Raw genomic sequence first — 57,671 nt, forward strand, 5'->3', positions numbered from 1 at the left:
TTTTAATTATATGATAAAATAATTAATATATTTTGCTTTGCTTGAATATAAATTTTAATAACAAACTTGTACATAATATAAATGTAATGACCTTTAAGTTTCAAGCATGACATCGTTATTATATCTAATATTAATTAAATTAGGAGGATTAATATGGGCTTAAAAGACAAATTCGCAGAATCATTTGCTAGATCAAAAACAATGACTGGCCCTGAAAAAAGAGCTAATGAAATAATGGGCAAACTACTTATGAAAAAAGCTATAATTCCTATTGTTTTAATGGTTATCATTATGATAGTTGGTATGGTTGCTAAGATAAATGGTTGGGCTATACTTGCAGTTAACTTATTAGTTGCTCTTGGGACTTACTTCTACATAAAAAAAGCTGGGGAAAAATATCAAAACTTCAAGCCTTATGTTGGTAACTTAATCAGTCTAGAGAAAAAAGGTAAAAATGAGTACGTAGCTATAATAAAACAAGGTAAAATGCCAGTAAAATTAGAAATAAACTATGGTGGAGAAGACCTTGCTGGACTTAAGAAAAATCAATTAGTTCAAGTTAGTTACAATCCTGATGCTAAAATAGCTATAGTTGTAACTAAGTAATAAAAAAGTCTTCGTTAGAAGACTTTTTTATTTATTATAAATATATTTCTTATATATTTTAAGTGCTTTAGCTAATTGATCAGGGCAAGATGTTCCTCTATTCTTACATGGTATATCTTCAAGATTTTTTATTATATCATCAATATCTTTACCTTCAACTAGATGCTTTATTCCTATAGTATTTCCACTACATCCACCCTCGAAAACTACGTCTTTTAATATATTCCCTTCAATATCCATTAATATAGACTTTGAACATACACCTTTAGTATAATATCTATACATACTTATCCCACCTTAATATATTTTATAAATTAATTTCTTAATTAATATATATACTAATTAAACAATAAATATTTCATATATTTTTTTTATATAGATATAATAATGGTAGTATTTGATTAATTTGTATGCTTTAATTTATTTATAGATTGAATTTGAAAGGATGTGTTTATTATTTCAAAAGAATTTCTTGATAAATATTTTAAATTTTTATTCTTATTTTTTTGGCCTATAGTTTGGTACGACTATGTTTCTATTGCTGCTATGAGGATTGAAATATTTATGTTTCTATTATTTTTAACAGCATCTATAGTTTATATAATAATGATTCTAAAATCTATTAATAAAATAGAAGATATAGATGTATTATATAGAATAACTACAATCTTAGCATTTATACTATTTTTATGTAGCTATTTATTATTCTCTAAAAACAGAATATTACTTATTTTTAAACTAATATTTTTATTTATATACTTTTATGTTTCTTGCATAAAAAATTTTAAATACAATGAAAATGAAGGTGTCGTTGGAATGCTATCATCACTTTTACTTATAACTATTACTTTTTCATATTAATACATATTTAGTATAAAATTTGGAAATGTTAGACATATAAGTTTTTTTCTGATATCATTTAAATTGAAAGTAATATTAATTATAAACTTACATAAAGGAGTAACAATTATGGAAAGAAAAGTTTTAGCAACAATTGGAGAAAAAGAAATCACTAACTACGATGTTGAGAGTGCTCTACAAAGCTTAGAACCATATCAAGCTATGCACTTTAATAGTGAGCAAGGTAAAAAGCAATTATTAGATGATTTAGTTAACCAAGAATTATTCTATATGGAAGCTAAAGAAAATGAATTACATAACGATGAAGAGTTTAAAAAAGAATTACAAAGAGTTCAAGAAAATATGTTAAAGCAATATGCTATAAACAAAGTATTAACTAGTATATCTTTAACTGAAGAAGAAAAGAAGGCTTTCTTTGATGCTAATAAAGATAAATTCCATAAGCCAGAAACAGCTACTGCTAAGCACATATTAGTTGAAACTGAAGAACAAGCTAATGATTTATTAAATAAAATAAAAGCTAATGAAGTATCTTTTGAAGATGCAGCATCAGAACATTCTACTTGCCCTTCTAAAGAAGCTGGTGGAAACTTAGGATCATTCCCTAGAGGACAAATGGTTCCAGAATTTGAAGAAGCAGTATTCAATATGGAAAAAGGTGAAGTAGCAGGACCTGTTAAAACTCAATTTGGATACCACTTAATAAAATTAGAAGATTTAAATAAAGGTGGAGAATCTGAATATGAAGAAGTTAAAAATGAAATAGAAAGAACTTTAATGTATCAAAAGCAAACAGAAGTTTATTCTAAAAAATTAAATGACCTTAGATCTAAATATGGAAATATGATCAAGTTAAATGACTAAAAATAAGACCTAGTGTATACTAGGTCTTATCTTATTCTTTTAATTTATTGTAACAATACTCTATAATATCTTTTCTTTTTATTATACCAATAAAAATTTCTTGATCGTCTATAACAGGAACAAAGTTCTGATTCATAGATTTTGAAATTAAATCTTCTATATTAGCGTTAACATCAACAGGAGAATTGTCTTTTCTTCTATTTACTTCTTTGATAGGAATATCCTCTACTCCCTTTAAATCTAGCGAAAATTTATTTTTTAATGTCCACAATAAATCTCCTTCTGTTATAGTCCCAACATACTTCCCCTCATCATTAATTATGGGAATAGATGAATATCTATGATATTCCATCTTCTCTAGAGTTTGCCTCATAGTGTAGTTTTCATATATATATGCAACTTCACTCTTAGGTGTTAGAAAAAATAATATATTCACTATACTGCACCTCCAATAAGTAAACATTAATTAATTTATATACAAAAGTATTATATTCTTCTTTCTCTCAACTATAATTTTAACATATTTTTATATATATTTTAATTTAAAATATGTTAAAATTATTTTTTTTATTTAAATTATCTTTTATGGGTATATATTAAATAAAAATTATTTATGTTTTAAATTTGGAGGTATAACAATGAAATTTGATTATAATATAGAAGTTAATAGTTTTTTAAATAAAATATATGAACACAAGGTATATGAAATAGCATATGAAAATAATTTATACAATATAGATGCTAAAGTTTTAAAAGATAGATTTGATTTATTAAAAAACACAAAAATATATTTAGGAAGCGATATGCATGAATTTATAGTAAATTTAATTCCTAAAGATAAAGATGGATACTACTTTAGATGTGAAATAGCTAACTATCACAACTACTCTGTTCCTAGAATTTATGACTATAAAGGAGAGCCTATAAAAAATACTAATTACAATAGATATGGTGTACAACTTTGGGAATCTCATATGAATGAATTACTTATAGAAGATATTGAAAGTAAATTTAATCAAGCTGATTTTATTTATTTTATAGATAATAATTTATTAAGCATTGTTGATAAAATAAATGACTATATTAAATCTCGTAGAGATAAAGAAAAGATAGTTATAAAATTTGAAGATAAGAATGAAATATTAGATATAGTGAAATCCCTAATATTAAATGGAAGTCTTGATTTATCTTATGCTGAATTTTTAATTGATATGGACAAATTAAGAGATGAAATGATTAAGTTTAGTACTCCTTTTCATATGTACAATGAATTTGATAAATTAGAAGATGATACTCTTTATTGTTTAGATAATTTCTGTAAATACAATTCTTTAGATTTATTTGATGCTTTGATTAATGAAAAAGGATTTAAATTTATAAATGGAGTTGGACTTGTAAAAGAATAAGTTAATAGTGAAATTAAAAACGCCGCTTAATTGCGGCGGGTGTTTCACATACTACTAGACTTACTAATATATATATGAAATTAATTATAATTTAACTACGTTAGCAGCTTGAGGACCTTTAGCACCTTCAACTATTTCGAATTGAACGTTTTGTCCTTCTTCTAAAGACTTGTATCCATCAGCAGCTATAGCTGAGAAATGTACGAAAACATCTCCTTCACCTTCTACAGATATGAATCCAAATCCTTTTTCATTATTAAACCATTTAACTACACCAGTTTTCATTTAATAGATCCTCCTAAAAACACACAAAAATTATTTAGCTACAAATGTTTGCAACTTTATTATTACTTTAACATATATACATATCATTGTCAAATGTTATTAAGTTTATACACATCAACTTATAGATTCTAGTTTCTAGTAATGTACCTTAATTAAATGAAATCTTATAGCCTTATCACTCCACCCTAAATCCCATGGTACTAGTAATCTATCTGTATTGTGACAAGTTACTAAAGGATATCCTTTTGAGTCAAGTCCTGTTACAGTTGATACGTGAGTTATTCTGCCTCCTTTTTCATATGCCACAAAATCCCCAGGTCTTAAATTATAGGCTTCTTTATAAATATCTTCATAACTTCCTTTTGCTATTAAACTTCCTCTACCACTATATACTATATAATTTTTAAAAGCTTGTGCATTTACCCATGCCTTAGTTCCTGCACCATCTGCGTAATTCCATGTATCATTTTTTTTGAATCTCCCACTTTCAAACATTATTTGAGATGCAAAGTTTGCGCAGTCTCCACCTTCTGGATTATAATCTCTGTAATTTGAGTTGAATTTTAAACCATTTTCTTCATCAGCAGCTGCTCCACAATATTTATGTGCATATTCTATGGCTTTTATTTGCTCTTGCTTTAAATCTAATATTGTAGGCTTTTGCATACTTATATAATTTTTTATGTCTTCAGATTTTATATTATCTAAGTTTAAAGAATCAGCAAATGGATCTGTATACCATTCTTTAGTTATTATATATTGATCATCTATTATTTTGACATTTATATAATGATAAGTTCCTATTCTACACATATTTATAATATCTGGTTCTTTATCATATGAATACTTATACTCTGTTGAAACTGTACATATAATGCCGTATAAACCTTCTTCCTTTTCTTTTACTTTTTTGATTTTCACTTTTGCTTTTATATCATTAAACTTAACTCCTTGTTTACTAGACCAATTTTCTAGATATTTCATCTTTTTTACTTCATGTTCCCATGCCCATAAACCAAACTTTTTATCTACCTCATATAATTCTTTTAGCCCTTCTTCATTTTTATCAAGTATTGCTTTATTTCTATGATCAAATAGTTCTTCAAGAAGAAGCTTGTATTTATTATTTTCGCCATCTTCTATTTTACTTACTTCGGTAGAGTTTGATTTTATTATTAATTCACCTTCTTTTATATATGAATATAATCCAATAGCTATCGTTAATGATAATGATATAATTATAATTTTAGCATACTTATTTTTAATATTAAGTTTTATCAATGTCAGACCTCCTAAAAGCAATTTATGTATTCTCTTGATTTATATTATTATATCCAAACATATTAAAAATAATTTTAATTTATTTAAAGCTTTTACTCTCCCAAATCTTTTTAATATATATTTATATAAATTGTAGCCATACATTTTATTTTTTGTAATTATATATTTGTTTTTGAATTTTTTAGTAGTAATATATTTATATAAATATTTTTATAGGGAGGTGCTATTTTGAAGAAAATAGCTGCTATTCATGATTTATCAGGTGTAGGTAGATGTTCTTTAACTGCTGCAATACCTATATTATCTGCATTAAAAACTCAATGTTGTCCTTTTCCTACAGCAATTTTATCTAGTCAAACAGGCTATCCTAAATATAGTTTTTTAGATTTTACTGATCACATGAGAGAATACTCTAATGTTTGGTCTGAGCTTAATATTAATTTTGATTATATCTATAGTGGTTTTTTAGGTTCTAAAGACCAAGTAGATATAGTGATTGACTTTATAAAGAAAAATAATAATTCTTTTGTAATAGTGGATCCTGTAATGGGAGACAATGGAAATATGTATTCTATATTTGATAACGATATGTGTAAAAAAATTAAAAATTTAGTAAAGATATCTAATCTTACGACTCCAAATATAACTGAAGCATGTCTATTAACCAATAGAAGTATTTCTGATATTGGTGATTTGACTAAAAAAGATATTATTAATATGGCCAAAGAAATTTCTGAATTAGGCCCTGAAAATGTAATTATAACTGGAGTAGTTCAGGATGGTTATATACTAAATATTGGATATGATAAAATCAGTGATAATTGTTTTATTACTTCATTTGAATATAATAATTTATCTTATAGTGGCACTGGTGATATATTCACATCTATTATATGTGGCTTAATAGCAAATGGTCATGATTTAGAATTTGCTATTAACAAATCTAGTTATTTTGTTCATAAAGTAGTAAACTATACATCCAAATTTGACACTGATAGAAATGATGGTATTATGTTTGAATACTTTTTAAATGAATTAACTCGCTTATAATGTAAATTATATTCCTTTTAAATATGTAGTATATATTACCTTCTTAAATTATAAAATGTAATATAGTATTTTTTATAAATGGAGGTATATATGGATATAAATAAAAAAGCACTTGAACTTGCTAATTCAATTAAATCTAGTGATGAATTTAAACTTATGAAGAAATCTAAATCCCAACTTGATAAAAATAAAAATTTAAAAAGACAACTTGATAATTATATAGATAAAAAAAATAAGCTTTACTCTAATAATAGAATAGAAGATGCATCAAGTAAATTAGTAGAACTTAACAAGGAATATCAAGAATTTTTTAATTTACCTCTAGTTTCTAGCTATATGAAATCTACTAGAGATTTTAATAATCTCATGGAAAAAGTATATAAGTCTATAGAAAAAGAATTATTAAAATAAGTATAATTTTCTTTAAGAATAAATAAAGAATGCCTGCAGGCATTCTTTATTTATTCTTAGTATTTTAATATCTTGGCCATCCCATATTTTTCATCATATTTTTCATATTCATATAATAGTGCATCCACATATCATTTGCGTCTTGACAATGATTAGAGCAAGCATTCATATAAGGCATTCCGACCATTGGATATTCATCTGCCATATCCCCTATATAGTGCATATTACACATATCATACATAGGGCTTACATAAGTTGCACAATCACAATCTATATACACATCTTCTTTGCAATGTGGCTTACAATATTCTGGCTTTAGACCTATATCACAATATTTCTCTTTATTTTTTTTGCAATATAATTTACTTTCTTTAGTATCGCATGTACAATATTTTTTGTGATCACAATCTATATATTTTTTCATATCCATTTCACACTTATCTAACTTGCTACTACATTTTTTTATCATTTCTTCACATTTTTTAGATTTATGTCCATATTCTTTTATTTTATCTTCTGCAGATTTATAACATTCTAATGCTTTTTCATCAAATTTTAAAGCTTTAGCATATAAACACTTAGCTTTTTCACTGAATTCTTGTGCTCTGTCTCTTAAATCATTTGCTTTTTCACACTTACATCTAGCTTCATTCTCTATTTCTTCAGCTTCTTTATGCAAGCATTTAGCCTTTTCACAAAGTTCTCTAGCTTTTTCCATTAATTCTTTGGCTTTACATTCTGCTGCTCTAGATTCATTCTCGTTGCATTGTGCTTTTTCTCTTAAATCATTAGCTTTTGCTGCTAATACATTTGATGATTTTTCACACTCTCTAGCTTTTTCCATTAACTCCTTAGCTTTACATTCACAGCGTGATGCTTCATCAAATAAATCTTCTGCTTTTTGTGCTAGTTCTAAGCACTTATCTACACATGTAATCTCAAAATGCTCATCACATTTGCAATCGTCCATAAAATCACATTTACTCTCATGATCACAATCTATATATTTTTTTGAAGGTTTTTTGCAACAAACATTTGATTTGTGTGAGTTACATGATTTACATGATTTTACTTTGTCATTGCATACATTGAAATTGTCACACTTAGGTTGACATCCACACCCTTGGCTTTTCTTTTTCTTCATAATACGTCAAAACCCCTTTTGCTGTAATATTCAACTCGCATAATAAACTTATGCTGTCTAATATAATTATATGAAAATCTTAAAATCTGGTTACTAGTTCTTTTAATAATATTATTAAAGTAAATAATCCTAAAATCATAAATATTTTTAAAATATTAGTTTTAGATTATATTTTTTTATCATTTACACATCATATTTATATATTAAAATTTAATTAAATTTTAATATTATAAATTATATCTTGATGGGAGTGACACCATGGATAAAGATAATCAATTATTAAAAGGTATTTTAATAGGTTCTGCTACATTAGCTGCTTTGAGTGTAATTAGTCCTTCAATTAGAAAAATAACAACTTCAACAGTTAAAGCAACTTGCAAGCAACAAATGAAGCTTCTCGCTGGTATAGGTGTATTATCTATAGCTAACTATATATCAAATCTTGATGATGATATATATACAATAGATGATATCTAATTTATATGATAATTGTTTTTACTTTATATTTCTTTGAAATACATATAAAAATATAAAGTAAATTAAAAACAAAATAATCATAAAAACATAAAAAAGTCAGTATTAGAAATACTTCTAATACTGACTTTTAATCTAATGATATTAACTTACCATCATAATATAATTGTACCTTTTTTATCCAATCGCCTTTATAATCTTCTTGAATTATATTTTTAACAATTGTATTTATTGTGTACTCTTTTGTTGTTTCATTTAGATAATCTTTCTTCCAAGATACTCTACTCTCTGAATCAGTCTTTGGTTCTATCAATTCAATCCTTGCAGTACTATTCTTAATAAAAACAGTAACTTTCATTGGTAAACTATTAAAGCACTCTTTAGATAATACATTTATAATACTTTCTATCTTTTCTTGAAGTGTACTATCTTTTTTAACTTCTATATACTTAACCTCTTTAGGATCATCTTTAAGTATATGTATAGGTATGTTAATGCTATCTGAATTTTGCTTAATTTTATCCGATTCCTTTAGTGTTGCTTCACTTTGAGATATTTCACTTTCTACTGCAGAAGATGGTTTAACTTCTACTTTATTATCATCATTTACGCTTTTATCACTACATCCTATAACTAAAAATGAAGTAAAAGCTGTTATAAAACTTAATGCTAATTTATTCATAAGTATACCTCTTCTTTTTATATTTATAAATATTATAACATAGTATACTTTATATTTTTAGCATTTTTTATTGGAGTTAATTGATTATTCTATATTTTTTGGCTATAATTTCATTTATTTAATGTAAATTTATATTATCCGCTTTTACATTTATAATATATTTCTCTTCATTATTTAAATTTTCTTTGTTTAAATTTCCCTTTAACTCTTTTAAGTTTTCATCATTTCTATAATGCTCATCAATAAGCATATTACTTGCATTTATACCTGATATAGACTTCATATCTACACTAAAATTATAATTTTTACTTGGTATGTTTATATAAACGCTTGAATTGTATGCATTTATATTTAATTCTTTAGCTATTGGGATATTTGTATCTATATTAATATTTGAACTACTATTACTATTTTGAGTTATATTTATAGTTTTTGGTATAAATTTTTCAATATCATCTACAAATATTTCATTTTGAGCTGAATATATTTCAATTCCACCACTTTCTATATTAACGTTATCTATTCCTATTAATTCCTCTGTAGATAAATATATATGTCCATTAGATTTTATATCTAGGTTTTTAAGTGTTTTCATCCCTTTAGGCAGTGATATATACCCATTTATAGTCTTATAATATACACTATCTAGTAATAGATTATTTTCTATACTTAATCTTGCATAATCAGTAGATGCATTTACATTTATATTATTTGGAACATATATAATTAAACTTTGACTATTATTATAGTAAAATGCATTAATCACATTTTCTATAAATTCTTCTAAATTGTTGCTTATTTTATAATTATATTCATTTTCATTTTCAACTATACTCAATTTATTGCCATCTTCTTTAATATTGTAGTTACTTGTACCTTTTTTTACTACTTTAACTTCATGTCCTTCATATTTTTCTATTATTATATTACTAACTTTAGTCTTTACATCTAAATTTTCTATACTTATATTTTTATTATAAATTACTTGCTCTTTATCTAAGCTTTTTTCTATATTAGATATAGTTTGAGTAAAATAAGGGACAGATGATATAGAAAAGTATATAGTGCCAACTATACCAATTACTATTAATATTATTGAAAATATGGTTACCTTTTTATTCATCATCTTTCTCTCCTTCCTTAAAACTATTCTCTTCTTTATTATTAGCTTCTTTTTTCTTACTAGCATTTATATATAGTTTTCTTGTTTTCATCCAACTTTTATATCTATTTACGCTTGTTTTATATATAGATATTATAAATATATATATTTGCCATGCTAGTATCTGACCACCTACAAATGCAATAGACATAAATACATAAAGTCCCATTACCTCATGTGTTTGAGATATAAAATTCATTATTATAGGCATTGTAGCTACATATAAACCAATTAATGAAACTAATATAATACCAACTACAGATAAAAATAATACTATTAAAAATCTTGGAATGAATACTATTAAAGATAGTATACTAAGACCTAATTGTATTATTTTTCTTTTATTTTGGTCATTATTTTCAATATCTAAAGTTAATTTTTCACTAACTCTATCTTTTAAGTTTATATATTGTCTTTTAAAATTTGACTTTATTATATTTATTTTTAGTCTTATACTATTATCTTCTTCTTTATTTTTAGTCTCTGCTATAAGTTCACTAGCTATAGTTTTAGGTGAACCTAGAGATTTTATTATTTCTATATCGCTTTTTCCCTCTATTGTTCCATCTAAAAAGTATTCTTCATAGTCTCTTAATATATCTCCTATTTCTTCTTCTGAAAAACTACCTTTAAGATAATCTCTTAATATATCTAAAAATTCAGCTCTATTCAATATTATCACTCCTTTTACTCTATTAAAATATTTACAGCCTTTACGAAATCTTTCCACTCTACAATTAACTTATTTAAGTTTTCTTTTCCCAAGTCTGTTAATTTATAATACTTCCTAGCAGGTCCCTCACTCGATTCTAATATATATGTGTCAAAATATCCCTCTTTTGTAAGTCTTCTAAGAATAGGGTATATAGTTCCTTCATTAACTTCTATAACTTTAGATATATTTTGCACTATCTCATATCCGTACATGTCCTTTTTAGAAATAAGAGCTAGTACACATATTTCAAGTACTCCTTTTCTAAACTGAGTATTCACAAAACTCCTCCTCTCATTAAGCAGTCTACTGTGTATAACACACTACATTGTTTTATTATAGTAGTGATTATATAATAGCACAGTACTTTGTTTTGCACAATAGTAATTTATAATAAGTTAATATTAAAATTATCCTTTAAGTTGATAATTTTGAAAAAGGAGCTATTTTAAGCTTAAATAGCTCCCTATCTTATATTAAATATCCACTATACAAGTAAGCTATAAATATGTATATTATTATAATTAAATTTATTCTAAGTAAATAAGATATTATAAACTCTTTTATATTTATTTTTAATGCCATTTTATTATTAGCTATATATATAATATTTGTGCTAATAGATGTACAACTTAAAATTCCTATTATACAAATTAAAATTTTGGTTTGTATACTTATACTTTTATCTACATTATTTATTCCTATTATAGTGTTATAAAATACATCTATTATAAATCCTACTAACTCATTTATATTTTTAACTTGCAAAACATCTAATACTGGATTAATCAAAATCTTTATTATTTCTATTATTATCTCACTATTTAATATTATCTGCCCTATATATAGAAATATAACTATATTTGGTATAAGATTTATAGATATACTTATGCTTTCTTCTAAATTATCTATAATTGCTTTAAATAGACCTTTACTATCACTATTAGATAAATAATATTTTATTATTTTTTTTAATTTATCCTTTTTAGGGTAACTATTTTTTTTATTACTTTTTAAATAATATGATTTTTTCTTCTTAGATATTGGATATATTCTACTTAATACCATATTTATTAATATTAATACAGTAGTTGACACCGTAATGGCATAAGCTAGATTTATATTTAGATATCCACATATATAAATAACTATTGGGTATGAAAGTATTGAAAAATTTAATATTATATTACAAGCTTCATATTCCTTTAATTTACCTTCTCTATATAATTTATTAGTCATAAACATTCCACAAAATGGATTTGTAAAAATATATACCAATATATTTAAAAAGCTTATACCATCTATTCTAAATAACAATTTTGTATATTTATTTAGATAAACACTTGTTAATTCTAACAATCCATATTCTAAAAATGGCATAAATAAAACACCTATAGTAAATACAATTATTGTATTTAATACTACTTCTTCTATAAGAAGATATACATTATCATTTCCTAAAAGTCCGTTTTTACTTCCAAAAAATATATTTACTAAGAAAATTAATGCTACAATTCTACTAATAATAAGAATATTTTTATTTTTCAAGTTACATTTTAATATTTCTTTAAACATTCCTATAATTAAATAAAATACAATACACACTTCTATGAAATGTTTCATATTACTTTGAAGCTTATATGATATATGATATATTAAATTCAATACTTGTCCATTTAATTTAATAGGTATAAAAAATATAATTATTCCAATTGCTGTGTATACTATAGATTTTGATAATTTTATAAAATATTCTCTATTATAATCATCTTTTACATTAATTTTATTAATATTTTCCATATCACCACCTCATTTATTATTTTCAATTCTTATTTGATATTTCCTCTATAAAATTTTAAATTACAAATTATTTATATACATTTAGAAGCTAACATCAACTTCTATTATTGCTTATTTTTCCTTATATGGTTATAATAAATTATACTTATTAAGGTAATTTTTTAGAGGTGAATATTTAATGGATATAGATAATAAAAAGACTGTACTAATTCTTACTGCTCAATTTGGTGCAGGACATATAAGTGCAGCAAATGCCATAAAAGACTATATTTTAGAAAAGGATTCTTCTGTTAATGTAATAATAGAAAATTTTATAACAGCTAGTATACCTAGGATGAATAAACCAATGGTAAAACTTTATGAAAACAATACTAAATATGTTCCTGGACTATATAACTACTATTATTATTTAAAAAAGTCCTTTGATTCAAAACATGATATAGCTCATAAATTATATACTCCTAAGCTTATCGAATTTATATTAGATGTAAATCCTGATGTTATTATATCAACGTTTCCTCTTGCTGCTGCTTGTGTGTATAATTTTAAAATTAAATACCCTAGTATTAATATTCCCACACTAACAGTTGTCACAGATGTAGTTGATAGCCTCGAATGGATATATCCAGATACAAGCATGTATTTTGTACCATCATTAGAAATAAAAAATAGATATGTTCAAAAAGGTATTAATCCAGAATCTATAAAAGTAACTGGTGTACCTATAAACAAAAAATTTTGTATTGAGAATAAGACAAAAGAATCTAATAAGTATAAAATTTTATTACTTGGTGGTGGTAGAGGTTTATTTGATATAGATGAAGATTTCATGTATTGGATTGATGAATTTATAGAAAATAGCTGTAATAACATAGAAATAGCTATTGTTACTGGTAAAAATAAGAAGCTTTATGATATATTAAAAGAAAAAAAACCTTTAAACAATATTAAAGTTTTAGGATTTGTTACTGATATGCACAATCTGCTAAGAGAGTATGATTTAATGATAACTAAACCTGGAGGGGCAACACTTTTTGAGGGAATTCTTTCTCAAACACCAGTTGTCGTTAAGCTTCCTAAGGTAGGACAAGAAATAGAAAATGCCCGATTCATAATAGATAAAGGAATTGGATTAGTATATACAAATGATGAAGATTTAAAAGATATTTTTAATAGTATAGCTTCAAATAAATTTGATTCTATATTTAATTTTATGAAGTGCAATATGAAATCTTTTAAAAACACTATAGAAAATGAAAGTATTGGAGACAGTATTTTAAAGCTAATAAATAACAAGTAATACACTTGTTATTTATTAGCTTTTTTACATTTATCTAAATATATTATATTGTCTTTTTTGCTTTCTAATACCTTTGTATTTTTATTTCTTAACTTTTTACTAGCATGATTAAATATATTATATGTTATATATATTTCTCCTATAAGAAATAATATATTTACTAACATCTCTAATGTTAATGTTATTTTGTAACTTTCGTTGCTATAATTTATTATAGTGTAATACTTAATAAATATTATAGCTAAAATATGAATATTTATTATATTTGAAATTCTATTAAATTCATTACAAAGATTATACTTTCTTATATTATTTTTTATAATATACTTACTATGCCCATTAGCTCTTAGTATATCTGTGTATAAAGCACTTGCTATATCTTTTTTTAATAAATTACTAATAATTATAGCTACTAATATTCCTATTAGGATATATATATCATATGCATATTTTTCAAAGCTTGAATCCATATCTTTTTTTACTAAATGTATTATTATATATATGCAAGAAAATATTATTGCTGTAATGTTTAATCTATGTTGGCTTTTAAATGTATAAAGTGAATAAAGTATTCCTGGCACTATTAATAATATAGCTATATACTCTAGACTTTTCCATTCACTTATATAGCAAACCCCCAAAGGTAAAAGTATATAACAAAGCATATCTAATAGAAAATCTTTTTTCATGGCATCATCCCTTTTTAAATTTTCTAAATTTTCTAAATTTTTAACTTATAGATTAGGCTTATGTTTTTTGATTACTTTATTATAATTTATTTTATGCTAAAAAGAAGGGTATATTACCCTCCTTTTTAATATATTTAAATTATTTTATTACTCCATCAATAGGATTTGTAGTTTCTCCATTTAATAAAATCTCAAAGTGGACATGATTACCAGTTGAATTTCCTGTACTTCCAACTTCCGCTATAGCTTGTCCTTTTTTTACTATATCACCTTTATTAACTCTATTATATGAGTTATGTGCATATACTGTTGTCTTTCCATCAAAATGTTTTACCTTCACAACATTACCATACCCATTTTGACTACCAGAAAACTCTACTATTCCATCATCACTAGCTAATATTTCAGTAGACTTAGGAGCAGGTATATCTATCCCTCTATGAAAATTTGCTTTTTTAGTTATTGGATGTATTCTTTGTCCATATGCAGAGCTTATTTCATAATATGATTTTAAAGGCCATATGCCAGGTATAAAACTTAAATTATTTTTATCTAAATACTCTTTCTTCTCTTTCTCTATGCTCTTTTGGATTTGTATACTATCTATCATTATATTTTCTAATTCTTTTTCTAATGCTTTTTTGTTTTCTTGTAATGAATATTCTTTTTCTTCTACTAGATCCATATCTTCTTCTAAAAAGCTTATACTTATAACTTCTATAGATTCACTTTCTTCTTTTTTTAATTCTAAGTCTAGTTCATTTATTTTTTTAGATATTTCCTTTTGCTTTTGCTCATTTTCTATTAGTCTATCAATTTGTAATTCTGTTGATGCATGTACATTATTGTATGGCAAAATACATACTAATAAAATCAACATATAAGTAAATATATTTTTTCTCATTTTTTCACTCCTTTTAAAACTATTTATCAGTATTAACTATTTTTTACATTTTTATTACATTTTTTATTCAATTTAAGAATTATTGTTAAGTAATAAAGTAAACTTTCCTAATTTTTTATTATAAAAATTCGCTTCACCTAAGCGACATGTAGATAAAATACTTTATACCGTCAACGACTTTGTCAGTTGCTTAAAATATAATTTTTTGTATATAAAAAAGAGCTATTCTCTATTTGAGATAGCTCCTTTACTTTAGTAAATATTTTTTTTGTAATCTGCATATAGTGCTTGAATATCTTCTATATATCCATTTAATTCTAATTGTAACTTTGATACTTTTTCAAAATCATTAAATTCTATAGCTTCTTTTATTTCTGTAAATAGTGATTTTTTAGTTAATGTATCTTTCATAACTTTAAACTTTATATCACATATTTTATTCCATGTAACTTCATCTAAAGCGTCCATATTTTCATTATCATGTAATTTTACACAATTTCTTATTATTTCTCTATCATTTTGTATTATTCTATTATTTAATTCCTTTGTCCACTTGTCTATAGCGCCTGTCTTAAATGAATCTATTATAGCTTCTGTGAATACATCTCCCATTTTTAACACTTCTACCTTAGATTTATTTATTTCTAGATTTCTCATATTTTCATAAACAGTTGCTGGTGGTGCTGAGAATCTTTCATTTCTCTCTTCAATTGTATAATACTCAAATACATCATTTTCATCTCTGTATGATCTATTTTTTTCTAAATAAAAACTTTCTTCTCCTATATCTTTAGATATTTCTTTTTCAAGTTCCTTAGTTGTTAATTTACTTTTAGCTACTGCTTTTATTCCATCTAACATAGTTTGGTAACATCCAGCTATAACTAAGTATGTATTTGAAAGTGGATTTGGAGATCTTAGTTCAAATCTTACTGTTTTAGGATTTTTAATATCTCTTACTAACCCTACTAATACAGATCTATTTCTTGATGGTAGTTTATAGCTATGCCCTAGAGATGTAACTATACAAACAGGTGCTTCAAACCCTGGAACCAGTCTATTAAATCCATCATTAGTTGCCGTTACTATAGGATTTAATACTTCATAGTTTTTAAGGATACCCATAAGTGCTCCATAACCAATTTCACTTACATAATCTTTATTCATATCTCTTGGCGCAAATAAATTTTTTATACTTCCATCCTTTAATTTTGCACTAACTCCTACGTGAGTGTGTCCTCCACTACCTGCAACTCCATGTATAGGTTTTGCTTTAAATGTTACTTCAAGTCCATGAGACGTAAATACGTCTTCTATTATCTCCCTTACTAATAACTCATTGTCCGCTGTTTGTATAGGGCTAGAAAATTTCCATGATATTTCTAATTGCTCCATCGCGTGGTTAGTTTTACCATCTATACTTATAGAACTATTTATTCCCCCTACTTCTTTATGTGCCATTTCTGGATTTATTCCCATTTTTTGAAGTACTATTATTGACTTTTCTAGGCACGTTCTTATTATCCCATGTGTTCTTTTCCAGTACTGTTCTTTTAAGCTTTGAGATACCGATAATTTCTCTAAGTCAGCCTTATCTTCTGGAGTATTTACCCAAAACTCTAATTCAGTTGCAGCTGTTAGTATTATATCTTCTATATCATCTGCTTTTTCTATTCCTATATTATTTATAAGATGTGGATATTCCCTAAATAACTCTATTATAGAGTTTTTAAAATATTTTTCTGATTTTTTAAGTATTCCCCTTGAACAAACTTTTTTATTTTCATGTATTAAAAATGCAGGTATTCTAAGGGTACCTACAGGCAAATTAGTTTCTTCATCTATATGCTCAAAATTATAATCTATAAACCATGTACACTCTGTATCTGGCATTAAATCTACCTTAGCATTGTTTAATGTAGCAATATTATAAAGCTCAACACTTGAACCATCAGTTTGAACTGCTGATTCTAAGAAATTGTCTATATCATCTAAAAACAATTCCATAGGTATTTTTTCATCAGTTGCATTTCCACCTAAGTCAACACCCATTAATGATACAAACTTTATATGCTTATTTTTACTTAATATATCTCTAAGATTTTTTTCATTATGATTATCTCTTTCTATTGTATATAATAGTTTTTGCATTTAAGCACACTCCCCTATAAGATATGTATTTTGTACTGAAAAATATACACGACACCTAAAACTTTTATATTTAAATTTTTATAAATCGTTTTGTTCGTATTTTAATTTATACTTATTATATATTAAGCTTTTAAAGTTCGCAATATTTTTATTAATTTATTATTTCAGACATATTCACGATATTACTTATTACTGTTTTTTATACATTTATTTAACATTTTTATCAATATAGGGTATACTAAAGTAAGATGTATTTTATATATTAATACAAGTAATTTTATAATTTAATTATACATTTTATCACAAGATAAGATTATTAGGAGAGAAGTATTATGGAATATATAGTTTTTGACTTAGAATTTAATCAAGGCTTTGACAAAAAAATTAATAAGACAGTATCTAATGAAAAATGTCCTTTTGAGATAATTCAAATAGGTGCAATTAAATTAGATAGCAATTTTAATCTAATAGATACCTTTAATAGCTATGTAAAACCTCAACTATACAAAAAAATTCATCCTTTTGTTGGTAAAATGACTAATATCACTATAGATGATGTTTTAGATGCACCTACCTTTCCACAAGTTTATAAGGATTTTAAAAAATTTATTTCTACTAAAAATCCTGTGCTTTGTGTATGGGGAACTGGTGATTTAAAAGAGCTATATAGAAATATAAATTACTATAGTCTACCTTCTAAAACTTTGCCTAAATCATATATAAATATACAACATCACGCTTCAAATTACTTTAATAATCCCGCTGGAAAAAGTATTGGTCTTCAAAATGCTATTAATATATTAGGATTAAATCAAGACAAATCATATCATAATGCTTTAAATGATGCATATTATACTTCTCAAGTGTTTATTAAAATATATAATCCAAGTATAGTTCCTGATGTATATATGTATACTACAGTTAAAGCACCTTGTTCTTCTAAAAGAAGTCAAAAAAAGCAATTAGATTATGATAAACTATTCAAAGAATTTGAAAAACTTCTTGAAAGACCATTAACTCGTGAAGATAAAAAAATTATTGATTTAGCATATAAGATGGGGAAAACTGGCCAATTTTTAAGTGGTGAACCTAAATATAAAAAAAGATAGAGTATATACTCTATCTTTTTTTATTTAAATATTTATAAATAGCATCTTCATAAGCTCATACTGAGCAAATTCTACACTTTTTATTTCTTTACTTTCACTTCTATTTAGCTCTTTTTCTCCTATAAATACATCTTTATCACCTATATTGGCATATAGTTCATTTAATATATTTAAAAAGTCACATACCTTAACAGATTCTTCTTTTGACTTTAGCAAGGTTATATATTCATTCTCTCTATCTTCATATAAACACTCTATTCCATATAGTATATTATCTTCTTTTATATAAATAACCTCTCCGCCTAAAGATTCTCCTTTTTCTAATTTATGCTTAAGCTCTAATAATTTCATTTTGTCCCCCTTAATATAAATTTTTCTTATGATTTAATATAATCATGCTACTATACATTATATTAAGGTGATATAAAATTTATTAATAATTATTTTATGACTAATTCTATAGGACAATGATCAGATCCTAATATTTGTGTATGTATATCAGCACTAACTAATCTATCTTTCATATCATCACTTACTACAAAGTAATCAATTCTCCATCCAGAATTATTTTTTCTTGCATTAAATCTATAAGACCACCAAGAATATACGCCTTCTTTATCTACATTAAAATATCTATATGTATCTATAAATCCAGAATCTAAAAGTTCTGTAAATTTATTTCTTTCTTCATCTGTAAATCCTGCATTTTTTCTATTAGTTTTAGGATTTTTTAAATCAATCTCTTTATGAGCAACATTTAAATCTCCACATACTACAACAGGCTTTTTAGTATTTAATTCTAATAAATAATTTCTAAAATCATCTTCCCATTTCATTCTGTATTCTAGTCTTTTTAATTCACTTTGAGAGTTTGGTGTATATACTGTTATAAAGTAAAAGTCCTCAAATTCTAAAGTTATTACTCTTCCCTCTTTATCATGTTCTTCTATATTTAACCCATAAGATACACTTAAAGGTTCTATTTTAGAAAATATAGCAGTTCCTGAATATCCCTTTTTTTCTGCATAATTCCAATATTGGTGATATCCTTTTAAATCAAGGTCTATTTGACCTTCTTGAAGCTTTGTTTCTTGTAAACAAAATATATCTGCATCTACTTCATTAAAGTAGTCTAAAAATCCTTTTGTTACACACGCCCTTATTCCATTTACATTCCAAGATATTAATTTCATTTATTCCTCCTAAGTTTATTATTGTATTTTTATATTACCCAGTTTTAATTATTATCAATCTATATTATTAAACCTTAATTTATTTGCAAATTCTGAAGGATTAATTGATGATACATATAGCCCTGTACTTAATTCAAATCCTCCAAAACTATATTTCCTAGGTATTATATGCATATGAAAATTATAATACTCATCACATTTTATTTTATTTGGATGTGTATGTATATATAGATTAAAAGGACTATATCCTCTTACCTTATATAGTTTTTTAAATAATTTTTCAAATATTTTAGATAATTCATCTATATGTTTGTCTTCCATGTTTTCAAATCTAATTTTGTCTTTTGATATAATTCTTATCTCACCGCTATATCTAGTGGCATAAGGAACTAAAGCTAAAAAGTATTTACCATTGTATATAGTTCTTTTAAATTCTTTAATTTCTTTATCTATTGTATATTCATATAAAGATGATTTATTTTGATTATAATAATCCTTTGCTATATTTATTTCATTGTATATTTCTGGTGGTACAATTGATAGAGATATGATTTGAGTATGAGGATGATCTAATGATGCACCTGATTTTCTTAAAAAGTTTTTAAAAATACTAACATACTCTATCCCTTTATCATTTATTAAATTTTTATATCTATTTTTATACATCTCAAACATATGAATAAACTCTTCTTTAGTCATGTTATAAAAATTACCATTGTGCCTATAGGTATCTATCATTACTTCGTGAATGCCATATATGTCTTCTTTTTCATCATTTATTATAGGAAATTTATTATTTACAGATTTTACAAGCCATCCATTTTTATCACATACCTTATATTTTTCATCCTCTATAAATTCTTCATTTCCTCTACAAAAAGGACATTTTACTTCATACTCATTGTATATTTCCACTTCTTCATAATTTTTAGCTTTATCCATAGGCCTTTTTGACCTATCCTTTGCTACTATTATTTTATCATTATTCATGTTATCTATTATTAAGTTACTCATTTATAACACCTCTTAGAAATACATTCTTTATTATAAAAGCCTTATACTATTGATTTTACATTATATATCCATTTTTTTGCTACTTTTTTAATATCTTTAACTATTTGTGTATATTCTTATATTTATGTATACAAGATTTTTCACGCCATATATGCTACTATAATCTTGAAATTATAAATTGACTTTTTAAAGCTATCTATGGAAAATCTACTATAAAGCTTTATCGTCATAATATTATTTCCTATGGGCTATAAAATTGTCTGGTTATTTTAATTATATAGGAGGTAGTTTAAATGAAATATTCACAGAGAGTATCTGCTATGCAGTCTTCTCCAATAAGAAAGTTAGTTCCTTATGCACTTGATGCAAAATCTAGAGGAATTAAAGTTTATCATTTAAATATAGGCCAACCAGATATAAAGACTCCAAAAGGATTTTTTGAAGCAGTAAAAAACTTTGATAGTAATGTATTAGAATATGCTGTATCTAATGGTATTCCAGAATTAATAAAATCACTTCAAGATTATTATACTACATATGATATGCATTTTGATAAAGATGAAATACTAATTACTAATGGAGGTAGTGAAGCAATACTTTTCACTCTTATGGCAATATGTGATCCAGGAGATAATATAATAGTACCAGAACCTTTTTATACTAACTACAATGGCTTTAGTCAGTGTATAAATATAGAAGTAAATCCTATAACAACTAAAGCTGAAAGAGGATTCCACTTACCATCTAAAGAAGAAATCACATCAAGAATCAATTCGAAAACTAAGGGTATATTACTTTCCAACCCAGGTAATCCAACAGGAACAGTTTATACGAAAGAAGAAATAGATATGATAGGTAAAATAGCTATAGAAAACAACTTATGGATAATAGCAGATGAAGTTTATAGAGAATTTGTATACGATGGTCTTTCATATACAAGTTTCGGTAATGTAAAAGAAATAGAAGATAGAGTTGTTATAATAGACAGTGTATCTAAAAGATACAGTGCTTGTGGAGCAAGAATTGGTTCTATAGCATCTAAAAATAAAGGGCTTATAGCACAAATATTAAAACTTTGCCAAGGAAGACTTTGTGTACCTACATTAGAACAAATAGGCTCAGTTGAGCTATATAAGACTCCAACTTCATACTTTAAAGAAGTTAATGAGGAATATAGAAGAAGAAGAGATGTTTTATATAATGAATTAATGAAGGTTGATGGTGTAGTTTGTAAAAAGCCTACTGGTGCATTTTATATAGTTGCTAAGCTTCCTGTTGAAAATGCTGAAGATTTCGTTATATGGATGCTAAAAGATTTTAATAAAGATAATGAAACAGTTATGGTTTGTCCTGCTGAAGGATTCTACTCAACAGAAGGCTTAGGTCGTGATGAGATTAGGCTTGCATATATATTAAATGAAGATGACTTATTAAAAGCTGCTTCTATATTAAAAGAAGGACTTGAAAAATACGTAGAACTAAAAAAATCTCAATTATCATCTGCTGATGCTTAATATAATTTCCTTGTATGTAAAAAAAGAGGTATAATTTTTACCTCTTTTTTATTTATTTTCATAATATAAAATTTTTCTTATATATTTATCTGAAGTTTTCTTGATTTAGTATATCTTCTAAAGTATTTATAGCGTCCCTATATCTTTTTATATCTTCATCATTTAATTTACTTAATTTATCTTCTAGTTTTTGGCTTAACTTTTCCATAAAATCTGATGCAAGATTCATTCCCTTGTCTGTTATACTTATTAAATACTTTCTTCTGTCTGATAAATCTCTAGTTCTTATTACATATCCTTTTTCTGTTAAATCATCAACCATGCTAGTTAAACTCCCCTTTTCTATGTTTAACTTTGAACATAGATCGGTCATACTTATATCCCCATAGTTTTTGATAAACATCAAAGCTCTTAATTGCGTTTTATTAACATTTTTTATAGAAGAATATTCTTTTAAATATTCTAAATATAAACTTGAATATATTTTTGGAAATGTTCTTGATAAAAACGCGATTGTATCTGATACTACGTGGTTCATTTTGCCTCCTTAGATGTTTATATATATTTCTTTTTCTAACTATTAGTTTACATTATAAATCTAATTAAGACAATACTTTTTATTTTATTTTAAAATAATTTTATTATATATTTTTATTTTGTATTATTTTGTATTAAAAAAGTACCATATAATATGGTACTTTTAAAAATTTATACGTGTAAGTCTATTGTCATTCCTATTTGCTCTTTAAACTCTTCTATTGCAGGATCTAAATACTCTTTTACAAATTCTACAACTTGTTCTGGAGCTCTACCTATGAAGTTTTTAGGATCCATTACAGATAGTATTTCGTCTCTAGACATTTTGAAAGAATCATCATTTATTATAAGCTCTATTAAGTTGTTATCTTTACCTTCTTGCTTTACTCTATAAGCTGCTTGCATAGAGTACTCTCTTATTATTTCGTGAAGTTCTTGTCTATCTCCACCTCTTTTTACAGCTTCCATAAGTATATTTTCTGTAGCCATAAATGGAAGTTCTTCATTTATATGTTTATTTATCATATTTTCGTAAACTACTAATCCATTAGTTACATTTATACCTATTTCTATTATAGCATCTGCTGCCATAAATGCTTGTGGTATAGATAATCTCTTGTTTGCTGAATCATCTAAGCTTCTTTCTAACCATTGAGTAGCTTGTACTAATGCAGGACTTAATGATTCTGCTATTATATATTTAGAAAGTGATGCTATTCTTTCACTTCTCATTGGGTTTCTCTTATATGCCATAGCAGATGATCCTATTTGATTCTTTTCAAATGGTTCTTCTATTTCTTTTAAACTTTGTAGTAATCTTATATCATTAGTCATTTTATGCATACTTTGTGCTATACCAGATAATACACTTAACACTTGATAATCTAATTTTCTAGTATATGTTTGTCCACTTACTGCATAAGAAGATTTATATCCCATCTTTTCACAAACTAACTTATTAAGTTCTTTTACTTTTTCATGATCGCCTTCAAATAGACTTAAGAAACTTGCTTGAGTTCCAGTTGTACCTTTAACTCCTCTTAGCTTCATATTATCTATTCTGTAGTTTATATCTTCTAAATCTAGTATTAAATCTTGAGCCCATAATGTAGCTCTTTTACCTACTGTTGTAAGCTGTGCTGCTTGGAAATGTGTAAATCCAAGTGTTGGAACGTCTTTATACTTTAATGCAAACTCTCTTAAGTTGTTTATTAAGTTTACAAGCTTTATTCTTATAAGTTTTAAAGCCTCATCCATTTGTATAACATCTGTATTATCTCCAACATAAGCTGAAGTAGCACCTAAATGTATTATACCTTTAGCGCTATCACATTGAAGTCCATATGCCTTTACATGACTCATTACATCATGTCTTACTTCTTTTTCTATCTTTCTAGCTTCATCAAAATTTATATTATATATGTTAGCTTTTAATTCTTCTATTTGTTCATCAGTTATATTTATTCCTAATTCCTTTTCACCTTCTGCAAGTGCCACCCATAACTTTCTCCAAGTTGAGAATTTAAATTGTGGAGAGAATATATAGCTCATATCCTTGCTACAATATCTATCTATTAAAGGGTTTTGGTATGTACTATATTTTTTATCTATCATAATTTTTCGCACCTTCCTTAAGTTGTTATATAATAATTATATAAAATATTACGAACCATAACAAGTTTTTTTTTATTTATGTTCATTTTATTTGTTATTTAACGTAAGATTTTCTTTTTGCATCATATAATCTATACTTTCACTATCAACAAAATTTAATACATATTTATACCTTATAGCATAGTATTTATCACTCCAACCTAACTGCTTCTTTATATCAGATTCATTAGCACCTAGTCTTAGTGCTATAGCAGCATAAGAGTGTCTAAAATCTTTTGCAGAATATTGGCAAAGCCCAGCATTATCTAACGCTTTTCTAACTATTAATCTAACATTTCTATCGGTTATAGAATTACTTTTTTGAGTTGTAAATACAAAATCTTCTGTAGGCATTATAACCTCTGATAATCCAGAATAATTTCTGTAATCCTCTAATAGCTTAAAACAATATGGATGTAATTTTACTATCCTTTCTTTTCTTTTTTTGCCAAGTCTTACATAGTGGTTATCTTTTTCATCTACCATAAGATCTTTCCATTTTAAACTAACTACTTCATTTAATAAACATCCTGTTGTTACTAAAAATACTATTATAGCTCTATCTCTTATAGTTAACTTATATATGGAATCTACTAGTTGATTTATTTCTTGAATACTTAACACATCATCTTTAGTTTTTATTCTAGTTACTTCAGGCTTTTCTACATATCTAAATGGGTTTACTTCTATATATTCTTCTTTCATTAAAAAATTATAGAAACTATGTAAATAACTATATATCTTTTCTGATGTTGACTTTGCATAGTTTTCTTTTACATTATCGATAAATTTTTGACAATCTTCTTTATCTACATATAAGAGTTCTTTATCATCTATAAACTCTTTAAATGCTATTATTTTTGATAAGTAATCATGCCTAGTTGCTGGGTTAAGTTTTTTCGAAAAGTTTTTAAAAATCTCATATTCATAATCATCTAATTCTATAATTTTATTCATATATTTATCCTTTCATTTCATATATTATATTTAGTTGACACCTTATAATTTTTATTGGTATACTCTAAGTTGACGTTAATTTAGTATATTAAAATTTTATGTTGGAGGAACTTTTTAATGGCAAATTTAATAGAAATTTTCAAAGCCGTAATACTTGGTATTGTCGAAGGTATAACTGAATGGTTACCTGTAAGTAGTACTGGCCATATGATACTAGTAGATGAATTTATGCACCTTAATTTTTCGGATACTTTTGTAAATACATTTTTAGTTGTAATACAACTTGGTGCAATACTAGCAGTCATTATCATATTCTTTAAAAAACTAAATCCTTTTGATAGTTCAAAAACTTCTATTCAAAAGAATGAAACAATAAGCTTATGGCTTAAAGTTATAGTAGCTGTTTTTCCATCTGCAATATTAGGATTTTTGTATGATGATAAAATAGAAGCAGCTTTCTTTAATGCTACAACAGTTGCTATTGCACTTATAGTATACGGTATAATCATGATACTACTTGAGAATAGAAATAAAAAACCTAAGTATAATGATTTCTCTCAAGTAACTTATAAGTTAGCTATCGGTATAGGTTTATTCCAGTGTTTAGCTTTAATACCTGGAACATCTAGATCTGGATCTACTATAATAGGTGCAATACTTCTTGGTACATCTAGATATGTAGCTGCAGAATTTTCATTTTTCTTAGCTATACCTACTATGCTTGGGGCTAGTGCACTAAAACTTGCTAAAGCTGGTTTAGCATTTAGTGGACTTGAGTGGGTTGTACTTCTAACTGGTTCTATAGTGGCTTTTGTAGTTTCAGTATTTGTTATAAAGTTTTTAATGGATTATATCAAAAAGCACGACTTTAAAGTATTTGGATACTATAGAATAGTCCTAGGTATAATAGTTTTAGCTTATTTTTACCTTATAAAATAGTATCTTTATAAATTTTATATAAATATAAAAGTCTTCATTTGATTATCTAAATGAAGACTTTTATAATGCATATTAAACCTGATAATACTCTTATAATGTTTATAATGTTTTATTTACTATAAGAAAATACTTATGTTTTTCTTATAGTTTCAAACTTATATATTTGATTCTATAAGAAGTTTTATTATATCACTAGATTCTTCATTAAATGCAGTTATTATAGTCAAATCATCACAAGCTCTATTTATAGCCGAATATACTTTATTTAAATCTCCTACAAAATCGTTTATTTGATAATCCTGACTTCTATCTATTATTTTATGATTGTATAACATTTCTAACTCACATAATATTAAAGCTTTGTATTCTAAATTACTCATATTATAAATATTAGAAATGGTTATTCCAAACTTTTCACTCATATTAGTTAAGTCTTCATCTGCACATATATAAGGTATTTCTGCTTCATCTAATGCCTTTCTTAGCATATATTGGAAGTATATCATTTTTCCACTTTTTAATTTCTTTTTATTGTATGGATATACTATTCCTATATCACTATAATTTAATCCTTTATCTTCTACTAAATGCTCTATCTCCCATATTACAGAGCTTATTTGTTCATCTAAATCACTAACTTTTATTATATCTACAGATTTACCTTCTTCTCTTTTAGATATACTTTTATAAAATTCATTATAAGTTTTATTTTCTCTTAAAGAATGTATATAATTATTTGCATTTTCAGAGAAATTATTTACAAATTCCACTAATCTTTTAGTTTGTTTATAATTATCTTTTAATTCTATTATTTCATCAAACGCTAGATTGTTTACATTGGGTTTGAATATGTTTAAATCATTACTTATATTTGAACTCTCACATGAATACACATTGAATATGTGTTTAGTTTTATATAAGAATTCTTTTAAGAAATATATTTCCTCACTTGAATACTGTTCGCCTTTATCTACAAATATTCCTTTAAACATCTTCTTATTTTTTATTATATTTTTAGCTTGCTTTATAAGGTTTTCAAAAGCTTTTTCATAGTCCTTTTTTAATAAACTATAGTTTATTACTAAATTGTATTTTTTAGCTAGCTTAAATATAAAAGAGCTATATGTATGTATTTCTAAATTGTTATTATTTTTATATAATAATTTAACCTTTTCTCTAAGCTCATTACATCCTTGTTTTGATGGTGTTATTATTAAAAATTTATGATGTGGATATATTCTAGCTAATTTTATAGCTCTAGATAACATTATTGCTGTTTTACCAGTACCTGGTGCTCCTTTTAAGAGTATATCACCATATTTTATAGATATACTTTTAATAAGCTGACTTTGATTTAGCATAGTCGCACTATACTCATAGTCATCACTATAAAAAGATATCTTTTTAAAATTTTTATTTAAGTGATATTTACTATTAAGTAAATAATACTCAGGGCATACGTCCATCATAAATAAATTTAATGTTACTTCATTATTTGATTCTTCTAGGTAATTATCTAGTAATTTTTTATCATTCATTATTTCTTCAAGTTTACTTTTGTCTATTATATGTTTATATATAAATTCGCTAAATCCATAATCTTCTTCTATATCTACATATGGCATAACAAAAACATAATTATATTTTATATCACTATGAGACTGCTTCATTTTTAAACTTAACAGGTCATTTTCTTCACTCATAACCTCTAATAGGTCTTCTTCTAGGATATAGAATATATCTTCTGTTGTATCCATAAATTTTATAAATAGCGCTTTATTGTCTTTTATATATAACATATCTGTATTGATCCCTTTAAATGGTGTTACTTTAGGTATTATTTTTACATCTCTTTCTATATTTTCATAGAATACTTTTTCTACTTCTTTTATTTTTAAAGCATCTAGTTCAGAGTCAATATTTATGTAATTTTTCACCTGATATTCCCCCTCGCTTACTAATAATTATAGCATTTAAACTTATAATTTACTATATTTACTATGTATTCTATAAACTTCTTAATTTATATTAATTTAATTATATAAATTGTATCATTATATTATAGTTTTTACAAAAATAGGGAAGTTTATAACTCCCCTTAAAATTTTTAATGTCTATAATGTTCTTCCATCCAAATATTCATTTTTCTTCTTACTTCATTTTCTTTTACTTCATCAAAATAAGCATCATCTATATTATAAGTATCTACTAGATTGTATGATTCTATAGGGTATTCTAAAAAGTTGCCATTTTTATTTATAAATCCTATTGTCATTATTTCATAATTATCTTCATTTTTATTAAGAACTACTCCATATTCAACTTCTTTTTCTTTATCATTAACTTTAGTCATTTTTACATACTGATTTTTTGATAATTGTTTTAGCATACTAGCACTCCTTTTATTTATAATAAACTTACACATATTTAGTATTTCCAATTTTCTTGCTTATATTTAATCTTTATATACATAAGTATTGTACTATATTGTATTTTTGTTTCTTTATATAAAAAAATGCATACTTATAAAATTTTAAGTATGCACTCTTTTTAAAGCTATATTATTTTTTTAAGTTTATGACTTCATCAAGTACTACATCACTACCTATTTCTTCGTATGTTCCTGGTTGTGATTTTAACTCTTTATATTTAGGTTTTTCTATCACTACTCTAATGTTTTTGCTATCTTTTGGTGATTGTAAATAAGTTTTATCACCTTTATTATCATTATCTGCTGTAGACTCTGATTGTTCTAGTTTTTTTCCTTTGTCATCAAATACTGTCATTCTATATTCATCCCACGTACCTTTTTTGTAAGAATTTTTGATTATCATATCAAAAGGTGTTATAGAAATTGAATTAACTTTTACAAAATCATTTTCAACATTTTCTAAATTTATAATATTTCTTAATTCTTTATTTACTTTTACTGGAATGTTAAAAGCCCAAGTTCCCCAAGTTACATCATCTTTATCACCTTCATTTATAGCATAGTTATCTATAACTTTTAATTTAGTCTTAAATGTAAATTCATTTGGTACTTCTTCTTTTATTTCATTTATTTTATATTTTTGTACTCCAACAAATGTATACTCATCAATAAATTTTCCTTCTAACCCTGCAAATCCAGTTGAATCTAGTTCTTTATCACTAAAGCTAACTTTATTATAAGCTTCTTCTATTATTAATTGATTCATATCTAGTTTTTTCCCATTTCCCCAAGAAGTATATTTAAATGGTTTTTCATTTTCAACTACATAAGTTATATATAATGATTGCCCATCGCATACAACTTCTGAAAGTGTAACCCCTATCCCATTTGAATATGCTGTTTCATTAATAGCTGTAGAATATTGAGAATAATTTCCTGGGAAGTAAATATTTTTTTCTATTGCTTCAAAAACATTACCTACAAAAGGTATTTTAGATGCTAACGCTGGGTTTAAAGCTCCTAGTGTAAGTATTCCAACTAAGCTTGCAGCAGCTATTTTAGGCAAATTATTTCTTTTATGATTTTTATTTTTCTCTTTTAATGCCTTTGATACTCCCTTTTCTATAGCTTCATCTATATCTAAAGGTATATTTATATTATCATATTTCTTATTGCTCATTTATCTCGCCCTCCATTAATATTTCCTTTAATTGCTTCTTTGCTCTTCTCATATGGCTTTTAACTGTATTTATTGGTATATCCATATTTTGAGAAATCTCTTCAATAGTCATGTCATTAAAGTACTTTAAAATAATAACCATTTTGTATTGCTCTCTTAAACTATCTATCGCATCATATAAATCTAATTTTTCTTCTATTGAAATTTCCTTTGCTTTTTCAACTATATTTGCTTCTTCTTCTATGTAAACTATCTTGTCTTCCTTCTTTGAATAATCTATAGCTACATTTATTAGCACTTTTGTTATCCAAGTTTTAAAAAATTTTGGTTCACTCAATTTATTTATATTTAATAATCCCTTGTAAGTAGTCTCTTGTAATATATCTAAAGCTTTTTGCTCATCTTTTACGTAACTATATGCAATTTTGTAAAGAGATGCTTTATGAACTTTCATCAATTCTGTAAATGCTTTTGAGTCCCCTTTTATAGCTTTTTTAGCTAGCTTTATATTAGACTCTCCTTTTTTTCTTCCTTGCCAAGGTAATGTTAATACATTTCCCATATGTTCCTCCTTTTTTTCAATGTGCCATGACACAAAATGTATACAACAATTAGACTGACATAAATACTAAAAAGTTGCAAATTTTTATATTTTTTATAAATTTATATATGATTAGAAAATTTAAATATTAATAAAGGGCTCTAATACTAATTTTTAAGCAATAAAAAAGAGAGGGGAAATTCCTCTCTCTTTTATTTAGCATATTCAATTGCTCTTGTTTCTCTTATTATACTAACTTTTATTTGACCTGGATATTCTAATTCATCTTCGATTTTCTTAGTCATATCACGAGCTAATAAATGTATATCTTCATCGCTTACATTTTCAGGTTTAACCATTATTCTAACTTCTCTACCTGCTTGTATAGCAAACGATTTTTCTACACCATCATAAGAGTTTGCGATCTCTTCTAGCTTTTCAAGTCTCTTTATATACGCCTCTAATGTTTCTCTTCTAGCACCTGGTCTTGCTGCTGATATAGCATCTGCCGCAGTTACTAAAACAGCTTCTATTGTTTGAGGTTCATAGTCTCCATGGTGAGTACTCATAGCATGTATAACTTCTTTAGATTCTTTATATCTTCTTAATAAGTCCATACCTATTTCTACATGTGTACCTTCCATTTCATGGTCAACAGATTTACCTATATCATGAAGTAAACCAGCTCTTTTAGCTAATTTTATATCAGCTCCTATTTCAGCTGCCATTATACCTGCTATATGTGCAACTTCAATAGAATGTTTAAGTACATTTTGTCCATAACTAGTTCTGTAGTTAAGTCTACCTAATAGTCTAATTAACTCTGGATGAAGTCCGTGCACTCCTGTTTCAAATGCTGCTTGTTCCCCATATTCCTTAATTATATTATCTACTTCTTTTCTAGCTTTTTCTACCATTTCTTCTATTCTAGCTGGATGTATTCTTCCATCTGCTATTAGCTTTTCTAAAGCTATTCTTGCAACTTCTCTTCTTATAGGATCAAATCCTGATAAAATTACAGCTTCTGGAGTATCGTCTATTATTAAATCAATTCCTGTTAAAGTTTCTAGAGTTCTTATATTTCTTCCTTCTCTACCTATTATTCTACCCTTCATTTCATCATTTGGTAAATTAACTACTGTAACAGTTGTTTCTGCAACATGGTCTGCTGCACATTTTTGTATAGCATAACCTATTATTTCTCTTGATTTTTTTTCAGCTTCTTCCTTAGCTTGAGATTCTATCTCTTTTATCATTATAGACATTTCACGTCTTACTTCTCTCTCAGCATTAGTTAATATTATCTCTTTTGCCTTATCAGAAGTTATACCTGATATGTTTTCTAATTTTTCAAGTTGCTTTACTTTTATTTCTTCTACTTCTTCTTCTTTTTTTGCTACATTTTTAAGCTTATCACTTAAACTATTTTCTTTTGATTCTAGGTTATATAATTTCTTATCTAGAACTTCTTCTTTTTGTATTATTCTTCTTTCGTATTTTTGTAAGTCATTTCTTCTTTCTTTGTTTTCTCTTTCAGCTTCAGTTCTCCACTTGTGGATTTCTTCCTTAGCTTCTAGTTGCTTTTCTTTTTTAATAGTTTCTGAGTCTCTATTTGCTTTATCTATAATTTCTTTGGCTAAGCTTTCTGCTTGTCCAATTTTAGTCTCAGATATATTTTTTCTTACAAAATATCCAGCTATAATACCTATTGCTGCCCCTATCAAAAGCATTACTACAGTCTCTATGACATCCACCTCCTTTAGTTAATATCCCAAAATGTCACTTCTAAGATTTTAATCGTTAAAGTACAATCATAACTATGATATACGTTTATAAACTATAAGTATTTTCATAATCTATGTTGTAATAACAACAAAATACCTTTATTTATATTTATCTAAGAATATTTATATATAGAACTAAATTTAGATATTTTATTTCTCTTTAATTTTATAATTTTTTCTAACTCATGTCAAGTTAATAGGAGGTGTATGTTTAAGTTATTATTGCTTATCTATTTCATCTTCTAATGGTGCATTTTCTTTATTTTCATCTAATTTGTAGTGTGCTCTTACCTTCTCATCTATTTCTGCTATTAAATCAGGATTATCTGATAAGAATTTCTTAACATTTTCTCTACCTTGTCCTAATTTTATATCATTATAGCTATACCAAGCTCCTGACTTTTTAACTACATCTATATCTGCTGCTATATCTAATAAATCTCCAACCTTAGATATACCTTCACCATACATTATGTCAAACTCTGTTTGCTTAAATGGTGGTGCAACTTTATTTTTAACTACTTTTACTCTTGTTCTACTTCCGATTACTTTATCGCCTTGTTTTATACTATCTACTCTTCTAACATCAAGTCTTACAGATGAGTAGAATTTAAGCGCACGCCCACCTGTTGTTGTTTCTGGATTTCCAAACATTATACCAACTTTTTCTCTTAATTGGTTTATAAATATTGCAACACAATTAGATTTTTTTATTGAACCTGTTAATTTTCTAAGCGCTTGAGACATAAGTCTAGCTTGAAGACCAACGTGAGAGTCTCCCATGTCCCCTTCTATTTCAGCTCTTGGAACAAGTGCTGCAACTGAATCGACTACTATTATATCTATAGCTCCACTTCTTATAAGTGCTTCTGCTATTTCTAGTGCTTGTTCCCCTGTATCTGGTTGAGATATTATTAAGTTATCTATGTCAACTCCTAATGCTTTTGCATATACTGGGTCAAGTGCATGTTCTGCATCTATAAATGCTGCTATTCCACCTTGTTTTTGAGCTTCTGCTACTGTGTGAAGTGCAACTGTTGTCTTACCTGAAGATTCCGGTCCATATACTTCTATTATTCTTCCCTTTGGTAATCCACCTATACCAACTGCAATATCTAGCCCTATTGAACCTGTTGGTATAACATCTATATTCATAGATGTAGCTTCTCCTAATTTCATTACTGACCCTTTCCCAAAGTCTTTTTCTATTTGACCTAACGCTTGGTTAAGTGCTTTTAATTTATCTTGTTCTATACTCATTTATATCCATCCCTTTCTTTCGCTTTTTACAAACATTTGTTCTGTAATATAGATTATATACTAATTTTTAATTACAGTCAATTAATAAAAATTTGTTTTTACATTTATATTATTTTCCTATATTAAAATTTTACCATACTAATTTTATTTATAAACCTTTATTTACATTTTTATACATTTTATATAAAACTTATGTTTTAGTATAACTTGTATCTGTGTAAATTAATATTTACACTTTAGCTTATATTTAAAACTGTATTTTGTATAAAGTAAAAAGCGGGCAGTTTATGCCCACTTTTTATTATTTACTATTCATGAATAATTCTTTATTTTTATATAAGTATTCCCATCCTGAGTAAAGTGTTAGAAGTGTTGCTATTAATATAGATATATCTCCTATCATAATTAATAGTGAATTGTTAAAGTTTGCTCCTAATAATAATACTATTATAGCTACCATTTGGCTTATAGTCTTTAACTTTCCTCCTCCACTAGCTGCTATTACTTTTCCATCAGCTGCTGCTATTGCTCTTAGTATACTTACTGTTAGCTCTCTCGCTACTATTATTATTACCATCCAACTTGCTACTAAGCCACTTTCTATCATACATATTAATGCTGATAAAACTAATAACTTATCTGCAAGTGGATCCATAAATTTCCCAAAGTCTGTAACTAGATTATGCTTTCTTGCTATGTGTCCATCCATAGCATCTGTTATTGATGCTACTACAAATATTATACAAGCTATTAAATATTTGTTAGGTATGTTAAGTAACATTACTATTATAAATACTGGTATTAAGAATATCCTAAATAAAGTTAATTTATTTGGTAAATTCATTTATAATACATCTCCCATTAAATCATATTCTAAAGCTTTATCTATTCTTACTTTTACAAAATCCCCTACATTAAGTTGATCTTCAGATTTTACGTAAACTATACTATCTATTTCTTCTGCATCGCCTTGAGTTCTACCTATATATACTTTATCTTCTATTTGTTCTTCTATTAAAACTTCGTAAGTGTTTCCTACTTTAGCTTCATTTAATTCTTGAGATATTTTTTGTTGTTCTAGCATTAATTTATCTCTTCTTTGTTCTTTTATTTCTTGTTCTATGTGATTAGGTAATTTATCTGCTGGCGTATCTTCTTCTCTTGAATATGCAAATGCACCTAATCTATCAAATTTAACTTCTTTTGCAAATTCTACAACTTCATTAAAATCTTCTTCAGTTTCACCTGGGAATCCTACTATTATAGTTGTTCTTATTGTAGCATCTGGTATATGCTTTCTTATCATTTCTATTTTAGATAATATATCTTCTTTAGTTGTTTTTCTATTCATTAGCTTTAGTATTCTGTTACTTGCATGTTGTATAGGCATATCAAAGTAGTTACATATATTATCATATTTTTTCATTACCATAACTAATTCTTCGCTTATTGATTCTGGGTAAGAATACATTACTCTTATCCACTTTATGCCTTCTACTTTAGCTAATTCTTCTAGTAAAGTTGGTAACATTTCTTTGTTGTATAAATCAAATCCATACTTAGTTGTATCTTGTGCTATAACTACTAATTCTTTAACACCTCTAGCTGCTAAATCTTTAGCCTCTTTAACTATATCTTCCATTTTTCTACTTCTATATTTACCTCTTAATTTTGGTATTATACAGTAAGTACAATGGTTGTCACAACCTTCACCTATTTTTAGGTATGCCATATGATTTGGAGTTGTAACATATCTTGGTAATTCTTCGTTGAAAGCAAATTCTATATCATTTAAGCTAACAACTTGCTTTTCTTTTTCTAAGTCTTTTATTATTTCGTCTATTTGTTGATAACTTCCTGTACCTACTATTGCATCTATTTCAGGTATTTCTGCTTTTAATTCTTCTGAATATCTTTGTGCTAAACATCCTGTTACTATAAGTATCTTTAGATTTCCATCTACTTTGTATTGTGCTAAGTCAAGAATAGTATCTATTGATTCTTGCTTTGCTGATTCTATAAATCCACATGTATTTACAAGTATTATATCAGCCTCAGAAAAATCACCTACTAACTTATAACCTTTTCTATTTAGTATTCCCATCATTATTTCTGCATCTACTAAGTTTTTCGAACATCCTAGTGATTCTAGTGCTATCTTTAACATCTTTATTGCTCCTTTTTGGCCTTCTCGTGATATTTTATGCTTTCATTTAGTCCTTTAGTCATATCATCAAAGTTTATAACTTGATTATATTTATACTTATCAACCGAATGCATATATAAAGGGTCATAATACTCTACTAAATATCTTTCTACTAATTCCTCGTATTTTCCTTCATCTAATAGATTAATATATTCATCTACTCTCTTATGACCTAATCTTTTTCTAAATTTATTTATACAATCTTTTAAAGTTTGTATGTTTTCTTCTTTATTTTTTTGATTATGTATATAATCTCTACATAATCTTTTAACTCTATTTTCAGTACTACATTCTAATAATATATGATGACCATCTCTTATAATAGCATCATATATTTCATTAGGTACACAAACATGACCTACTCTTTTACTTTCACTTTCTATAAATATATAATCTGAGTTTGAGTAAAATAATTCTTCAAATATTTTAGTTTCGAATTTCTTTTGACTTGGTGGTTTTTGGTCAAATGTTATAAATCCAAATGTAGAACCACTATTTTTAGCTATTCCTTCTAGATCTATATTGTCTATGTTATTTTCTTCTAACATTTTAAGTAAGTCGGTTTTTCCGACTCCCGTAAGTCCATGAACTACTATAAATTCTTTTGTATTCATTATATTTCTTAGATAATCTAATACATAATTTCTATAAGATTTATATCCACCTTCTAATTGGTATACATTTATGCCTAGAGAAGAAACTAAGTTAACTACCGATCCACTTCTCATTCCTCCTCTAGCACAATAAACTACTACATTGTCATGATTTTTTGCAGCTTCTAATACATTAAGATATATATCTTTTAATTTATATCCAACATAATCAAATCCTATTTTTATAGCTTCATGTTTTCCTTGCATTTTATATATAGTACCTACTTCATTATGTTCATTGTCTTTAAATAATGGCATGCTAAATGCATCTAATATATTATCTTCTTCATGCTCTGATTCAGTTCTTACATCTATAAAAACTACATTTTCCAACTTAAGTGCGTCTTCTATTTTTATTGTCTTCAATTTTACTCACCTTCTAAATTTTGTAAGTCTTGTTTGCTTATTAATACTTTTCTTGGTTTGCTTCCTTCACTTGGTCCAACTATACCTCTTTCTTCCATAGAATCTATAAGTCTTGCTGCTCTATTAAATCCTATTTTAAACTTTCTTTGTAACATAGATGATGACCCTTGGCCACTTTCAACTATAAATTCTATAGCTTCACTTAATAGCTCATCTTCATCACTTGATTTTGCTATATTAGCTTTTAATATAGTCTCCATTATATCTTCTTCATACTTTATTTCATTGCCACTAACTTGTGATTTTACAAAGTCTATAACTCTTTCAGATTCACCTTCTGATATAAATGCTCCTTGAAGTCTAACAGGTTTTGCTGCTCCTAATGGATAGAATAGCATATCACCTTTACCTAATAGTTTTTCGGCTCCACCCATATCAAGTATAGTTCTTGAATCTGTTTGTGATGAAACAGCAAATGCTATTCTAGATGGTATGTTAGCTTTTATAACTCCTGTTATAACGTCAACAGATGGTCTTTGTGTTGCTACTATTAAATGCATTCCAGCTGCTCTTGCCATCTGTGCTAATCTACATATATAATCTTCCACATCATTTGAACTTACCATCATTAAATCTGCAAGTTCGTCTATTATTATTACTATCTTAGGAAGTTTTTCTTCTGCCTTTTGATTGTAACTTGTTATATCTTTTACTTGTGCTCCTGCAAATAACTTGTATCTTCTATTCATTTCTGTAACTGCCCAGTTAAGTGCATTAGCAGCTTTTTTAGGATCTGTAACTACTGGTATAAGTAGATGTGGTATTCCATTATAATTTGCAAGCTCAACGACTTTAGGGTCTATAAGTAATAACTTTACTTCATCTGGCTTTGCTTTGTAAAGTATGCTACTTATTAGTGTATTTACACATACACTTTTTCCTGAACCTGTTGACCCTGCTATTAACATATGAGGCATTTTTCCTATATCTGCTATTACAGTTTTTCCTGCTATATCTTTACCTAGTGCCATAGCAAGTGGAGATTCAAAGTTTCTAAACTCTTCACTTTCTAATACTTCACGAATTCCTACCATTTGTGCATTTTCATTTGGCACTTCTATACCTATTGCACTTTTACCTGGTATTGGAGCTTCCATTCTTATACTTTTAGCAGCTAAGCTTAGTGCTATATCATCTGTTAGATTTACTATTTTACTAACCTTAACTCCTGGGCTTGGCTGTATTTCATATCTAGTTATAGTAGGTCCTACTGTAACTTGATTAACCTTTGCTTCAACTCCAAAATCAGATAAAGTCTTTTCTAAAAGAGATGCATTTTTAAGTACTTTTTTTCTTCCTCCGTCATCACTTTTTTTATCTATTTTGTTTAAAAGGTTAAAGCTTGGCATTTTATAGTTTTCATAACTCATATTTGAAGCTACATTTATATCTTGAGTTTTCTCCATATCGGAATTGAATGTTTTAGATGTTTTTATAGGTTGTTCCTTTACATCTTCTACAACTCCTGTTTTAAAGCTTTGTAATTCCTTTATTGTATCTAATTCTGGCATATTTTGAGTACCTTCTAATATTTCTAGGTATTCATCTTCTGCCTTATTAAACCCAACTATTTTTATAGTTTTATCTCCTATATCATCTTCGTCTTGGTCTATTACATATTCTTCCTCTTCTTTAGAGTTTTTAGACATAAAGCCTTTAAATAGACCTTTTTTATCAACCATAGTTTCTTCATCTACTTCTTCTGTCATCATATCTATTGCTGATTTTTTCATATTAGATACTTTTTCTTTTAAGTTTAGGTTTCCATTTTTAGCACTTGATGATTTTGCTTTTATGTTTAATATTAAATCTTTAACTGATATGTTAAAGATAAATAATATAGTCATTACAAGTGCAAATATACTTATCATCCATCCACCAGTTAATCCAAACATTTTAACGATATAGTAAGTTATAGTGGTAGATACAAGTCCACTTCCTTCTCCACTTACCCCCATATCCATAACACCTTTAATCATGTCTGAGCTTAAAGGAGAATCTACAGGTAAACTTTTTGCATTTAATAATCCATAGAATATAAACATAAATAATATTACTACATAGTATGTTTTAGTATTTTTTAATCTATATATATATTCGTTGCCTTCAAAGAATCCAAGTGTCCCTATAATAATTACTATAAATGGTATTATTACAGAAAGAGAACCAAATAATCCTTTAAATAAAGATTGCATCATAGATCCTATAAATCCCATTGAACTTGAATTTAAACTATATAATAAAAATATACCTATAAATATAGTTACCAAATTATGATATTCCTGATTAAAGCTTAATTTCTTTTCTTTTTTCTTGCTTTTTTTCTTTTTAGCCACTCATCTCACCTCTTATCTTACTTTAAGTATATCATAGCAAAAAGTGTTAATGCCTTAACACTAACACTTTTATTTTATCATTTAATTATATCATACAACATATATTTATAACAATTTTTATTTATCTTGATTCTTTTCATCTTCTTTTATAAGTTCTTTTAACTTACTTAATGCTTCTTTTAATCCTCCAACTTCATTTATAAGCCCAACATCTACAGCTTCTTTTCCTATTAATACACTTCCAACGTCATTTACAAGTTCGTCTTTTGAGTGCATTATCCTGTCTAATTCATCTCTATCTATATTAGAAGTTCTAGTTATGAAATTACTTATTCTTTCTTGCATTTTTTTAAAGTATTCAAAAGTTTCATTTACTCCTATTACAAGTCCGTTAGTTCTTATAGGATGAACTATCATGGTAGCAGTTGGTGCTATAAATGAATAGTCTCCTGCAGTTGCAAGAGGAACTCCTATACTATGACTTCCTCCAAGTACTAATGTTACTACTTTTTTAGAAATGCTATTTAAAAGTTCTGCTATAGCAAGACCTGCTTCTACATCTCCTCCTACTGTATTTAATATGACAAGTATGCCTTTAGTATCTGCATTTTCTTCTACTGAATAAAGCATTGGTATTATATGTTCATATTTAGTTGATTTTTTTTGAGGATTTCCTACGTAGTGACCTTCTATCTCTCCTATTATAGTTATACATTGTATATCTTTTTTAGGCTGTGGTGGCATATCAGGCACACCCATTTGTTTTATATTTTGTATATCTTTAGTTTCATTTACTGGATTTTCTTCATTTTCATTTTTTATTTGTAATGTACTTTTTTCTCTACCTCTATCACGGCTAAATTCTATATGATTATTGTAGTTAATGTTATCTTCATAATATCTCATGTATGTAATACTCCTCTCAAACTCTGCTTTCATGTTATTTTGTCCAAATATATGCAAAAAATTCTTTAAGCATTTAGTTTTAAAGTATTACATTTATTAATTTTAATATAATTTTTGTATTTAGTCATTTTTTATTGTATATTAGGTATTTTTACTTGATTAGTTTAAGTGAAATTCATTATGAATTGCATGCACTGACTTTGATATATCATTACTATCTACTAAACAAGATATTGTCATACTAGAATCAGATGTTTGAAGTAATGGTATATTTTCTTTTGATAAAGCTTTTACTAATCTTGACATAACTCCTGGTATGCCATTTATCTTAGCACCTATTAAAGTTACTTTTGCGCAATTTTTTCTTATGGAATATTCTATGTTTGATTTTTTAAGTATATTTTCAAGTTGCTCTATATACTCTTCTTCTACTACAAATGCTTTTTCTTCTATAAAAAAGTTTATCATATCTATACTTATGTTTTCTTTTTCTATATCATTTAATATATTTGTAAAGTCATCTTCACTTGCTTTTATTTTAACTTGTGCTACTTTATCCTTGTGAGCTACAGCTGTCATTAGGCTATTTTTTACTTCATACTCCATATATTCCCTTTGGCACTCTGTACATATTCTAGTTCCTGCAAACTCTGGATTTAATGTATTTTTTATTGAAAGTGTTATATTTGCACTCCTTGCAAGAGATACTGCTCTTGGGTGTATAACTTTAGCTCCTTTTTCTGCCATTTGAAATACTTCTTCATAATCTATACAATCTAATACCTTAGCATCAGGTTCTATTCTTGGGTCTGCTGTCATTATTCCATCTACATCTGTATATATCTCAACCCTAGAACAGTTTAATGCTTTTCCTATTGCAACAGCTGATGTATCACTACCCCCTCTTCCTAGTGTTGTTATTTCTCCATCTTCTGTTTTACCTTGGAATCCAGCTATTACTACTACATTGTTATCATTTAACTCTTTTAATATTCTTTCTGTATTTATATCTAATATTTTTGCATCTGAAAAATTATTAGTTGTTATTATTCCAGCTTGATATCCTGTCAAGAAAGTAGACTTTATATTTCTAACCTGTAACATATTTGTAAGTACAGTTCCTGATATTATTTCGCCACAGCTCATTATCATATCTAGTTCTCTTTTGTTTGGTTGATCGTTTATTTCACTTAATAAAGAAATTAATGTATCTGTTGCATATGGTGAACCCTTTCTTCCCATAGCTGATACTACTATAACTAGCTTTAAATCCTTATAAGTTTCTTTATATGCTTTTATTATTTTGCATACCTCATTCATTTTTTCGTAAGATCCAACTGATGTACCACCAAATTTTTGAACTAAGATTTCCATAATGCCCCCCTAGTATATTCCGTCATATTCAATTATTATCATATCATTTCCTATTTTTCTAACATTTCTCCAAGGTACTTCAAGTACTGATTTATCCTTTCTAATACCAAAGAATCCTTTTTCCCTTGGTATTAATAATGCTAGTATCTCTCCTGTAGTTTCATCTATTATCATGTCACACTCTCCAATTACACCTAATCTTTCTCCTGTAACTAGATTTACTATTTCTTTACCTGCTATTTCAGATAAATTCATGTTTATCCCCCCATTTTTTCTTTTATAGTAAAATATCTCAAAGCATTTTGTAATATAAAAGTAAGTTAAATATTAGTTCACTTTTATATGATTATATTTACCTTAATTTTTATATTAATTTTAATCAACTTTGAGATATTCTTCATTCGTTTATTTTATTGTTTAAAGTATTATAGCTTTATGTTTTCTACATCTCTACCAACTATACATACTCCTATTTTATCTAAATTAAATACTTTATCTATTACCTTTTTTATAGTTTCTCTATCTATATTATCTATAGATTTTAATATTTCATCACTATTTCTTACCTTTTTATTTAGTAGCATTGCCTTACCTATTGCCATCATTCTGCTACTTGTACTTTCTAGACCTAGCATATAACTTCCCTTTAATTGTTCTTTAGTTAATCTTATCTCTTCATCACTTAGGTAATTGTTTTTAAGATCTTTTATTTCCTCTATAACTAAATTATATACTTCTTCTAGATTTTCGTTACTCATACTAGCAAATATTCCCAACTCTCCACATTGTCTATATAAACTTTGAGATGAATATATTGAATAAACTAATCCCTCTTCTTCTCTTATCTTTTGGAATAGCCTAGAACTAATACTTCCTCCAAATATAGTGTTTATTATAGCTAATGCATAGGCTTCTTCTGTTTCTTCAGATGCTATAGCTTCTAAACCAATTGCTAGATTAACTTGTTCAGTATCTTTATTTTTTGTTATATAAGTATTTTTAAAGTCTGCCTTAGTAAAGTTTATATCTACTTCTTTTTTATTCCATGATTTAAACTTATCTTCTATTTCTTTTACTATTTCTTCAAAATTAAAGTTTCCACATATAGATATTACTGAATTATTAGGTACATAATAACTATTAAAATACTCTTCTATTTCTTTTTTATTTATATCAAAAAGAGATTTTTCTGTTCCTATTATGTTATATCCTAAAGAATCTCCTTTATATATTCCTTCACTTAATAAGTCATAAGCTAAATCTTCTGGAGAATCTTCATACATCTTTAATTCTTCAAGTATTACTAATCTTTCTTTATCTATATCAGTTTGATTAAATAGAGGATTTAACATCATATCACTTAATATGTCTATTCCTTTATTTATATGAGAATCTAATAATTTAACGTAATAACATGTACATTCTTTGCTTGTAAAAGCATTTATTTGTCCACCTAAATTATCTATCTCATTTGCAATATCTTTTGAAGTTCTATTTTTAGTGCCTTTAAATAGCATATGTTCTATAAAGTGAGATATACCACTTATTTTCTCATCCTCTATTCTTGAACCTGCGTTTATCCATACCCCTAGTGCAATAGACTTTAAATAAGGTATCTCTTCACCTATTATTGTTAGTCCATTATCTAATACGTGTGTTTTATACATACTTCCCTCCATTTATAATGTCATTTTATAATTTAATATATTTATAAAGTTTTTTATTTTTACTTAGTGCTTTACATGAGATATGTAGTAAATATCTATACCCTAATATAAAAAATCTAAATATTAGTAGCTTTTATTAAACTACATGTATTAAATTATAAGTTACTATTTTTATTTATTCAACTATTACTATCCTAAAATATATCACTTAACTTCCCTGGTTTTAACCCTTTGTCCCTAATTATATTTATAATATCATCTATACATTGGACTGTTGCATTTGTTGGATGCATTAAAACTATACTATTATCTACTATGTCTTTTTTCTTAATTCTTTCAATTATAACATCTGGCTCTTCTCTATTTTTCCAGTCTATTGTGTCTATGTCCCATTTTATAGATGTATATCCCATTTCTTTTGCTGCTTTTACAGTGTTGTCCCCAAATGAACCTGATGGGGCTTGAAAAAATTTAGTTTCCTCCTGTATTATATCTTCTATTATTTTCTTAGATGTTTTTATTTGCTCTAAATTTTCTTCATAAGATAAATTTGCATAGTCTAAATGTTTATGTCCATGGTTTCCTATTTCATGTCCTTCTTCCTTAATTTTTAGAAGTAATTCTTCATTGTTTTCTGCCCATCTACCAGTTACATTAAAGGTTATTTTTACATCTTCTTTTTTTAGTGCCTCTAGTATTCCCTCTACATATTCACTTTCCCATCCTAGGTCTACGTTGCAAGTTAATGCAACGTATCCACTTTTAACTTTTGTTCCTTGGTAGTATGGCTGATTTGCTACATCTAAGTTTAAGGTTGGTTTTGTCTCTCTTTTCATAAAGTATAACCCAGAAATTACAATTAATATAACTGCTATTAATCCTATAATGACTTTTTTTAATTTTTTCTTATTGATTACTATCATCATAATAGTTTTCCCCCTAATCAAGCCTTAATTATGTACAACTTCTTATATATTTTATTAGGTTGTATTAATATTTATGACTCTATTTCTTTGAGATTATTTTTGTATTGTATATTACTTTTAATCAAACTAAAAGACTGTAGAAAATTAGTTCTACAGTCTTTTTGTATTAATATATTATTTTTCTTCTTTTTTCTCAGGCTTTGGTAAAAGTACTTTTCTAGATAAGTTTACTCTTCCTTTTTCATCTATTTCAGTTACTTTAACTTCTACTTCATCTCCTATGTTTAGTACATCTTCAACTTTAGCTACTCTTTCGTGTGCTATATGAGATATATGAAGTAATCCTTCTTTTCCTGGAAGTATTTCAACAAATGCTCCGAAGTTCATTATTCTAGTTACTTTACCAGTATAAGTTTTTCCAACTTCAGCTTCAGCAACTATATCATTTATAAGCTTTTGAGCAAGTTTTATCATATCAGCATCTATTCCTGCTATGAATACTTCTCCTGTTTGTTCTATATCTATTTTAACTCCAGTTTCATCTATTATCTTAGTTATAACCTTTCCACCAGGTCCTATAACGTCTCTTATCTTATCTGGGTTTATATTCATTGTTACTATCTTAGGTGCATACTTAGATAATTCAGGTTTTGGCTCACTTATTGTCTTTCTCATTTCATTAAGTATGTGTATTCTACCAGCTTTAGCTTGAGTTAATGCATCTCTTAGTACTTGCTCATCTATACCAGCTATTTTTATATCCATTTGTATAGCTGTTATACCTTTTTCAGTACCTGCAACTTTAAAGTCCATATCTCCTAAGTGGTCTTCCATACCTTGTATATCTGAAAGTACTGCTACTTTATTGTCATGCTTTATAAGACCCATTGCAATTCCTGCTACCATATCTTTTATAGGAACACCAGCGTCAAGTAGTGATAATGTTGAACCACAAACACTACCTTGAGAAGTTGAACCATTTGAGCTAAGTACCTCAGATACAACTCTTATTGCATATGGGAATTCTTCTTTAGATGGTAATACTGGAAGTAAAGCTCTTTCAGCTAAAGCTCCGTGACCTATTTCTCTTCTCCCTGGACCTCTTGATGGTCTAGCTTCACCAACACTGTATGCTGGGAAGTTGTAGTGATGCATATATCTTTTACTTTCTTCTTCATCAAGTCCGTCAAGTATTTGAACATCTCCTAAAGCTCCAAGTGTAGCTATAGACATTACTTGAGTTTGACCTCTTGTAAATAATCCAGAACCATGAGTTCTTGGTATAAATCCATTATCACACCATATAGGTCTTATTTCATCTAGCTTTCTGTTATCTGGTCTTACATTTTCATGTACTATTAATTTTCTAACTTCTTCTTTTATTATAGCATGAAGAGTTTCTTCTATGTCTTGTTCAAATTCTTCAGCTATTTCTGCAAAATGTTCAAAAGTTTCAGCTTTAACAGCATCCATCTTTTCCATTCTTTCTAACTTTTCAAATGTTTTTATAGCTTCTGCCATTTTTTCGCTTGCAAATTCACGAACAGCTTTTTCTATATCTTCATCTACTTGATGAAGTACAACTTCCATTTTTTCTTTTCCAACTTCAGCTACTATTTGTTCTATAAATTCAACTATCTTTTTGATTTCTTCATGAGCAAATAATATAGCTTCAAGCATTATTTCATCTGGTATTTCTTCAGCCCCTGCTTCAACCATCATTATAGCATCTTTAGTTCCTGATACTACAAGGTGCATAGAACTCTTTTCTCTTTCCTCTGCTGTTGGGTTAACAACAAACGCCCCGTCAACAAGTCCTATTAAAACAGAACCTGTTGGTCCATTAAATGGTATATCAGATATAGATAATGCTACTGAAGAACCTATCATTGCTACTATGTCAGGAGTACAGTCTTGGTCTACTGATAAAACTGTTGCAACTACTTGTACATCATTTCTAAATCCTTTAGGGAATAAAGGTCTTATAGGTCTATCTATAAGTCTTGATGTAAGTATAGCTTTTTCCGACGGCTTTCCTTCTCTTTTTAAGAATCCTCCTGGTATTTTACCTACTGAGTATAACTTTTCTTCATAATCTACACTTAGTGGGAAGAAATCTATTCCATCTCTTGGTGCAGAAGACTTAGATACGTTAACCATTACCATCGTATCTCCGTATCTAAGTATAGCACTACCACTAGCAAGTTCTGCTATTTTTCCTATTTCAACAGAAAGTTCTCTCCCTGCTAAATCCATTTTAAATATTTTATGTTCAAACATTAATTGCTTGCCTCCTCTTTAAAAAACACGTTTATCATCCTATGTATTATATTATCAAAAATAGTATAAATTAACAACATAAAAGTAATTTACTATATTTGGGATAGCTTTGTTTAAATAACCTATTATTAATTTATTATTTACTTATTGATATAAATTTAGTCATATATGTTTTAATCAATTAATATATTCTTTTTAAATAAAAAGTCTGTGTTTAACTTAAAATACTTTAAGTCAAATACAGACTCTTTATATTAATATAAATATCTATCTCTTAATTCTTTTAGATCTTCTACTGTTAATCCAAATTCATTGTATAAATATTCTTCTGTAGTTTTATAATCTTCATCTATTCTTCTAAATGCTTCGTTTATATAATCTTCATTTACACCAAATAAATATTTTAATTTTTCCTCAGGAACATTTTTTAACTCAGGTTGTACTTTCATTATCTCTTCTATGGCATCTTGTGCTGATTGATTGCTTTTTAAATAATCTTTTATTATATCTTCTCTACTTACACCTAATATCATTAAAATTATAGCACATCCTACTCCAGTTCTATCTTTTCCTGCTGTACAGTGAGTTAAAATTGGTAGGTTATTTTCATCTCTAATAAGTTCAACTAATCTTTTATATGATTTGTTATTTACTGGTAAATCATAATATCTTTCTTTTAACATATTAAAAGCATTTTCATTTTCAAACATATTTAATAACATTTCTTTGACAGATCCAAACTTAGCCGCGCTCATATCATCCATATTCATAGCAGATACTCTTATGTACTCTATATTTTCTATTTCTTCTGTTGGATTTTCTTTACTTTCTTCTTCGCTTCTATAATCAAATACTAACTTTATGTTTAAATCTCTTAATGTCTGTATATCATCACTACTTAAATTAGCTAAATTTCCAGATCTGAAAAATAATCCTTTTTTTACAGTTCTTCCATCTGACGACTTACATCCTCCAATGTCTCTAAAGTTTATCAAAACTTATCCCTCCTTATCATTTACATTTGATACATACCCTAAATAATTATAATAAAACATAGGTATAATTTTCTATAAAAATCACATTTTAGAAATATATTTTATATAAATTTTTAAGTATACTTGAAATATTTAATTAAGAGTACTATAATCTAATTAAGTAATCACTTAACTAAAAGGAGTGAACATGAATAATTTAGCTAAAGTATTTAAGGCACTAAGTGATGAAACAAGACTTAAAGTTCTTTTGTTAGTTTCAAAAAGAGATATTTGCCAAAAAGGAATCTCTAGGTACTTAGGTATAACTGATTCATCAGTATCTCAGCACATAAAGGTTTTAAAGGAAGCTGAGATAATAAGAGGATATAAAGAAGGATACTACGTTTTTTATCATATTAATGAAAATGTTTTTAATGAATGTATATCATTTTTTAATTCTCTAGGAAATATTAATGAAAACTTATTAGATTTATCAAACATTAATCTTATAAGTACAGACTGCAGTACTAACTGCAAATCTATAAAAAAATGTTGTAAAAGAAGGGATGTTTAATTATGAAAATTTGTATGCCAGTAGAAGTAAATGAAGGTCTTTTAAGTAAGCCATTTGGACACTTTGGTTCAGCTCCAATGTTTTTAGTTTACGACTCAGAAACTAAGGAAGTGTCTGCTTTAGATAATGGAGATTTAGGGCATGAACATGGAAAATGCCAACCTATAAAAGCTTTATCAGGAAATGTTGTAGATGCAGTTATAGTTGGTGGTATAGGTCAAGGTGCTATAGTTAAATTAAATTCTATGGGAATAAAAGTGTATAAGGCTTTAGGAGCTACTTTAAAAGAAAATATAGATTTATTCAATGAAAACAAATTAAATGAATTCCCAAGTAATCACACATGCTCTCATGATGGATGCAACCATCATTAGAATATAAGTTTTGCATAATTATCAACATATAAAAGCCTCTTATTAAATCTTTAATAAGAGGCTTTTTATATAATTCTTAACTACAGTAGTTAACCACAGTTTTTTAAGTATAATAATTTTCTTAAATGCAAAAAAGTTATCTCTTACGAGATAACTTTTTATATATAGAAAAATTATTATTTTCTTAATCCTAACTTAGCTATTAACGCTCTGTATCCTTCTAAGTCTCTGTCTTTTAAGTAAGCTAATAAGTTTCTTCTTCTACCAACCATCTTTAAAAGACCTCTTCTTGAGTGGTGATCTTTTTTGTGGATTTTTAAGTGGTCGTTTAATTCGTTTATTCTAGCTGTTAATAAAGCTATTTGTACTTCTGGAGAACCAGTATCTCCTTCACTTCTTCCGAATTCTTTTATTATTTCTAATTTGTTCATTTGAATACCTCCATAATATTTAAAAATCGCCTATTACTAAGCACGAATTGGAGTAATTCTATGCCGAGTAATGGTTTACTCCAACTATTTTACCATACATTCACTAATATTGCAAACATAGTTTTCTCTTACATAGTTGGTATCTTTTTTCAATTGTTGTTTTAGTTCTTCTAAGGATGAAAACTTACGCTCATCTCTAATTCTTTCTAAAAACTCAACTTTTATAATCTTGCCATATATATCTTCATTAAAATCTAATATATTAGTTTCTATTGATAGCTTATCCCCATTTACAGTAGGATTAAAGCCTATATTTGTTGCGCCATAGTAAGTATTACCATCAATATATACTTTTGTTGCATATATACCATTTTTAGGTATTATCATATTTTTATCGCCTTGAATATTAGCTGTTGGAAAACCTATAGTTCTTCCAAGTTTTTTAGCGTGTATAACTTCTCCTTTTATTTCATAGTTATGTCCTAAATATTTTTTTACTTTAGATACTTGTCCATCTTTTATAAGATTTCTTATATAAGTACTGCTAACTCTTATATTATCTATTTTTATAGGATTTACTATCTCTAGTTCAAAGTTATACTCACTACATAGTTCTTTTAATAAATTTACATTTCCTTCTTTATTTTTTGCAAATGTAAAATCATATCCAACTATTATTTTCTTAACGCCTAACTTATCTATTAAGATGTCTTTTACAAACTCTCTTGGAGATATTTTAGTCATATATTCATCAAAAGGTATACTTATTATTAAATCTATACCCATATCTTTTATTCTTTGTTCTTTTTCTTTATTACTTATAATATTTTTTATTGAGTTTTTTATAAAATAATTTGCTGGATGGTTGTCAAAGGTAAATACTACACTTTTTATATTGTTTTTAAATCCATATTCTACTGCCTTTTTTACTAAGACTTGATGACCTTTATGAAGACCATCAAAGTTACCAATTGTAACTACACTTTTATTTATGTTTTGTATTTTATCTATAGATTTTATAATATCCATAATGAGTCCCCACTGAATTATAGTATTTTTTTAGTTTTATACTATAAATAGTTTATCACTCTTTACACTTATTTCGCTACCTTTTTTAATTAATTTACCACTACCTAAAAATTCACCTTCACAGTAAACTCTTACAATTTCATCATTTTCATTGAAATCTTTTTGTGTAAATCTTCTTTCATCTATTATTCCACCATTTACATAATACTTTCTTGCATTAGGGTGTATAGATAGACTGTTAAAGTTTGATAATACGTAGTCTATGTCATATAAATGTTCTTCTAAAGTGTTATTTTCCTTGTATTCTTGTAATTGTTCTAAAGTTATAGCATTTTCTAGATTAAATTTACCTGAAGATGTTCTAAGTAAGAAAGACATATGACCTCCACAACCTAGAACTTGTCCTATATCATAACATATACTTCTGACATAAGTTCCCTTTGAACACATTACATAAAACATTATCTTATTATCATTTATGCTAAGTATTTCTAATTTTTTAATATTTACTGGTCTAGTCTTTAGCTTTATTTCATCTGCTCTTCCGCTTCTAACTAAATCGCACATTCTTTTTCCATTTACCTTAAGTGCAGAATACATTGGAGGTAACTGATCTATATGTCCTCTTTGAGTTTCAAAAGCTTTTTCTATTTCTTCTTTAGAGTAGCTAAAGTTATCAACTCTATCTATTATCTCTCCTGAAGAATCGTAAGTGTCTGTTGTTATACCAAGAGTTAATTCACAAATATAGCTCTTATCTTTATTTAGTATAAGTTCACTTACTTTGGTTGCTTTTCCTATACATATAGGTAATACCCCTGCCGCATCTGGGTCAAGGGTACCTGTATGTCCAACTTTCTTTATATTTAAGGTTCTTCTTACTACACTAACAACATCATGAGATGTCATTCCTGTAGGTTTTATTATGTTTACTATTTTGTTCATGTCTTTATCACCTTAGATTGTTTTTAATACAGCTTCTAATACCTGTTTTTTTGCATTTTCAACACTATCATATATAGTGCATCCTGCTGCTCTTACGTGCCCTCCACCATTAAAGCTTTGCGCTATAAGGCTTACATCTACATAATTTTTAGATCTTAAGCTTACTTTTACTTCATTTTCTTTTTTCTCTTTAAGAAGTATTCCAACTTCTACTCCTTCTATATCTCTAGTATAAGATGTTATTCCATCTACATCATTGAAGCTTATTATGTTATTTTTTAACATTTCTTTTGTTATACATATACTAGCGACTTTTTCATTAACTATATCTAAAGTATTTAAAGCTTCTCCTAATAACTTATAATAGTTGTATGGATTACTTTGAAACACTTTTTGGATTATCATATCTCTTTTAGCACCTTTTATAAGTAGTTCTTTTGCCATTTCAAAACTACTTGGATGAGTGTTTGAATATGAGAAGTTTCCAGTATCTGTTGCAAGGCCTGTATATAAGGCTGTTGCTATTTTTTCATCTATTAAGTCTATGTTTTGAGTTTCACTATATCTTACTAATAAATTGTATACTAACTCACAAGTAGATGATGCATTTATATCTATGTAATTAAAATCTCCATAATTATCATTACTTGCATGATGATCTATACATATAACTTTATTAGCATTATTTATTATTTCTTCTTCTAAACATATTCTTTTTTTATCTCCGCAATCAAGAGCTATTAATGAATAGTTGCTTTCATTAAATTCATTAGATTTAAGTATCTTTATATCTTCAACTAAAAATTCTAAATTTCTAGGTGCATTATCATCTAAAACATAGTAAACGTTTTTACCTAGCTTTTTTAAGCTATAATACATTCCTAGAGTTGAACCTATATTATCACCATCAGGACTAATGTGAGAAGTGACAACAAAATTGTCACTTCCATTTATATAATCTATTATATTGTCTAGATTACTCTTCATCAAACATTTCCTCGTCTATTTCATTTGCAGTTTTTCCTTCATTGACTTTCTTTATTAATGTATCCATATACATTCCATTTTTTATAGAATCGTCAACTTTGAATATTATTTGAGGAGTATGTCTTAATTTAACATTTCTACTTACTTCTCTTCTAATGTAGTTTACTGCACTTCTTAGTCCTGTTAATGTAGATTCTTCATCTCCACCTAGTATACTTATATATACGTATGCATAACTTAAGTCACTTGTAACTTCAACATCAGTTACACTTACCATAGAGTTTATTCTAGGATCTTTTATTCCACTTATAAGCATTGTACTTATAACTTTTTTTATTTCTTCTGCTATTCTTTTTGTTCTGCTATATGATGCCATAAATATCGACCTCTTTTACTTCTATTTTAGAATAGCACATTAGAAATTATATTTGCAGTAAATATAATTTCTTTAATGTGCTTTGATTTTATCTATTAATTTATTAGCCATAATTATTTACAACATATTACATAGTTTTAAACCTTAAAAGTTTTTGTAATATATTATTATATGACTTAAAATATCTTTTTGTTATTATTGTCTATTTATCTAAAACTTATTATAAACTTTTTCTTTCTACTTCTTTAGTTATATAAGCTTCTATTATATCTCCGATTTTTACATCGTTGTAGTTAACAAAGCTTAATCCACATTCGTATCCGTGGTTAACTTCTTTAACATCATCTTTGAATCTCTTAAGAGCTGCTAATTGTCCATCATGGATTACTATACCATCTCTTACTATTCTTACCTTAGAACCTCTAAATATCTTACCACTTGTTACATAACATCCAGCTATTGTTCCAACACCTGATAATTTGAATGTTTCTCTAACTTCAGCTTTACCAGTATCTTCATCTTTAAGTTCTGGATCAAGCATTCCAAGCATTGCAGCTTGAACATCTTCTATAGCTTTGTATATTATTGTGTAACATCTTATATCAACAGATTCTTTTTTAGCTATAGTTTCAGCAGTAGCTCCAGGTCTTACGTTAAATCCTATTATTATAGCATTAGATGCAGCAGCAAGCATAACATCTGACTCAGTTACAGCACCAACACCACCATGTATAACTCTAACTGCTACTTCTTCAGTAGATAATTTTTCAAGTGATTGCTTAACAGCTTGAACTGAACCTTGAACATCAGCTTTAACAACTATGTTTAATTCTTTTACATCAGCATCATTCATGTGACTGAAGAAATCATCAAGAGACATTCTTTGGTTAGATTTTAACATTTCTTCTCTAGCCATTTGAGCTCTCTTTTCAGCTACACTTCTTGCTATCTTTTCAGTAGCTACAGCAACAAATTGATCTCCACCTTGTGGAACTTCTGATAAACCTAATATTTCTACAGCAGTAGATGGTCCAGCAGTTTTAACTCTTTTTCCTTTAGAGTTTATCATTGCTCTTACTTTACCACTTGCAGTACCACATACTATTGGGTCTCCAACTTTAAGTGTTCCACCTTGAACAAGTACAGTAGCAACTGGTCCTCTTCCCTTATCAAGCTCTGCTTCTACAACAGTACCAACAGCTCTTTTATCAGGGTTAGCTTTGAATTCTTCAACTTCTGCAACTAATAATATCATTTCAAGTAAAGTATCTATTCCTTCACCTTTAAGTGCTGAAACTGGAACTGCTATAACATCTCCACCCCAGTCTTCAACTAATAATCCTTGATCAGCTAATTCTTGCTTAACTCTATCAGGGTTAGCTGCTGGTTTATCTATTTTGTTTATAGCTACTATTAATGGTACTTCAGCAGCTTTAGCATGGTTTATAGCTTCAACAGTTTGAGGCATTATACCGTCATCTGCTGCAACAACTAATATTGCTATATCAGTTACTTGTGCTCCTCTAGCTCTCATTGCTGTGAAGGCTTCATGTCCTGGAGTATCTAAAAATACTATCTTTTGTCCATTTACCATTACTTCAGAAGCACCTATATGTTGAGTTATTCCACCTGCTTCTCTTGAAGTTACGTTTGTTGATCTTATTGCATCAAGTAAAGATGTTTTACCGTGGTCAACGTGTCCCATAACTGTAACAACTGGAGGTCTAGGCTTTAAGTCTTCTTCTTTATCTTCTTCTATTTCCATTAAAGCATCTATTGCTTCAACTTCTTCTTCATCTGCTCCTCCAACTACTAATTCAAATCCGTAGTCCTTAGCAACAAGTGAAGCTATTTCGAAGTTTAATTCTTGGTTTATTGTAGCCATAGTTCCCATTTTCATAAGCTTCATTATTATTTCTGAAGCTGACTTATCAAGGGCATTAGCTAATTCTTGAACAGTTAATTTTCCTTCTATTTTTAATATATTTCCTTTAGCCGCTGCTATTTCTTCTTTTAATATGTCTATAACTAACTCTAATTCATCTTCTGCTATTTCAGAGTTTTCGTTTTCTACATCTATATCTAATTCTTTTAACTTTTGTATCATTTCTTCATTTGATACTTTCAATTCTTCTGCGATTTGGTATACTCTTGTTGACACAAGACCACCCCCTATTATATTTTTTGTGTTTCCATCAACTCACTGATTTTATCAGCAAAGTTTTTGTCCTTTATACCTATGACTGCTCTAGGAGCTTTTCCTATAGCTAGCCCTAGTTGTAGCTTTGTTGAGAAGTATACATACGGTATACTTCTATATGATGATTTATCTTTATATAACTTTTTAGTATTATCAGATGCGTCATCTGCTACTATAACTAGATTTACCTTCCCTTTTTTAAGGTCAGCTAAAGTAGATTCGCCAGACACTATCTTCCCTGCTCTTGTGGCAAGGCCTAAAAATGAATATATTTTTGCTTCACTAGTCTTCATAACTTTCTAGCTCCTTAAGTAGATTGTCATATACATCAGATGGAACTTCCATTTTGAATGCTCTATTTAAAGCTTTGCTTTTTATAGCTTTTTTTAGACATTCTACATCCTTACATATATATGCACCTCTACCGTTTGCCTTTCCTGTTGGGTCTAAAAATATTTGACCTTCCTTAGTCTTAACTATTCTTATTAGCCCTTTTTTTGCATCTCTTTCTTGACATGCTATACATTTTCTTTGAGGAACCTTTTTTTGTTTTTGCAAAGAGTACCCCTCCTTTATTACTCAGCGTCTATGTTAGTTTCTTGAGGCTCTAACCCTGCTTGAGATTCACTTTTTATATCTATTTTCCAGTTAGTAAGCTTAGCTGCAAGTCTAGCATTTTGTCCTTCTTTACCTATTGCAAGTGATAATTGGTAATCAGGTACTACTACTAAAGCAGATTTTTCTTCTTCATTTATATCAACCTTAACAACTTTTGATGGGCTAAGTGCTGCACATATAAATTCAGCTGGATCATCACTGTATTTTATTATATCTATCTTTTCGTCACCTAATTCATCAACTATGTTTTTAACTCTTGAACCTTTTGGTCCTACACAAGCTCCGATTGGATCTATCTTTTCATCTATTGACTTAACTGCCATCTTAGTTCTAGAACCAGCTTCTCTTGATATAGATTTAACTTGAACTATACCTTCAAATATTTCTGGAACTTCAAATTCAAATAATCTCTTAACTAATCCTGGATGACTTCTTGATACTACTATTTGAGGTCCTTTATTAGTTTTCTTTACCTCTAATATGTATACCTTTATTTTTTGACCAGCTCTGTATGTTTCACCAGGTATTTGATCTTGTGGAGTCATTATTGCTTCTATTCTTCCAAGATTAACATGAACTATGTTTTTGTTTACTCTAGCTACTTCTCCTGTAACTATTTCATTTTCTTTATCCATAAATTCATTGTATACTATTTCTCTTTCTGCTTCTCTTATTCTTTGAACAACTACTTGCTTAGCAGTTTGAGCAGCTATTCTTCCAAAGTCCATAGGAGTTACTTCATTTTCTATTATATCTCCTAATTCGTAGTTTGGACTTATTTCTCTAGCGTCTGCTAATTCTATTTCTAAGAATGTATCGTATAAATCTGATTCATCAACTACTACTCTTTGAGAGAATACTTTAACGTCTCCTCTTTCTCTATCAAACTCAACTCTTACGTTTTGAGCAGAACCAAAGTTTTTCTTGTATGCTGTTAAAAGAGCTTGTTCTATAGTGTCTATAAGTATTTCTTTATCTATTCCTCTGTCTTTTTCTAACTCATCTAATGCTTCTATAAATTCGTGGTTCATTTTATTTTTACCCTAAGCTATCTTATTAAAACTTTATTGCAAGTCTTACAAGAGCTACTTCCTTTCTATTAAATTCAACTTCTTCATCATTTATTATAACTTTTATAGTATTTTCATCTGTTAATCCAACTAATGTACCTTCAAATTGCTTTGAGCCATTTAGTGGTTTGTATAATTTTATCTCAACGTCTCTTCCAGCGTATCTTACAAAGTCTTTATCTTTTTTAAGCGGTCTATCAAGTCCTGGTGAAGATACTTCTAAGAAGTAGTTATCTTTTATAGGATCTTTAACGTCTAAAACTTCGCTTAATTGTCTACTTACAGCTTCACAATCATTTAATGATATTCCGCCTTCTTTATCTAGGTATACTCTTAAGTAATACTCGCCAGCTTCTTTTACATATTCTACATCTACTATTTCAAAATTAAGTGGTTCAGTTATTTCTGATACTAATTCTTCTATAGTAGCTTCTATACTCTTTTTCATATTTTTCCCTCCTATTCAGTTGTCAGTTTATTTAAAACAAAAGAGTGAGAACTTCTGGTCTCACTCTTAGTGTTTGCAAAATGTATTATTTTATATACTATAATAACATATATAAGGTTTAATTGCAAATTTTTTGAAATTACTATGTTTCTAAGCCATTTTATTTATATTTAGCCTTTGATATTATATGAGTCATTGTTCCCATTGGACAATAAACACACCAAGAACGAGGCTTATATAAAAGCATTGTAATTACACCTAGTAATGTAGATGTAATCATCATACTATAAAATCCAAAAGCAAATTGTGCTACCCAGGGGCTTACCATACTTACATTAGCTACTTTCCATGGCATTTTGAATGTCCAAAGTATTGTTATAACTTCTTTTAGGCTATTAGTTTGGTTAAATACTAAGTATGTCATAAACAACATATTTATAAACATTGTCATAAAAAATATTAAAAATCCATATCTAAACCACTTACTTTTTAGAAACTTAGGAATATCATTGTATTTTGATAGTTTCATTTTATTTCCCATTAAATTTAATAGTTGACCTCTCCCACAGTAAGTATTGCAGTATGCTTTGCCTTTTCCTAATATTGCCATAACTAAAGGTATTGTAAAGCATTGTAATCCTAGCCATGCAAATAATATATTAAATAACCCTAGGAATAAATATAGAGCACTTAATATCCACATATACTCTTTCCAAGTTTTCTTTTTCATTATATACATTCCTCCATGCTTTTTATTTCTATAACAGATGCAGGACATGCTTTAGCACATTTTCCACATCCTACACATTTTTCTAGGTTAATTTTTGCAAATACACCTTGTTCTATGCTTATAAGGTTTAGTGGACATTCTTTTATACAAGTTCCACAAGCTACACAGTGATTTGTATCTATAATTGCCTTTTTTCTTATTTTCATAATTATTCCCTCCTATATTTCTTATAGAAGTATTATATTAA

At 27.2% G+C, this 57,671-nt stretch carries 61 protein-coding genes; 13 read left to right on the forward strand and 48 right to left on the reverse strand.

The genetic code is table 11. From position 1 onward, the window contains the following. Positions 1–153: 153 nt before the first annotated feature. Positions 154–606, forward strand: a complete 453-nt coding sequence (locus ABHC41_RS10830; protein ID WP_092924862.1) for a hypothetical protein — start codon at positions 154–156, stop codon at positions 604–606. A 27-nt stretch (positions 607–633) separates the two neighbouring features. Here the strand turns inward: ABHC41_RS10830 and ABHC41_RS10835 are convergent, their stop codons facing one another. Beyond that, complete coding sequence (locus ABHC41_RS10835) at positions 634–891, reverse strand: TIGR03905 family TSCPD domain-containing protein (RefSeq protein WP_195237398.1); 258 nt, start codon at positions 889–891, stop codon at positions 634–636. Between the two features lie 279 nt (positions 892–1,170). On the opposite strand from ABHC41_RS10835, the gene ABHC41_RS10840 reads away from it, so the two are divergent. Both ABHC41_RS10840 and ABHC41_RS10845 read left to right on the forward strand, forming a co-directional pair. Further along, the gene (locus ABHC41_RS10840) at positions 1,171–1,467 is read left to right on the forward strand and encodes a hypothetical protein (RefSeq protein ID WP_092924858.1); all 297 of its coding nucleotides are present in this window, start codon (positions 1,171–1,173) and stop codon (positions 1,465–1,467) included. 108 nt (positions 1,468–1,575) lie between these two features. Further along, positions 1,576–2,331: a peptidylprolyl isomerase gene (locus ABHC41_RS10845; protein ID WP_166505751.1), complete on the forward strand. Its 756-nt coding sequence runs from the start codon at positions 1,576–1,578 to the stop codon at positions 2,329–2,331. 31 nt (positions 2,332–2,362) lie between these two features. On the opposite strand, the gene ABHC41_RS10850 is transcribed toward ABHC41_RS10845, so the two are convergent. Beyond that, the gene (locus ABHC41_RS10850; RefSeq protein ID WP_092924854.1) at positions 2,363–2,767 is read right to left on the reverse strand and encodes a CBS domain-containing protein; all 405 of its coding nucleotides are present in this window, start codon (positions 2,765–2,767) and stop codon (positions 2,363–2,365) included. 202 nt (positions 2,768–2,969) lie between these two features. On the opposite strand from ABHC41_RS10850, the gene ABHC41_RS10855 reads away from it, so the two are divergent. Beyond that, positions 2,970–3,737, forward strand: a complete 768-nt coding sequence (locus tag ABHC41_RS10855; RefSeq protein WP_092924852.1) for a hypothetical protein — start codon at positions 2,970–2,972, stop codon at positions 3,735–3,737. 84 nt (positions 3,738–3,821) lie between these two features. Here the strand turns inward: ABHC41_RS10855 and ABHC41_RS10860 are convergent, their stop codons facing one another. Both ABHC41_RS10860 and ABHC41_RS10865 read right to left on the reverse strand, forming a co-directional pair. Then, the gene (locus ABHC41_RS10860) at positions 3,822–4,022 is read right to left on the reverse strand and encodes a cold-shock protein (protein ID WP_092924850.1); all 201 of its coding nucleotides are present in this window, start codon (positions 4,020–4,022) and stop codon (positions 3,822–3,824) included. 135 nt (positions 4,023–4,157) lie between these two features. Then, complete coding sequence (locus tag ABHC41_RS10865; protein ID WP_092924848.1) at positions 4,158–5,303, reverse strand: amidase domain-containing protein; 1,146 nt, start codon at positions 5,301–5,303, stop codon at positions 4,158–4,160. A gap of 228 nt (positions 5,304–5,531) precedes the next feature. On the opposite strand from ABHC41_RS10865, the gene ABHC41_RS10870 reads away from it, so the two are divergent. Both ABHC41_RS10870 and ABHC41_RS10875 read left to right on the forward strand, forming a co-directional pair. Beyond that, a complete protein-coding gene (locus tag ABHC41_RS10870) occupies positions 5,532–6,353 on the forward strand; it encodes a pyridoxamine kinase (RefSeq protein ID WP_275890813.1) in 822 nt (273 codons plus the stop codon). 90 nt (positions 6,354–6,443) lie between these two features. Then, positions 6,444–6,764 (forward strand): YlbF family regulator, encoded by a 321-nt coding sequence (locus ABHC41_RS10875; RefSeq protein WP_092924844.1) that lies wholly within the window; start codon positions 6,444–6,446, stop codon positions 6,762–6,764. 64 nt (positions 6,765–6,828) lie between these two features. Here the strand turns inward: ABHC41_RS10875 and ABHC41_RS10880 are convergent, their stop codons facing one another. After that, on the reverse strand, positions 6,829–7,908 hold the full coding sequence (locus tag ABHC41_RS10880) for a hypothetical protein (protein ID WP_195928707.1): 1,080 nt from the start codon (positions 7,906–7,908) through the stop codon (positions 6,829–6,831). A gap of 258 nt (positions 7,909–8,166) precedes the next feature. Here ABHC41_RS10880 and ABHC41_RS10885 point away from each other — a divergent pair, with 258 nt between their 5' ends. Continuing rightward, on the forward strand, positions 8,167–8,385 hold the full coding sequence (locus ABHC41_RS10885; RefSeq protein WP_195237394.1) for a hypothetical protein: 219 nt from the start codon (positions 8,167–8,169) through the stop codon (positions 8,383–8,385). A 127-nt stretch (positions 8,386–8,512) separates the two neighbouring features. On the opposite strand, the gene ABHC41_RS10890 is transcribed toward ABHC41_RS10885, so the two are convergent. From ABHC41_RS10890 to ABHC41_RS10910, 5 genes are all read right to left on the reverse strand, one after another. Further along, positions 8,513–9,064, reverse strand: a complete 552-nt coding sequence (locus ABHC41_RS10890; protein WP_195237392.1) for a hypothetical protein — start codon at positions 9,062–9,064, stop codon at positions 8,513–8,515. Positions 9,065–9,182: 118 nt separating this feature from the next. After that, positions 9,183–10,190, reverse strand: a complete 1,008-nt coding sequence (locus ABHC41_RS10895; RefSeq protein WP_240275666.1) for a hypothetical protein — start codon at positions 10,188–10,190, stop codon at positions 9,183–9,185. Continuing rightward, positions 10,180–10,899: a DUF1700 domain-containing protein gene (locus tag ABHC41_RS10900; protein WP_166505753.1), complete on the reverse strand. Its 720-nt coding sequence runs from the start codon at positions 10,897–10,899 to the stop codon at positions 10,180–10,182. The genes ABHC41_RS10895 and ABHC41_RS10900 overlap by 11 nt, the downstream gene beginning before the upstream one ends. Positions 10,900–10,913: 14 nt before the next feature. Beyond that, positions 10,914–11,219: a PadR family transcriptional regulator gene (locus ABHC41_RS10905; RefSeq protein ID WP_092924834.1), complete on the reverse strand. Its 306-nt coding sequence runs from the start codon at positions 11,217–11,219 to the stop codon at positions 10,914–10,916. A 190-nt stretch (positions 11,220–11,409) separates the two neighbouring features. Further along, complete coding sequence (locus tag ABHC41_RS10910; protein ID WP_271892211.1) at positions 11,410–12,738, reverse strand: hypothetical protein; 1,329 nt, start codon at positions 12,736–12,738, stop codon at positions 11,410–11,412. A 178-nt stretch (positions 12,739–12,916) separates the two neighbouring features. Here ABHC41_RS10910 and ABHC41_RS10915 point away from each other — a divergent pair, with 178 nt between their 5' ends. Further along, positions 12,917–14,038, forward strand: a complete 1,122-nt coding sequence (locus ABHC41_RS10915; RefSeq protein WP_271892213.1) for a glycosyltransferase — start codon at positions 12,917–12,919, stop codon at positions 14,036–14,038. Positions 14,039–14,046: 8 nt separating this feature from the next. Here the strand turns inward: ABHC41_RS10915 and ABHC41_RS10920 are convergent, their stop codons facing one another. From ABHC41_RS10920 to ABHC41_RS10930, 3 genes are all read right to left on the reverse strand, one after another. Beyond that, positions 14,047–14,727 carry a hypothetical protein gene (locus ABHC41_RS10920; RefSeq protein WP_166505756.1) on the reverse strand — a complete coding sequence of 227 codons (681 nt, stop codon included), beginning with the start codon at positions 14,725–14,727 and terminating at the stop codon, positions 14,047–14,049. Between the two features lie 139 nt (positions 14,728–14,866). Further along, entirely contained in the window at positions 14,867–15,631 is a 765-nt protein-coding gene (locus tag ABHC41_RS10925; RefSeq protein WP_092924828.1) for a M23 family metallopeptidase, read from the reverse strand. Between the two features lie 252 nt (positions 15,632–15,883). Further along, positions 15,884–17,782, reverse strand: coding sequence for a glutamine synthetase (locus ABHC41_RS10930; protein ID WP_271892215.1), 1,899 nt, complete (start codon positions 17,780–17,782; stop codon positions 15,884–15,886). A gap of 332 nt (positions 17,783–18,114) precedes the next feature. Here ABHC41_RS10930 and ABHC41_RS10935 point away from each other — a divergent pair, with 332 nt between their 5' ends. Further along, entirely contained in the window at positions 18,115–18,891 is a 777-nt protein-coding gene (locus ABHC41_RS10935; RefSeq protein WP_092924824.1) for a 3'-5' exonuclease, read from the forward strand. Between the two features lie 24 nt (positions 18,892–18,915). Here ABHC41_RS10935 and ABHC41_RS10940 read toward each other — a convergent pair whose 3' ends face one another. From ABHC41_RS10940 to ABHC41_RS10950, 3 genes are all read right to left on the reverse strand, one after another. Continuing rightward, positions 18,916–19,242, reverse strand: a complete 327-nt coding sequence (locus tag ABHC41_RS10940; RefSeq protein ID WP_092924822.1) for a hypothetical protein — start codon at positions 19,240–19,242, stop codon at positions 18,916–18,918. A gap of 89 nt (positions 19,243–19,331) precedes the next feature. Next, on the reverse strand, positions 19,332–20,084 hold the full coding sequence (locus ABHC41_RS10945; protein ID WP_195237386.1) for an exodeoxyribonuclease III: 753 nt from the start codon (positions 20,082–20,084) through the stop codon (positions 19,332–19,334). Between the two features lie 54 nt (positions 20,085–20,138). Beyond that, the gene (locus ABHC41_RS10950) at positions 20,139–21,098 is read right to left on the reverse strand and encodes a DUF4931 domain-containing protein (RefSeq protein WP_271892219.1); all 960 of its coding nucleotides are present in this window, start codon (positions 21,096–21,098) and stop codon (positions 20,139–20,141) included. Positions 21,099–21,391: 293 nt separating this feature from the next. Here ABHC41_RS10950 and ABHC41_RS10955 point away from each other — a divergent pair, with 293 nt between their 5' ends. Then, on the forward strand, positions 21,392–22,612 hold the full coding sequence (locus ABHC41_RS10955; RefSeq protein ID WP_271892220.1) for a pyridoxal phosphate-dependent aminotransferase: 1,221 nt from the start codon (positions 21,392–21,394) through the stop codon (positions 22,610–22,612). 85 nt (positions 22,613–22,697) lie between these two features. Here ABHC41_RS10955 and ABHC41_RS10960 read toward each other — a convergent pair whose 3' ends face one another. From ABHC41_RS10960 to ABHC41_RS10970, 3 genes are all read right to left on the reverse strand, one after another. Then, complete coding sequence (locus ABHC41_RS10960; RefSeq protein ID WP_092924814.1) at positions 22,698–23,150, reverse strand: MarR family transcriptional regulator; 453 nt, start codon at positions 23,148–23,150, stop codon at positions 22,698–22,700. 170 nt (positions 23,151–23,320) lie between these two features. After that, positions 23,321–24,763, reverse strand: coding sequence for an adenylosuccinate lyase (gene purB, locus ABHC41_RS10965; RefSeq protein ID WP_195237384.1), 1,443 nt, complete (start codon positions 24,761–24,763; stop codon positions 23,321–23,323). 87 nt (positions 24,764–24,850) lie between these two features. Next, complete coding sequence (locus ABHC41_RS10970; protein ID WP_166505760.1) at positions 24,851–25,759, reverse strand: tyrosine-type recombinase/integrase; 909 nt, start codon at positions 25,757–25,759, stop codon at positions 24,851–24,853. 117 nt (positions 25,760–25,876) lie between these two features. Between ABHC41_RS10970 and ABHC41_RS10975 the strand changes: the two genes are divergently transcribed. Then, on the forward strand, positions 25,877–26,698 hold the full coding sequence (locus ABHC41_RS10975; protein WP_166505761.1) for an undecaprenyl-diphosphate phosphatase: 822 nt from the start codon (positions 25,877–25,879) through the stop codon (positions 26,696–26,698). 155 nt (positions 26,699–26,853) lie between these two features. On the opposite strand, the gene ABHC41_RS10980 is transcribed toward ABHC41_RS10975, so the two are convergent. From ABHC41_RS10980 to ABHC41_RS11060, 17 genes are all read right to left on the reverse strand, one after another. Continuing rightward, positions 26,854–28,635 carry a UvrD-helicase domain-containing protein gene (locus ABHC41_RS10980; RefSeq protein ID WP_166505762.1) on the reverse strand — a complete coding sequence of 594 codons (1,782 nt, stop codon included), beginning with the start codon at positions 28,633–28,635 and terminating at the stop codon, positions 26,854–26,856. A 170-nt stretch (positions 28,636–28,805) separates the two neighbouring features. Further along, entirely contained in the window at positions 28,806–29,087 is a 282-nt protein-coding gene (locus tag ABHC41_RS10985) for a hypothetical protein (protein ID WP_092924804.1), read from the reverse strand. 172 nt (positions 29,088–29,259) lie between these two features. Further along, on the reverse strand, positions 29,260–30,309 hold the full coding sequence (locus ABHC41_RS10990; RefSeq protein WP_166505763.1) for a DUF4179 domain-containing protein: 1,050 nt from the start codon (positions 30,307–30,309) through the stop codon (positions 29,260–29,262). Further along, positions 30,299–30,871, reverse strand: a complete 573-nt coding sequence (locus tag ABHC41_RS10995; protein WP_092924800.1) for a sigma-70 family RNA polymerase sigma factor — start codon at positions 30,869–30,871, stop codon at positions 30,299–30,301. The genes ABHC41_RS10990 and ABHC41_RS10995 overlap by 11 nt, the downstream gene beginning before the upstream one ends. Positions 30,872–31,062: 191 nt before the next feature. Then, positions 31,063–32,604, reverse strand: a complete 1,542-nt coding sequence (gene rny / locus ABHC41_RS11000; RefSeq protein ID WP_092924798.1) for a ribonuclease Y — start codon at positions 32,602–32,604, stop codon at positions 31,063–31,065. Between the two features lie 249 nt (positions 32,605–32,853). Beyond that, positions 32,854–33,894, reverse strand: coding sequence for a recombinase RecA (gene recA, locus ABHC41_RS11005; RefSeq protein WP_092924796.1), 1,041 nt, complete (start codon positions 33,892–33,894; stop codon positions 32,854–32,856). Between the two features lie 301 nt (positions 33,895–34,195). After that, positions 34,196–34,738, reverse strand: a complete 543-nt coding sequence (gene pgsA, locus ABHC41_RS11010; protein ID WP_092924794.1) for a CDP-diacylglycerol--glycerol-3-phosphate 3-phosphatidyltransferase — start codon at positions 34,736–34,738, stop codon at positions 34,196–34,198. Beyond that, a complete protein-coding gene (gene rimO / locus ABHC41_RS11015) occupies positions 34,739–36,061 on the reverse strand; it encodes a 30S ribosomal protein S12 methylthiotransferase RimO (protein ID WP_176579612.1) in 1,323 nt (440 codons plus the stop codon). It abuts the gene before it with no gap. A 2-nt stretch (positions 36,062–36,063) separates the two neighbouring features. Further along, positions 36,064–37,119, reverse strand: coding sequence for a tRNA 2-selenouridine(34) synthase MnmH (mnmH, locus tag ABHC41_RS11020; protein ID WP_166505765.1), 1,056 nt, complete (start codon positions 37,117–37,119; stop codon positions 36,064–36,066). 2 nt (positions 37,120–37,121) lie between these two features. After that, on the reverse strand, positions 37,122–39,515 hold the full coding sequence (locus ABHC41_RS11025) for a DNA translocase FtsK (RefSeq protein WP_271892228.1): 2,394 nt from the start codon (positions 39,513–39,515) through the stop codon (positions 37,122–37,124). Positions 39,516–39,632: 117 nt separating this feature from the next. Then, positions 39,633–40,421, reverse strand: coding sequence for an ATP-dependent Clp protease proteolytic subunit (locus ABHC41_RS11030; RefSeq protein ID WP_176579613.1), 789 nt, complete (start codon positions 40,419–40,421; stop codon positions 39,633–39,635). 159 nt (positions 40,422–40,580) lie between these two features. Then, positions 40,581–41,795, reverse strand: a complete 1,215-nt coding sequence (gene dapG / locus ABHC41_RS11035) for an aspartate kinase (protein WP_195237378.1) — start codon at positions 41,793–41,795, stop codon at positions 40,581–40,583. A gap of 9 nt (positions 41,796–41,804) precedes the next feature. Beyond that, complete coding sequence (locus ABHC41_RS11040) at positions 41,805–42,050, reverse strand: YlmC/YmxH family sporulation protein (protein ID WP_092924784.1); 246 nt, start codon at positions 42,048–42,050, stop codon at positions 41,805–41,807. Between the two features lie 170 nt (positions 42,051–42,220). Continuing rightward, positions 42,221–43,462 carry a pitrilysin family protein gene (locus ABHC41_RS11045; protein WP_271892231.1) on the reverse strand — a complete coding sequence of 414 codons (1,242 nt, stop codon included), beginning with the start codon at positions 43,460–43,462 and terminating at the stop codon, positions 42,221–42,223. A 194-nt stretch (positions 43,463–43,656) separates the two neighbouring features. After that, complete coding sequence (locus ABHC41_RS11050; protein ID WP_271892232.1) at positions 43,657–44,388, reverse strand: polysaccharide deacetylase family protein; 732 nt, start codon at positions 44,386–44,388, stop codon at positions 43,657–43,659. A gap of 174 nt (positions 44,389–44,562) precedes the next feature. After that, complete coding sequence (gene pnp / locus ABHC41_RS11055; protein WP_271892233.1) at positions 44,563–46,668, reverse strand: polyribonucleotide nucleotidyltransferase; 2,106 nt, start codon at positions 46,666–46,668, stop codon at positions 44,563–44,565. A 254-nt stretch (positions 46,669–46,922) separates the two neighbouring features. Next, positions 46,923–47,663, reverse strand: coding sequence for a tyrosine-protein phosphatase (locus ABHC41_RS11060; RefSeq protein ID WP_166505768.1), 741 nt, complete (start codon positions 47,661–47,663; stop codon positions 46,923–46,925). Between the two features lie 187 nt (positions 47,664–47,850). On the opposite strand from ABHC41_RS11060, the gene ABHC41_RS11065 reads away from it, so the two are divergent. Both ABHC41_RS11065 and ABHC41_RS11070 read left to right on the forward strand, forming a co-directional pair. Continuing rightward, on the forward strand, positions 47,851–48,216 hold the full coding sequence (locus tag ABHC41_RS11065) for a metalloregulator ArsR/SmtB family transcription factor (RefSeq protein ID WP_166505769.1): 366 nt from the start codon (positions 47,851–47,853) through the stop codon (positions 48,214–48,216). 2 nt (positions 48,217–48,218) lie between these two features. Continuing rightward, positions 48,219–48,590: a NifB/NifX family molybdenum-iron cluster-binding protein gene (locus ABHC41_RS11070; RefSeq protein ID WP_166505770.1), complete on the forward strand. Its 372-nt coding sequence runs from the start codon at positions 48,219–48,221 to the stop codon at positions 48,588–48,590. A gap of 176 nt (positions 48,591–48,766) precedes the next feature. Here the strand turns inward: ABHC41_RS11070 and rpsO are convergent, their stop codons facing one another. From rpsO to ABHC41_RS11130, 12 genes are all read right to left on the reverse strand, one after another. Then, positions 48,767–49,021 (reverse strand): 30S ribosomal protein S15, encoded by a 255-nt coding sequence (rpsO, locus tag ABHC41_RS11075; RefSeq protein ID WP_092924772.1) that lies wholly within the window; start codon positions 49,019–49,021, stop codon positions 48,767–48,769. An 84-nt stretch (positions 49,022–49,105) separates the two neighbouring features. After that, positions 49,106–50,050: a bifunctional riboflavin kinase/FAD synthetase gene (locus tag ABHC41_RS11080; RefSeq protein WP_195237374.1), complete on the reverse strand. Its 945-nt coding sequence runs from the start codon at positions 50,048–50,050 to the stop codon at positions 49,106–49,108. A 36-nt stretch (positions 50,051–50,086) separates the two neighbouring features. After that, the gene (truB, locus tag ABHC41_RS11085; protein WP_195581288.1) at positions 50,087–50,995 is read right to left on the reverse strand and encodes a tRNA pseudouridine(55) synthase TruB; all 909 of its coding nucleotides are present in this window, start codon (positions 50,993–50,995) and stop codon (positions 50,087–50,089) included. A 12-nt stretch (positions 50,996–51,007) separates the two neighbouring features. Continuing rightward, positions 51,008–51,982, reverse strand: a complete 975-nt coding sequence (locus ABHC41_RS11090; RefSeq protein WP_195237371.1) for a bifunctional oligoribonuclease/PAP phosphatase NrnA — start codon at positions 51,980–51,982, stop codon at positions 51,008–51,010. Then, on the reverse strand, positions 51,972–52,358 hold the full coding sequence (rbfA, locus tag ABHC41_RS11095) for a 30S ribosome-binding factor RbfA (protein WP_092924764.1): 387 nt from the start codon (positions 52,356–52,358) through the stop codon (positions 51,972–51,974). The genes ABHC41_RS11090 and rbfA overlap by 11 nt, the downstream gene beginning before the upstream one ends. 220 nt (positions 52,359–52,578) lie before the next feature. Further along, on the reverse strand, positions 52,579–54,519 hold the full coding sequence (infB, locus tag ABHC41_RS11100; protein WP_195237369.1) for a translation initiation factor IF-2: 1,941 nt from the start codon (positions 54,517–54,519) through the stop codon (positions 52,579–52,581). A 14-nt stretch (positions 54,520–54,533) separates the two neighbouring features. Next, positions 54,534–54,851, reverse strand: coding sequence for a ribosomal L7Ae/L30e/S12e/Gadd45 family protein (locus ABHC41_RS11105; RefSeq protein ID WP_195928725.1), 318 nt, complete (start codon positions 54,849–54,851; stop codon positions 54,534–54,536). After that, positions 54,841–55,116 (reverse strand): YlxR family protein, encoded by a 276-nt coding sequence (locus ABHC41_RS11110; RefSeq protein ID WP_092924758.1) that lies wholly within the window; start codon positions 55,114–55,116, stop codon positions 54,841–54,843. The genes ABHC41_RS11105 and ABHC41_RS11110 overlap by 11 nt, the downstream gene beginning before the upstream one ends. 17 nt (positions 55,117–55,133) lie before the next feature. Further along, complete coding sequence (nusA, locus tag ABHC41_RS11115; RefSeq protein WP_195237368.1) at positions 55,134–56,207, reverse strand: transcription termination factor NusA; 1,074 nt, start codon at positions 56,205–56,207, stop codon at positions 55,134–55,136. Positions 56,208–56,232: 25 nt separating this feature from the next. Then, entirely contained in the window at positions 56,233–56,694 is a 462-nt protein-coding gene (rimP, locus tag ABHC41_RS11120; RefSeq protein WP_195237366.1) for a ribosome maturation factor RimP, read from the reverse strand. 160 nt (positions 56,695–56,854) lie between these two features. Further along, positions 56,855–57,424, reverse strand: coding sequence for a 4Fe-4S binding protein (locus ABHC41_RS11125; RefSeq protein ID WP_195237364.1), 570 nt, complete (start codon positions 57,422–57,424; stop codon positions 56,855–56,857). Next, positions 57,424–57,630 (reverse strand): 4Fe-4S dicluster domain-containing protein, encoded by a 207-nt coding sequence (locus ABHC41_RS11130; protein WP_271892242.1) that lies wholly within the window; start codon positions 57,628–57,630, stop codon positions 57,424–57,426. The genes ABHC41_RS11125 and ABHC41_RS11130 overlap by 1 nt, the downstream gene beginning before the upstream one ends. Between the last annotated feature and the right edge of the window lie 41 nt (positions 57,631–57,671).

Origin of the sequence: Romboutsia sp. 1001216sp1, assembly GCF_039841805.1 — a bacterium.
Taxonomy (GTDB): Bacteria; Bacillota; Clostridia; order Peptostreptococcales; family Peptostreptococcaceae; genus Romboutsia_C; species Romboutsia_C hominis.

Excerpts from the sequence above, each read along its gene's own strand:
- ABHC41_RS11090 (WP_195237371.1), bottom strand. The coding sequence starts at position 51,982 with ATGAAGAGTAATCTAGACAATATAATAGATTATATAAATGGAAGTGAC.
- ABHC41_RS10950 (WP_271892219.1), bottom strand. The coding sequence starts at position 21,098 with ATGAGTAACTTAATAATAGATAACATGAATAATGATAAAATAATAGTA.
- pnp (WP_271892233.1), bottom strand. The coding sequence starts at position 46,668 with ATGTTTGAACATAAAATATTTAAAATGGATTTAGCAGGGAGAGAACTT.
- ABHC41_RS10970 (WP_166505760.1), bottom strand. The coding sequence starts at position 25,759 with ATGAATAAAATTATAGAATTAGATGATTATGAATATGAGATTTTTAAA.
- ABHC41_RS11030 (WP_176579613.1), bottom strand. The coding sequence starts at position 40,421 with ATGAGATATTATGAAGATAACATTAACTACAATAATCATATAGAATTT.
- ABHC41_RS11080 (WP_195237374.1), bottom strand. The coding sequence starts at position 50,050 with ATGGATATTATAAAATCTATAGATAAAATACAAAACATAAATAAAAGT.
- ABHC41_RS10890 (WP_195237392.1), bottom strand. The coding sequence starts at position 9,064 with ATGAATAAATTAGCATTAAGTTTTATAACAGCTTTTACTTCATTTTTA.
- ABHC41_RS10940 (WP_092924822.1), bottom strand. The coding sequence starts at position 19,242 with ATGAAATTATTAGAGCTTAAGCATAAATTAGAAAAAGGAGAATCTTTA.
- ABHC41_RS10885 (WP_195237394.1), top strand. The coding sequence starts at position 8,167 with ATGGATAAAGATAATCAATTATTAAAAGGTATTTTAATAGGTTCTGCT.
- rimP (WP_195237366.1), bottom strand. The coding sequence starts at position 56,694 with ATGAAAAAGAGTATAGAAGCTACTATAGAAGAATTAGTATCAGAAATA.
- ABHC41_RS11070 (WP_166505770.1), top strand. The coding sequence starts at position 48,219 with ATGAAAATTTGTATGCCAGTAGAAGTAAATGAAGGTCTTTTAAGTAAG.
- ABHC41_RS10995 (WP_092924800.1), bottom strand. The coding sequence starts at position 30,871 with ATGGGAAATGTATTAACATTACCTTGGCAAGGAAGAAAAAAAGGAGAG.
- rimO (WP_176579612.1), bottom strand. The coding sequence starts at position 36,061 with ATGTTAAAGATAGCACTAGAATCACTAGGATGTTCGAAAAACTTAGTA.
- ABHC41_RS10840 (WP_092924858.1), top strand. The coding sequence starts at position 1,171 with ATGTTTCTATTATTTTTAACAGCATCTATAGTTTATATAATAATGATT.
- rpsO (WP_092924772.1), bottom strand. The coding sequence starts at position 49,021 with ATGAACAAATTAGAAATAATAAAAGAATTCGGAAGAAGTGAAGGAGAT.
- ABHC41_RS10830 (WP_092924862.1), top strand. The coding sequence starts at position 154 with ATGGGCTTAAAAGACAAATTCGCAGAATCATTTGCTAGATCAAAAACA.
- ABHC41_RS10835 (WP_195237398.1), bottom strand. The coding sequence starts at position 891 with ATGTATAGATATTATACTAAAGGTGTATGTTCAAAGTCTATATTAATG.
- ABHC41_RS10955 (WP_271892220.1), top strand. The coding sequence starts at position 21,392 with ATGAAATATTCACAGAGAGTATCTGCTATGCAGTCTTCTCCAATAAGA.
- ABHC41_RS11065 (WP_166505769.1), top strand. The coding sequence starts at position 47,851 with ATGAATAATTTAGCTAAAGTATTTAAGGCACTAAGTGATGAAACAAGA.
- nusA (WP_195237368.1), bottom strand. The coding sequence starts at position 56,207 with ATGAACCACGAATTTATAGAAGCATTAGATGAGTTAGAAAAAGACAGA.
- ABHC41_RS11105 (WP_195928725.1), bottom strand. The coding sequence starts at position 54,851 with ATGAAGACTAGTGAAGCAAAAATATATTCATTTTTAGGCCTTGCCACA.
- dapG (WP_195237378.1), bottom strand. The coding sequence starts at position 41,795 with ATGGAAATCTTAGTTCAAAAATTTGGTGGTACATCAGTTGGATCTTAC.
- ABHC41_RS10975 (WP_166505761.1), top strand. The coding sequence starts at position 25,877 with ATGGCAAATTTAATAGAAATTTTCAAAGCCGTAATACTTGGTATTGTC.
- ABHC41_RS11040 (WP_092924784.1), bottom strand. The coding sequence starts at position 42,050 with ATGAATTTATCTGAAATAGCAGGTAAAGAAATAGTAAATCTAGTTACA.
- ABHC41_RS10875 (WP_092924844.1), top strand. The coding sequence starts at position 6,444 with ATGGATATAAATAAAAAAGCACTTGAACTTGCTAATTCAATTAAATCT.
- ABHC41_RS10925 (WP_092924828.1), bottom strand. The coding sequence starts at position 15,631 with ATGAGAAAAAATATATTTACTTATATGTTGATTTTATTAGTATGTATT.
- ABHC41_RS10935 (WP_092924824.1), top strand. The coding sequence starts at position 18,115 with ATGGAATATATAGTTTTTGACTTAGAATTTAATCAAGGCTTTGACAAA.
- ABHC41_RS11050 (WP_271892232.1), bottom strand. The coding sequence starts at position 44,388 with ATGATGATAGTAATCAATAAGAAAAAATTAAAAAAAGTCATTATAGGA.
- ABHC41_RS11045 (WP_271892231.1), bottom strand. The coding sequence starts at position 43,462 with ATGTATAAAACACACGTATTAGATAATGGACTAACAATAATAGGTGAA.
- ABHC41_RS10930 (WP_271892215.1), bottom strand. The coding sequence starts at position 17,782 with ATGCAAAAACTATTATATACAATAGAAAGAGATAATCATAATGAAAAA.
- ABHC41_RS10920 (WP_166505756.1), bottom strand. The coding sequence starts at position 14,727 with ATGAAAAAAGATTTTCTATTAGATATGCTTTGTTATATACTTTTACCT.
- ABHC41_RS10880 (WP_195928707.1), bottom strand. The coding sequence starts at position 7,908 with ATGAAGAAAAAGAAAAGCCAAGGGTGTGGATGTCAACCTAAGTGTGAC.
- truB (WP_195581288.1), bottom strand. The coding sequence starts at position 50,995 with ATGAACAAAATAGTAAACATAATAAAACCTACAGGAATGACATCTCAT.
- ABHC41_RS10960 (WP_092924814.1), bottom strand. The coding sequence starts at position 23,150 with ATGAACCACGTAGTATCAGATACAATCGCGTTTTTATCAAGAACATTT.
- ABHC41_RS10910 (WP_271892211.1), bottom strand. The coding sequence starts at position 12,738 with ATGGAAAATATTAATAAAATTAATGTAAAAGATGATTATAATAGAGAA.
- ABHC41_RS10945 (WP_195237386.1), bottom strand. The coding sequence starts at position 20,084 with ATGAAATTAATATCTTGGAATGTAAATGGAATAAGGGCGTGTGTAACA.
- ABHC41_RS10855 (WP_092924852.1), top strand. The coding sequence starts at position 2,970 with ATGAAATTTGATTATAATATAGAAGTTAATAGTTTTTTAAATAAAATA.
- ABHC41_RS10985 (WP_092924804.1), bottom strand. The coding sequence starts at position 29,087 with ATGCTAAAACAATTATCAAAAAATCAGTATGTAAAAATGACTAAAGTT.
- purB (WP_195237384.1), bottom strand. The coding sequence starts at position 24,763 with ATGATAGATAAAAAATATAGTACATACCAAAACCCTTTAATAGATAGA.
- ABHC41_RS10860 (WP_092924850.1), bottom strand. The coding sequence starts at position 4,022 with ATGAAAACTGGTGTAGTTAAATGGTTTAATAATGAAAAAGGATTTGGA.
- recA (WP_092924796.1), bottom strand. The coding sequence starts at position 33,894 with ATGAGTATAGAACAAGATAAATTAAAAGCACTTAACCAAGCGTTAGGT.
- ABHC41_RS10990 (WP_166505763.1), bottom strand. The coding sequence starts at position 30,309 with ATGAGCAATAAGAAATATGATAATATAAATATACCTTTAGATATAGAT.
- ABHC41_RS11125 (WP_195237364.1), bottom strand. The coding sequence starts at position 57,424 with ATGAAAAAGAAAACTTGGAAAGAGTATATGTGGATATTAAGTGCTCTA.
- ABHC41_RS10845 (WP_166505751.1), top strand. The coding sequence starts at position 1,576 with ATGGAAAGAAAAGTTTTAGCAACAATTGGAGAAAAAGAAATCACTAAC.
- ABHC41_RS10895 (WP_240275666.1), bottom strand. The coding sequence starts at position 10,190 with ATGATGAATAAAAAGGTAACCATATTTTCAATAATATTAATAGTAATT.
- pgsA (WP_092924794.1), bottom strand. The coding sequence starts at position 34,738 with ATGAATTTACCAAATAAATTAACTTTATTTAGGATATTCTTAATACCA.
- ABHC41_RS11130 (WP_271892242.1), bottom strand. The coding sequence starts at position 57,630 with ATGAAAATAAGAAAAAAGGCAATTATAGATACAAATCACTGTGTAGCT.
- rbfA (WP_092924764.1), bottom strand. The coding sequence starts at position 52,358 with ATGGCATCATATAGCAGAACAAAAAGAATAGCAGAAGAAATAAAAAAA.
- ABHC41_RS10915 (WP_271892213.1), top strand. The coding sequence starts at position 12,917 with ATGGATATAGATAATAAAAAGACTGTACTAATTCTTACTGCTCAATTT.